The organism is Streptomyces fagopyri (assembly GCF_009498275.1).
Lineage (GTDB): Bacteria > Actinomycetota > Actinomycetes > Streptomycetales > Streptomycetaceae > Streptomyces > Streptomyces fagopyri.
In genome coordinates this window covers 1,952,641-2,008,573 of record NZ_CP045643.1, presented here as the reverse complement: position 1 = coordinate 2,008,573, position 55,933 = coordinate 1,952,641, and the positions used below count along the sequence as shown (strand labels likewise).

General features: G+C 71.5%; 54 protein-coding genes (2 of these 54 running past the window's edge). 25 read left to right on the top strand and 29 right to left on the bottom strand.

The window, feature by feature from the left end:
* Together GFH48_RS08575 and GFH48_RS08570 are read right to left on the bottom strand one after the other, a co-directional pair.
* Nucleotides 1-19, bottom strand: the 5' end (the start) of a protein-coding gene (locus tag GFH48_RS08575; RefSeq protein WP_153292791.1) for a toxin-antitoxin system, toxin component. It extends 512 nt beyond the left edge of the window; only the first 19 of its 531 coding nucleotides appear in the window; its start codon is at nt 17-19; the stop codon falls past the left edge of the window.
* Between the two features lie 32 nt (nt 20-51).
* The gene (locus GFH48_RS08570; protein ID WP_153287695.1) at nt 52-714 is read right to left on the bottom strand and encodes a helix-turn-helix domain-containing protein; all 663 of its coding nucleotides are present in this window, start codon (nt 712-714) and stop codon (nt 52-54) included.
* Between the two features lie 219 nt (nt 715-933).
* Here GFH48_RS08570 and GFH48_RS08565 point away from each other — a divergent pair, with 219 nt between their 5' ends.
* Nucleotides 934-1,590, top strand: a complete 657-nt coding sequence (locus tag GFH48_RS08565) for an MmyB family transcriptional regulator (RefSeq protein ID WP_153287694.1) — start codon at nt 934-936, stop codon at nt 1,588-1,590.
* 49 nt (nt 1,591-1,639) lie between these two features.
* Here GFH48_RS08565 and GFH48_RS08560 read toward each other — a convergent pair whose 3' ends face one another.
* The gene (locus GFH48_RS08560; protein ID WP_228120451.1) at nt 1,640-3,061 is read right to left on the bottom strand and encodes an aminopeptidase P family protein; all 1,422 of its coding nucleotides are present in this window, start codon (nt 3,059-3,061) and stop codon (nt 1,640-1,642) included.
* A gap of 81 nt (nt 3,062-3,142) precedes the next feature.
* On the opposite strand from GFH48_RS08560, the gene GFH48_RS08555 reads away from it, so the two are divergent.
* The 12 genes from GFH48_RS08555 (at nt 3,143) to GFH48_RS08500 (ending at nt 17,300) form a co-directional block, all read left to right on the top strand.
* Nucleotides 3,143-4,294 carry an NAD(P)/FAD-dependent oxidoreductase gene (locus GFH48_RS08555; protein ID WP_153287692.1) on the top strand — a complete coding sequence of 384 codons (1,152 nt, stop codon included), beginning with the start codon at nt 3,143-3,145 and terminating at the stop codon, nt 4,292-4,294.
* Nucleotides 4,291-4,593 (top strand): (2Fe-2S)-binding protein, encoded by a 303-nt coding sequence (locus GFH48_RS08550; protein ID WP_153287691.1) that lies wholly within the window; start codon nt 4,291-4,293, stop codon nt 4,591-4,593. The genes GFH48_RS08555 and GFH48_RS08550 overlap by 4 nt, the downstream gene beginning before the upstream one ends.
* Nucleotides 4,580-6,073 (top strand): FAD/NAD(P)-dependent oxidoreductase, encoded by a 1,494-nt coding sequence (locus GFH48_RS08545; RefSeq protein WP_153287690.1) that lies wholly within the window; start codon nt 4,580-4,582, stop codon nt 6,071-6,073. Before GFH48_RS08550 ends, GFH48_RS08545 begins: the two co-directional genes overlap by 14 nt.
* 178 nt (nt 6,074-6,251) lie before the next feature.
* The gene (locus GFH48_RS08540) at nt 6,252-7,148 is read left to right on the top strand and encodes a dihydrodipicolinate synthase family protein (protein ID WP_153287689.1); all 897 of its coding nucleotides are present in this window, start codon (nt 6,252-6,254) and stop codon (nt 7,146-7,148) included.
* 46 nt (nt 7,149-7,194) lie between these two features.
* Complete coding sequence (locus tag GFH48_RS08535) at nt 7,195-8,196, top strand: proline racemase family protein (RefSeq protein WP_153287688.1); 1,002 nt, start codon at nt 7,195-7,197, stop codon at nt 8,194-8,196.
* A gap of 85 nt (nt 8,197-8,281) precedes the next feature.
* Nucleotides 8,282-8,986: a GntR family transcriptional regulator gene (locus tag GFH48_RS08530; RefSeq protein WP_153287687.1), complete on the top strand. Its 705-nt coding sequence runs from the start codon at nt 8,282-8,284 to the stop codon at nt 8,984-8,986.
* Nucleotides 8,987-9,027: 41 nt separating this feature from the next.
* The gene (locus tag GFH48_RS08525; protein WP_153287686.1) at nt 9,028-10,026 is read left to right on the top strand and encodes a LacI family DNA-binding transcriptional regulator; all 999 of its coding nucleotides are present in this window, start codon (nt 9,028-9,030) and stop codon (nt 10,024-10,026) included.
* 201 nt (nt 10,027-10,227) lie between these two features.
* Entirely contained in the window at nt 10,228-11,577 is a 1,350-nt protein-coding gene (locus GFH48_RS08520) for an ABC transporter substrate-binding protein (protein WP_153287685.1), read from the top strand.
* Nucleotides 11,578-11,585: 8 nt separating this feature from the next.
* Complete coding sequence (locus tag GFH48_RS08515; protein WP_153287684.1) at nt 11,586-12,557, top strand: carbohydrate ABC transporter permease; 972 nt, start codon at nt 11,586-11,588, stop codon at nt 12,555-12,557.
* A complete protein-coding gene (locus GFH48_RS08510; protein ID WP_153287683.1) occupies nt 12,554-13,429 on the top strand; it encodes a carbohydrate ABC transporter permease in 876 nt (291 codons plus the stop codon). Before GFH48_RS08515 ends, GFH48_RS08510 begins: the two co-directional genes overlap by 4 nt.
* Before the next feature lie 39 nt (nt 13,430-13,468).
* Entirely contained in the window at nt 13,469-15,070 is a 1,602-nt protein-coding gene (locus GFH48_RS08505; RefSeq protein WP_153287682.1) for a glycoside hydrolase family 13 protein, read from the top strand.
* A 55-nt stretch (nt 15,071-15,125) separates the two neighbouring features.
* Nucleotides 15,126-17,300 (top strand): discoidin domain-containing protein, encoded by a 2,175-nt coding sequence (locus GFH48_RS08500; protein ID WP_153287681.1) that lies wholly within the window; start codon nt 15,126-15,128, stop codon nt 17,298-17,300.
* Here the strand turns inward: GFH48_RS08500 and GFH48_RS08495 are convergent.
* From GFH48_RS08495 to GFH48_RS08455, 9 genes are all read right to left on the bottom strand, one after another.
* Complete coding sequence (locus tag GFH48_RS08495) at nt 17,269-18,081, bottom strand: ABC transporter ATP-binding protein (protein ID WP_153287680.1); 813 nt, start codon at nt 18,079-18,081, stop codon at nt 17,269-17,271. The two genes, GFH48_RS08500 and GFH48_RS08495, sit on opposite strands and share 32 nt — an antisense overlap.
* A 20-nt stretch (nt 18,082-18,101) precedes the next feature.
* Nucleotides 18,102-18,866, bottom strand: coding sequence for an ABC transporter permease (locus GFH48_RS08490; protein ID WP_194280835.1), 765 nt, complete (start codon nt 18,864-18,866; stop codon nt 18,102-18,104).
* 89 nt (nt 18,867-18,955) lie between these two features.
* On the bottom strand, nt 18,956-19,729 hold the full coding sequence (locus GFH48_RS08485) for an ABC transporter permease (RefSeq protein WP_153287679.1): 774 nt from the start codon (nt 19,727-19,729) through the stop codon (nt 18,956-18,958).
* Nucleotides 19,726-20,697, bottom strand: a complete 972-nt coding sequence (locus tag GFH48_RS08480; RefSeq protein WP_153287678.1) for an ABC transporter substrate-binding protein — start codon at nt 20,695-20,697, stop codon at nt 19,726-19,728. Before GFH48_RS08480 ends, GFH48_RS08485 begins: the two co-directional genes overlap by 4 nt.
* Nucleotides 20,698-20,859: 162 nt before the next feature.
* The gene (locus GFH48_RS08475; protein WP_153287677.1) at nt 20,860-21,795 is read right to left on the bottom strand and encodes a PDR/VanB family oxidoreductase; all 936 of its coding nucleotides are present in this window, start codon (nt 21,793-21,795) and stop codon (nt 20,860-20,862) included.
* Nucleotides 21,792-21,974 (bottom strand): hypothetical protein, encoded by a 183-nt coding sequence (locus tag GFH48_RS08470; protein ID WP_153287676.1) that lies wholly within the window; start codon nt 21,972-21,974, stop codon nt 21,792-21,794. Before GFH48_RS08470 ends, GFH48_RS08475 begins: the two co-directional genes overlap by 4 nt.
* A complete protein-coding gene (locus GFH48_RS08465) occupies nt 21,971-23,035 on the bottom strand; it encodes an aromatic ring-hydroxylating dioxygenase subunit alpha (RefSeq protein WP_153287675.1) in 1,065 nt (354 codons plus the stop codon). The genes GFH48_RS08470 and GFH48_RS08465 overlap by 4 nt, the downstream gene beginning before the upstream one ends.
* A gap of 304 nt (nt 23,036-23,339) precedes the next feature.
* Nucleotides 23,340-24,395 carry an aldo/keto reductase gene (locus GFH48_RS08460; RefSeq protein WP_153287674.1) on the bottom strand — a complete coding sequence of 352 codons (1,056 nt, stop codon included), beginning with the start codon at nt 24,393-24,395 and terminating at the stop codon, nt 23,340-23,342.
* A 136-nt stretch (nt 24,396-24,531) separates the two neighbouring features.
* Nucleotides 24,532-25,986, bottom strand: coding sequence for an MFS transporter (locus GFH48_RS08455; RefSeq protein ID WP_153287673.1), 1,455 nt, complete (start codon nt 25,984-25,986; stop codon nt 24,532-24,534).
* 211 nt (nt 25,987-26,197) lie between these two features.
* On the opposite strand from GFH48_RS08455, the gene GFH48_RS08450 reads away from it, so the two are divergent.
* Nucleotides 26,198-26,818 (top strand): TetR/AcrR family transcriptional regulator, encoded by a 621-nt coding sequence (locus GFH48_RS08450; RefSeq protein WP_153287672.1) that lies wholly within the window; start codon nt 26,198-26,200, stop codon nt 26,816-26,818.
* Between the two features lie 327 nt (nt 26,819-27,145).
* Here GFH48_RS08450 and GFH48_RS08445 read toward each other — a convergent pair whose 3' ends face one another.
* The gene (locus GFH48_RS08445; protein WP_153287671.1) at nt 27,146-27,820 is read right to left on the bottom strand and encodes a GntR family transcriptional regulator; all 675 of its coding nucleotides are present in this window, start codon (nt 27,818-27,820) and stop codon (nt 27,146-27,148) included.
* A 253-nt stretch (nt 27,821-28,073) separates the two neighbouring features.
* Between GFH48_RS08445 and GFH48_RS08440 the strand changes: the two genes are divergently transcribed.
* Nucleotides 28,074-28,613 carry a YbhB/YbcL family Raf kinase inhibitor-like protein gene (locus GFH48_RS08440; RefSeq protein ID WP_153287670.1) on the top strand — a complete coding sequence of 180 codons (540 nt, stop codon included), beginning with the start codon at nt 28,074-28,076 and terminating at the stop codon, nt 28,611-28,613.
* An 8-nt stretch (nt 28,614-28,621) separates the two neighbouring features.
* Complete coding sequence (locus GFH48_RS08435; RefSeq protein WP_153287669.1) at nt 28,622-29,314, top strand: metal-dependent transcriptional regulator; 693 nt, start codon at nt 28,622-28,624, stop codon at nt 29,312-29,314.
* Between the two features lie 371 nt (nt 29,315-29,685).
* On the opposite strand, the gene GFH48_RS08430 is transcribed toward GFH48_RS08435, so the two are convergent.
* Nucleotides 29,686-30,552, bottom strand: coding sequence for a hypothetical protein (locus GFH48_RS08430; protein WP_228120450.1), 867 nt, complete (start codon nt 30,550-30,552; stop codon nt 29,686-29,688).
* A gap of 663 nt (nt 30,553-31,215) precedes the next feature.
* Here GFH48_RS08430 and GFH48_RS08425 point away from each other — a divergent pair.
* A complete protein-coding gene (locus GFH48_RS08425) occupies nt 31,216-31,884 on the top strand; it encodes a class I SAM-dependent methyltransferase (RefSeq protein WP_153287668.1) in 669 nt (222 codons plus the stop codon).
* A gap of 165 nt (nt 31,885-32,049) precedes the next feature.
* Entirely contained in the window at nt 32,050-32,832 is a 783-nt protein-coding gene (locus tag GFH48_RS08420; protein WP_153287667.1) for a crotonase/enoyl-CoA hydratase family protein, read from the top strand.
* Nucleotides 32,833-32,884: 52 nt separating this feature from the next.
* On the opposite strand, the gene GFH48_RS08415 is transcribed toward GFH48_RS08420, so the two are convergent.
* From GFH48_RS08415 to GFH48_RS08390, 6 genes are all read right to left on the bottom strand, one after another.
* Nucleotides 32,885-33,772 carry an ABC transporter substrate-binding protein gene (locus tag GFH48_RS08415; RefSeq protein ID WP_153287666.1) on the bottom strand — a complete coding sequence of 296 codons (888 nt, stop codon included), beginning with the start codon at nt 33,770-33,772 and terminating at the stop codon, nt 32,885-32,887.
* Between the two features lie 173 nt (nt 33,773-33,945).
* The gene (locus tag GFH48_RS08410) at nt 33,946-34,710 is read right to left on the bottom strand and encodes an SDR family NAD(P)-dependent oxidoreductase (protein WP_153287665.1); all 765 of its coding nucleotides are present in this window, start codon (nt 34,708-34,710) and stop codon (nt 33,946-33,948) included.
* Nucleotides 34,707-35,501, bottom strand: a complete 795-nt coding sequence (locus GFH48_RS08405; RefSeq protein WP_228120449.1) for a TetR/AcrR family transcriptional regulator — start codon at nt 35,499-35,501, stop codon at nt 34,707-34,709. The genes GFH48_RS08410 and GFH48_RS08405 overlap by 4 nt, the downstream gene beginning before the upstream one ends.
* Entirely contained in the window at nt 35,486-35,917 is a 432-nt protein-coding gene (locus GFH48_RS08400) for a TIGR03668 family PPOX class F420-dependent oxidoreductase (protein WP_153287664.1), read from the bottom strand. Before GFH48_RS08400 ends, GFH48_RS08405 begins: the two co-directional genes overlap by 16 nt.
* A complete protein-coding gene (locus GFH48_RS08395; RefSeq protein ID WP_153287663.1) occupies nt 35,917-36,741 on the bottom strand; it encodes an LLM class F420-dependent oxidoreductase in 825 nt (274 codons plus the stop codon). Before GFH48_RS08395 ends, GFH48_RS08400 begins: the two co-directional genes overlap by 1 nt.
* Nucleotides 36,742-37,229: 488 nt before the next feature.
* Nucleotides 37,230-37,568 (bottom strand): helix-turn-helix domain-containing protein, encoded by a 339-nt coding sequence (locus tag GFH48_RS08390; protein ID WP_153287662.1) that lies wholly within the window; start codon nt 37,566-37,568, stop codon nt 37,230-37,232.
* 483 nt (nt 37,569-38,051) lie between these two features.
* Here GFH48_RS08390 and GFH48_RS08385 point away from each other — a divergent pair, with 483 nt between their 5' ends.
* On the top strand, nt 38,052-38,426 hold the full coding sequence (locus GFH48_RS08385; RefSeq protein WP_153287661.1) for a hypothetical protein: 375 nt from the start codon (nt 38,052-38,054) through the stop codon (nt 38,424-38,426).
* A gap of 298 nt (nt 38,427-38,724) precedes the next feature.
* Here GFH48_RS08385 and GFH48_RS08380 read toward each other — a convergent pair whose 3' ends face one another.
* The 6 genes from GFH48_RS08380 to GFH48_RS08355 all read right to left on the bottom strand — a co-directional run bounded on the left by GFH48_RS08380 (nt 38,725) and on the right by GFH48_RS08355 (nt 45,314).
* Nucleotides 38,725-39,060 carry an SCO5918 family protein gene (locus GFH48_RS08380; RefSeq protein WP_153287660.1) on the bottom strand — a complete coding sequence of 112 codons (336 nt, stop codon included), beginning with the start codon at nt 39,058-39,060 and terminating at the stop codon, nt 38,725-38,727.
* A gap of 58 nt (nt 39,061-39,118) precedes the next feature.
* On the bottom strand, nt 39,119-39,367 hold the full coding sequence (locus GFH48_RS08375) for a CBS domain-containing protein (RefSeq protein ID WP_228120448.1): 249 nt from the start codon (nt 39,365-39,367) through the stop codon (nt 39,119-39,121).
* A gap of 145 nt (nt 39,368-39,512) precedes the next feature.
* Entirely contained in the window at nt 39,513-41,084 is a 1,572-nt protein-coding gene (locus GFH48_RS08370; protein ID WP_153287659.1) for a DEAD/DEAH box helicase, read from the bottom strand.
* Nucleotides 41,085-41,446: 362 nt separating this feature from the next.
* Complete coding sequence (locus GFH48_RS08365) at nt 41,447-41,650, bottom strand: cold-shock protein (protein ID WP_055632454.1); 204 nt, start codon at nt 41,648-41,650, stop codon at nt 41,447-41,449.
* Between the two features lie 350 nt (nt 41,651-42,000).
* On the bottom strand, nt 42,001-45,003 hold the full coding sequence (locus GFH48_RS08360) for a CHAT domain-containing protein (protein WP_153287658.1): 3,003 nt from the start codon (nt 45,001-45,003) through the stop codon (nt 42,001-42,003).
* Nucleotides 45,003-45,314, bottom strand: coding sequence for an SEL1-like repeat protein (locus GFH48_RS08355; protein ID WP_153287657.1), 312 nt, complete (start codon nt 45,312-45,314; stop codon nt 45,003-45,005). The genes GFH48_RS08360 and GFH48_RS08355 overlap by 1 nt, the downstream gene beginning before the upstream one ends.
* Nucleotides 45,315-45,468: 154 nt before the next feature.
* Here GFH48_RS08355 and GFH48_RS08350 point away from each other — a divergent pair, with 154 nt between their 5' ends.
* The 4 genes from GFH48_RS08350 (at nt 45,469) to GFH48_RS08335 (ending at nt 49,885) form a co-directional block, all read left to right on the top strand.
* A complete protein-coding gene (locus GFH48_RS08350) occupies nt 45,469-45,864 on the top strand; it encodes a hypothetical protein (protein WP_153287656.1) in 396 nt (131 codons plus the stop codon).
* Nucleotides 45,861-46,769: a hypothetical protein gene (locus GFH48_RS08345; protein ID WP_153287655.1), complete on the top strand. Its 909-nt coding sequence runs from the start codon at nt 45,861-45,863 to the stop codon at nt 46,767-46,769. Before GFH48_RS08350 ends, GFH48_RS08345 begins: the two co-directional genes overlap by 4 nt.
* A gap of 166 nt (nt 46,770-46,935) precedes the next feature.
* On the top strand, nt 46,936-48,987 hold the full coding sequence (locus GFH48_RS08340) for a phosphocholine-specific phospholipase C (protein ID WP_153287654.1): 2,052 nt from the start codon (nt 46,936-46,938) through the stop codon (nt 48,985-48,987).
* A gap of 52 nt (nt 48,988-49,039) precedes the next feature.
* Complete coding sequence (locus GFH48_RS08335) at nt 49,040-49,885, top strand: phospholipid scramblase-related protein (RefSeq protein WP_153287653.1); 846 nt, start codon at nt 49,040-49,042, stop codon at nt 49,883-49,885.
* Between the two features lie 73 nt (nt 49,886-49,958).
* Here the strand turns inward: GFH48_RS08335 and GFH48_RS08330 are convergent, their stop codons facing one another.
* Nucleotides 49,959-50,939: a DMT family transporter gene (locus tag GFH48_RS08330; RefSeq protein WP_153287652.1), complete on the bottom strand. Its 981-nt coding sequence runs from the start codon at nt 50,937-50,939 to the stop codon at nt 49,959-49,961.
* Entirely contained in the window at nt 50,936-51,778 is an 843-nt protein-coding gene (locus GFH48_RS08325) for a phosphatase PAP2 family protein (RefSeq protein ID WP_153287651.1), read from the bottom strand. Before GFH48_RS08325 ends, GFH48_RS08330 begins: the two co-directional genes overlap by 4 nt.
* A gap of 222 nt (nt 51,779-52,000) precedes the next feature.
* Here GFH48_RS08325 and GFH48_RS08320 point away from each other — a divergent pair, with 222 nt between their 5' ends.
* On the top strand, nt 52,001-52,615 hold the full coding sequence (locus GFH48_RS08320) for a TetR/AcrR family transcriptional regulator (RefSeq protein ID WP_153287650.1): 615 nt from the start codon (nt 52,001-52,003) through the stop codon (nt 52,613-52,615).
* A 170-nt stretch (nt 52,616-52,785) separates the two neighbouring features.
* On the opposite strand, the gene GFH48_RS08315 is transcribed toward GFH48_RS08320, so the two are convergent.
* Entirely contained in the window at nt 52,786-53,802 is a 1,017-nt protein-coding gene (locus GFH48_RS08315) for a DUF2510 domain-containing protein (protein WP_153287649.1), read from the bottom strand.
* Nucleotides 53,803-54,213: 411 nt separating this feature from the next.
* On the opposite strand from GFH48_RS08315, the gene GFH48_RS08310 reads away from it, so the two are divergent.
* On the top strand, nt 54,214-55,933 hold the 5' portion of the coding sequence (locus GFH48_RS08310; RefSeq protein ID WP_153287648.1) for an ATP-binding protein. The gene runs 962 nt beyond the window's last position; the window shows 1,720 of its 2,682 coding nt (coding positions 1-1,720); it begins with the start codon at nt 54,214-54,216; the stop codon falls past the right edge of the window.

Genomic DNA, 55,933 nt, shown 5'->3' with positions numbered 1-55,933 from the left:
CGCCGCACAGACGGCGCATGTCCTTTCCGATGCCCACGGTTCTCCCCCGGATCATGACTCGGGCCGCTTGACGCTTTCCAAGAGCATGTCCAGCCATTCGGCGACCTTGTCGCGGTGCTGGTCGGTGGGCAACTGCGCGGCCCGCCAGGCGATGCCGCGGACGCCGTGGTCCTGCAGCAGTCTCTCCAGGGGGTCCTCGGTGGCCGCGGCCGCGGCCACCTCGCGCTCGCGGTCGGCGAGCTGTTGCAGCAACTCCTGCTCGGAGCGCTGGAGGGCACCCACCAGCGCCTCGGAGTCCTCGGCCGTCAGGAATCCCGCGTGCACCCGGAAGAAGCGCTGGATGGCGTCGCAGTGCTCCATCGTGGGGCGCCGGTCGCCGTTGATGAGAGCGCCCGCCTGCTGGCGCGACATGCCCGCGCCGTCGGCGATCTCCTGCTGGGTGTATCTGCGCCCGTTGGGCTTGAGCCGGGTGCGGCGCAGCAGGTCGAGACGCTGCAGGAAGCGGGCCTGCAGATCGGGCTCGCCCGCGGGGCGGCCACCGAGAAGCGCCCGCACCACGGGTTCCGGGACGCCGGACTCCGCCGAGAGGCGCCGTATGTCGAAAACCTCGCTGTGCCGCACACCGAGCCGGTCGGCGAGCGCGGTGACCCGGGCCACGACGGCCGGCAGCAGAACCGTCGCCGTGGCGCCCGGAACTTCGAAGCCATCCGTCACCGACAGATCTCCTACGTCTCTCTCAGGTCTCTCACATGATGCTCAGGACCCCCGGAGACTAGTCGCTCGCTCGAACTCACATCCAGGTCTCGCCACAACTGTGGCGCGAATCAGCCGTCAACAAGCGCCAAATGCCACGATAGTTGACACGACTGAGCTTCGGGCAGCAGGATCGGGGCGCCGCGTGAAGGCCGCATAGGCAAGAGGGGTGACCTCCCGATGGCGTACCAGGCAGGAAGGCAGCGGTCCCAGCCGCGACCTGTCCCCGAGAGCCCCGAGGCTCAGGCGTATCTCCAGGACTACGCCGCACTCCTCGATGCCGTGTCGTTCCCCTCCGTCGTCTTCGACCACCGCTGGGACGTCGTCCTGTCCAACGCCGCGTTCGAGACACTTTTCGGCGGAGTCGGCCCGCATCCGACGGCGATGCCCGGCGACAACTTCCTCCGGTTCGTCCTGTTCCACCCGGACGCGGCCACCGTCCTCGGCGACCACGAGGCCAGCTGGTGCCTGCCGATGCTGGCGCACTTCGCCGCCGCCGTGGAGCGTGACGGGCAGGACCGGGGGTTGCAGTCGGTCCGCCGGGACATCGCCCAGGACCCGATCATGGAGGCGGCCTACCGGCACGGCCTGCCGCACTGGATCCGCGCGGTCGGGCAGGACGCCGTCCAGCACGACGGCGCGGTACGGCCGTTGATCCACCCCGACCCCCGCTGGGGGCGCACGCACTGCCGGATCGTCGACGAGACCCCCAAGAACCTCCAGGACATGGGCTACACGCGGATGACCCTGGTCCTGCGCGAGACGCGCCGCGGTACTCCGCCGCCACGCGGGATCACCCGGACGCGCCTCGGCGGCACCCACCTCAGGGTCGTCTGACGCCCGGTGCCGGGCCCTCGGTCGAGGGTCCGGCACCGGGCGGGTCCGGCTAGCCGGCGAACTCCCGCATCCAGGCCTCGACCTCGGCGGCCGAGCGCGGCAGCCCGCCCGACAGGTTCTCGTAGCCGTCGGCGGTGACCAGCAGGTCGTCCTCGATCCGGACCCCGATGCCGCGCCACTCCTCGGGCACGGTCAGGTCGTCCGCCTGGAAGTAGAGGCCCGGCTCCACGGTCAGCACCATGCCCGGCTCCAGCAACCCGTCGACGTAGTCCTCGTTGCGGGCCTGAGCGCAGTCGTGCACGTCGAGGCCGAGCATGTGACCGGTGCCCGCCATGGTGAAACGGCGCTGCAGGCCCAGCTCGTAGGCGCGCTCGGCCGGCCCCTCGACCAGGCCCCAGGCCACCAGCCGTTCGGTCATCGACCGCTGGGCCGCCTCATGGAAGTCGCGGTACCCGGCGCCCGGCTTCACCGCGGCCATCCCGGCCTCCTGGGCCTCGTACACCGCGTCGTAGACCTTCCGCTGGAGCGGGCTGAACGTGCCGCTGATCGGGAGGGTGCGGGTGACGTCGGCGGTGTACAGGGTGCGGGTCTCCACGCCCGCGTCGAGCAGGAGCAGTTCACCTGGACGGACCGGACCGTCGTTGTCCGTCCAGTGCATGATCGTGGCGTGCTCGCCCGCGGCGCAGATGGAGCCGTAGCCGACGTCGTTGCCCTCGACCCGGGCGCGGCGGAAGAAGGTGCCCTCGATCCAGCGCTCCGAAGTGGCCACCGCCTGGGACAACTCCCTGACGACGTCGGTGAACCCGCGCACCGTTGAGTCCACGGCCCGGCGCATCTCGCCGATCTCCCAGGCGTCCTTGACCAGCCGCAGACCGGACAGCGCCTCCTCCAGTCCCTCGTCCCGCTCGGTGGCCCGCTCGTCGGGCGTGCCGAGCGTTGCGTCCAGCGCGGGGTCGTGACCGCGTATCGCGCGGGTCGGCGCGGAGGTGTCCCGCAGAAGTCCGGGCAGCGCGCGGATGTCCCGGCAGGCGAGGCCGAGTTCGCGTTCCGACTCGGCGAGGGAGCTGCGGCGGCCCGTCCACAGCTCGGCGGTCATGCCGGTCCAGAACGTGTCGGTGTCCCGGCCGTCACGGGGGAGCCGGTAGCAGTACGCGTCGTGACCGCCCTCGGGCCGGGGTTCGAGGACCAGGGCGCAGTCCCGGGACCGGTCGCCCGTCAGATGGACGTAGCCGGTGTACGGGCGGAACGGGTAATGGCTGTCGTTCGAGCGGATCCTGAGGCTTCCGGAGGGGATGACGAGCCGCTCGCCGGGGAAGAGCGCGCTCAGAGCGGCACGGCGGCGCGCCGCGTACGGCGCCTGCTCGACCAGCTGTACGTCGCGCCGCTCGGTGTCCGCCCAGCCCGAGCGCATCAGGGCGGACAGTTCCTCGGAGATCTCTCGGTACAGACCGTTCTTCCGGGCCTTGGCCACGGTGGGCACCTCTTCTGTCGGTCGGTCCGGGCGGGACTCAGCACTGTTCCCACCCGTAGAAGCATGTGACATAGTACTGACGTGAGCAAGCGACTGACCTGCGATGTCGTGGTGGTCGGAGCCGGAATGGTGGGCTCGGCCTGCGCCCTTTACGCGGCTCGGGCGGGCCTCGACGTGACGCTCGTGGACCGCGGTCCCGTGGCCGGCGGCACCACCGGGGCCGGCGAGGGCAATCTGCTCGTCTCCGACAAGGAGCCCGGTCCCGAGCTCGACCTCGCGCTGCTGTCGGGGCGCCTGTGGTCCGGCCTCGGGGAAGAACTGGGCACGGTCGTCGAGTACGAGGCCAAGGGCGGCGTCGTGGTGGCCTCGACGCCCGACGGACTGACCGCGCTGGAGACGTTCGCGGCGGGGCAGCGGAAGGCCGGCGTCTCGGCCGTACCGGTCGCGGCGGACCGGCTCCACGACCTGGAACCGCACCTGGCGCCCGGCCTGGCGGGTGCCGTGCACTATCCGCAGGACACCCAAGTGATGCCGGCGCTGGCCGCCGCCCATCTGGCGCGCGCCTCGGGCGCCCGGCTGCTCACCGGCCGGACCGTGACCGAAGTGCTGCGCGCGGCGGACGGATCGGTCCGGGGCGCGCGGACCGACCGGGGGGACCTGCACGCGCCGGTGGTGGTGAACGCCGCGGGGACCTGGGGTTCCGCGGTGGCCGCGCTCGCGGGCGTACGGCTGCCCGTGCTGCCCCGGCGCGGCTTCGTGCTGGTGACGGAGCCGCTGCCGCTGCGGGTGCGGCACAAGGTGTACGCCGCGGACTACGTCGCCGACGTGGCCAGCGACTCGGCGGCGCTGCAGACCTCGCCGGTCGTGGAGGGGACGGCGGCGGGCCCGGTGCTGATCGGCGCGAGCCGCGAACGGGTGGGCTTCGACCGCTCCTTCTCGCTGCCGGCCGTACGGGCGCTGGCGGCGGGGGCGATCCGGCTCTTCCCGTTCCTGGCGGACGTCCGCGCCCTGCGCGCGTACCTGGGATTCCGCCCGTACATGCCCGACCACCTGCCGGCGATCGGCCCCGATCCGCGGGTGCCAGGACTTTTTCACGCCTGCGGGCACGAGGGAGCGGGAATCGGTCTCGCCGCCGGCACCGGACATCTGATCGCCCAGGTGCTCGCCGGCGTGACGCCCGACCTGGACCTCACGCCGTTCCGCCCCGACCGCTTCCCGCCGGAGGCCGTGTGAACCCCCTGGAGCCGGCGGGCGCCGAGCCCGGGCCCGCTTTCACCGTCACCCTGGACGGGCGCGCGATCACCGCGCTGCCGGGGCAGACCGTCGCCGCCGCACTGTGGACGGCGGGGGTCATCTCGTGGCGCACCACCCGGGGTTCGGGGCGGCCGCGCGGAGTCCTGTGCGGCATCGGCGTCTGCTTCGAGTGCCTGGTGACCGTCAACGACCGCCCCAACCAACGGGCCTGCCTGGTGCCGGTGCGACCGGGCGACGCCATCCGCACGCAGGAGGGGACCGGACATGACGGCTGCTGAGCGGGCACGTCTCGCGGTGATCGGCGCGGGTCCGGCGGGCCTGGCCGCCGCCCTGGCCGCGGCGGGACGCGGGGTCCGGGTCACCCTGATCGACTCGGCCCCCCGGGCGGGCGGACAGTTCTACCGGCAGTCCGCGGCCGGGCTGCGGGCGCGGCGCCCGCGGGTCCCGCACCATGGGTGGCGGACCTGGGAACGGCTGTCGCGAGCGCTCGCCGACCAGGTGGAGGCGGGCACGATCACACATCTGACGGACCATCATGTATGGCTCGTGGAGCGCCAAGAGCGCCAAGAGCGCCAAGAGCGCCAAGAGCGCGTGGAGCGCGTGGAGGTTTTCGAAGGCTCCGGGGCGGCGGCGCACCCGTCCACGAGCGCCGGCGGGTTCGTCGTGCACGCGCTCACAGGTCCTTTCCAGGAGGAACCCGGCACCGTTCGCGCCGACGCGGTGCTCCTGGCCACCGGCGGCTACGAGAAGGTGCTGCCCTTCCCGGGCTGGACCCTTCCCGGCGTCATCGCCGCGGGGGGTGCGCAGGCCATGCTCAAGGGGTCGCTCGTCGTGCCGGGCCGCACCGCTGTCGTGGCCGGCACCGGCCCGCTGCTGCTGCCCGTGGCGACCGGGCTCGCCGCGGCCGGGGTCGAGGTCGCCGCGCTCGTCGAGTCGGCCGACCCGCGCGCGTTCCTGCGCCATGCCGGGGCGCTGGCCGCACAGCCGGGCAAGGTCGCCGAGGGCGCCGGGTACGCGGCGCGGCTCCTGCGGCACCGCATCCGCCTGCGCACGCGGCACACCGTCGTCGAGGCGCACGGCGAGGACCGGCTCGTCGCCGTGACCGTCGCCGCGCTCGACCCCGACGGGCGCGTCAGGCCCGGCTCCGAGCGGCGCATCCCGTGCGACACGCTCGCGGTCGGACACGGCATGCTGCCGCACACAGACCTGGCCGACTCGCTCGGCTGCCGCGTCGAGGGCCTGCGAGTCCCCGTCGACGAGGAGCAGCGGACCGACGTGCCGGGCGTGTGGGCCGCCGGCGAGACCACCGGCGTCGGCGGTGCGGCTCTGTCGCTGGCCGAGGGCCACATCGCGGGACACTCGATCGCCGCGCGTCTGCACGGCACGGAGCCCGACCCGCGCGAGTGGTCCGCGGCCACCGGATCCCGTACGCGGCTGCGGGCGTTCTCCGCCGCGCTCGACACCGTCTACGCGCCACCCGCCCGCTGGACGGAGCGGGTCACCGACGACACGGTCGTCTGCCGCTGCGAGGAGGTCACCGCGGGGTCGGTCCGGGCGGCCGTCGACGAGCTGGGCGCGGGCGACGTACGCACCGTGAAGCTGCTCACCCGCGCGGGGATGGGCTGGTGCCAGGGCCGGATGTGCGAGCCCGCGGTCGCCGGACTCGCCGGTTGCGAACAGGTCCCCGTGCGAAGGCTGTTGGCGCGCCCCGTCCCCCTCGGGGTGCTCGCCGGGACGGAGGCGACGACGGACGGCTGAGCGCCACCCCGGCCGCGCTCCGCGGCACCGTCCCGCAGCACCTCACGCCGCCGCACGGCAGCCGACAGTCAGCCTCAGCAGTCAAATCAGCAGTCGAGTCAGCAGTCAGGCTCAGCAGTGAGCCGTCAGCCGTCAGCCATTCAGTAAAATGTCACACCCCATTGAGAGGGAACCGCTGATGACCATCACCGAGAACCGTCCCTGGCACGGCGTCCTCGTCGCCACCGCGCTCCCGCTGAACGACGACCTGTCCGTCAACCACGACCGGTACGCCGCGCACTGCGCCTGGCTCGTCGAGAACGGCTGCGACGGAGTCGTCCCCAACGGCTCGCTCGGCGAGTACCAGGTGCTCACGCCGGAGGAGCGCGCGCGGGTCGTCGAGACGGCCGTGTCGGCGGTCGGCGGTTCCCGGGTGATGCCCGGCGTCGCCGCCTACGGCTCCGCGGAGGCCCGCCGCTGGGCCGAACAGGCCCGGGACGCGGGCTGCGAATCCGTGATGCTGCTGCCGCCCAACGCCTACCGCGCCGACGAGCGTTCCGTCCTCGCCCACTACGCGGCGGTCGCCGAGGCCGGCCTTCCGGTCGTCGCGTACAACAACCCGATCGACACCAAGGTCGACCTGGTGCCCGAACTCCTCGCGAAGTTGCACGCGGAAGGGTTCGTCCACGCCGTCAAGGAGTTCTCCGGCGATGTCCGGCGCGCTTACCGGATCGCCGAACTCGCCCCGGAACTCGACCTGCTGGTCGGTGCGGACGACGTCCTCCTGGAACTCGCCGTGGCGGGCGCCAAGGGCTGGGTGGCCGGGTACCCGAACGCGCTGCCCGCCGCCGGCGTCGAGCTCTACCGCGCCGCCGTCGCGGGTGACCTCGACTCGGCCGGCCGGCTCTACCGGCAGCTGCACCCGCTGCTGCGCTGGGACTCCCGGGTCGAGTTCGTGCAGGCCATCAAGCTGTCCATGGACATCGTCGGCCGGCCCGGCGGCCCGGTGCGGCCGCCGCGTGTTCCGCTGCTGCCGGAGCAGGAGGCCGCCGTGCGCGCGGCCACCGAGAAGGCCGTCGCGGCCGGCCTCGCCTGAACCGCCCTCACCCGACCGCCCTCGATCACCAGGAGTCAAGGACCCCATGCGCAGCAAACTCGTCCTGCACGCCGTCGACTCGCACACCGAGGGAATGCCCACCCGGGTGATCACCGGCGGCATCGGTACCGTCCCCGGCGCGACGATGAACGAGCGGCGGCTGTACTTCCGCGAACACCGCGACGACATCAGGCAGTTGCTGATGAACGAGCCGCGCGGACACGCGGCGATGAGCGGCGCCGTCCTCCAGCCCTCCACCCGCCCGGACTGCGACTACGGGGTGCTCTACATCGAGGTGTCGGGCTACCTCCCGATGTGCGGGCACGGGACGATCGGCGTCGCCACCGTCCTGGTGGAGACCGGCATGGTCGAGGTCGTCGAACCCGTCACCACGATCCGGCTCGACACCCCGGCCGGCCCGGTCGTCGCCGAGGTCGAGGTCGAGGACGGTGCCGCCCGCGCGGTCACCCTCAGGAACGTGCCGTCCTTCTCGGCCGGGCTCGACCGCGAGGCCACCCTGGCGGACGGCCGGACGGTGGGCTACGACCTCGCGTACGGCGGCAACTTCTACGCGATCCTGCCGCTGGAGCGGCTCGGGCTGCCCTTCGACCGGTCCCGCCAGGACGACATCCTCAAGGCGGCCCTGTCGCTCATGGAGGCCATCAACGCCGAGGACGAACCCGTCCACCCGGAGGACCCGACCATCCGGGGCTGCCACCACGTCCACCTGTACGCGCCCGGCGCCACCGCGCGGCACTCGCGGCACGCGATGGCGATCCACCCCGGCTGGTTCGACCGTTCGCCCTGCGGCACCGGCACCAGCGCGCGCATGGCGCAGCTGCACGCACGCGGTGAACTCCCGCTGCACACCGAGTTCGTGAACGAGTCCTTCATCGGGACGCGGTTCACGGGGCGGCTGCTCGGCACCACCGAGGTCGCCGGCGTCCCCGCCGTGCTGCCCAGCTTCACCGGCCGCGCGTGGATCACCGGCACCGCCCAGTACCTGCTGGACCCCTCGGACCCCTTCCCGGCCGGATTCATCCTGTAGCACCGCGGGAGATACTGGTGGCACGTGACATTGCACAAGCCCGTGCGAGCAGCCCGGCGCACCGGCCCGTACGAGGAGACACCCCATGCCCGCCCAGCGCAGCAGCGCACCCTCCGCCGCTCCCGCCGCCCTGCCCACGCTCGGCGGCAAGAAGAGCAGCTACCGCGAGCGCGTGGCCGACGCCCTGCGGGCCGCGCTGATCGCCGGTGAACTGCGGGCCGGCGAGGTCTACTCCGCGCCGACGCTCGCCGCCCGCTTCGGCGTCTCGGCGACGCCCGTGCGCGAGGCCATGCTCGACCTCGCCAAGGAAGGCCTCGTCGACACGGTGCCCAACAAGGGGTTCCGGGTCACCGCGGTCTCCGAGAAGCAGCTGGACGAGTACACGCACATCCGCTCACTCATCGAGATCCCCACCACGGTGCGACTGGCCACCACCGCCGACCCGGTGTCCCTGGAGGCCCTGCGGCCGGCCGCCCGGGAGATCGTGACCGCGGCGGCGGCCGGTGACCTGATCGCGTACGTCGAGGCGGACATCCGTTTCCACCTCGGCCTGCTCGCCCTCGCGGGCAACGCGCATCTGGTGGAGGTGGTCGGCGACCTGCGCAAGCGTTCGCGTCTCTACGGGCTCAACGCCCTCGTCGAGGCGGGCCGTCTCCAGGACTCCGCGGAGGAGCACCTCGAACTCCTCGACGCGCTCCTGGACCGGGACGGGGAGGCCGTGCGCAGGGTCATGACCCGGCATCTGGGCCATGTCCGGGGCCTGTGGGCGGCCGGATCGTCGATGGCCTGATTACGCAAGTCGTTTGCATTTCTTGCGGTATTCTTGCGCTCATGACACGACGACTTGCTCAGGTGGCGAAAAAGGTCGGGGTCAGCGAGGCCACGGTCAGCCGGGTGCTCAACGGCAAGCCCGGCGTCTCCGACTCCACCCGGCAGGCGGTGCTCTCCGCGCTCGACGTGCTCGGCTACGAGAGGCCCACCCAACTGCGCGGTGAGCGCGCGCGGCTGGTGGGCCTCGTCCTGCCCGAGCTGCAGAACCCGATCTTCCCGGCGTTCGCCGAGGTGATCGGCGGAGCGCTGGCGCAACTGGGGCTGACCCCGGTGCTCTGCACCCAGACCAAGGGCGGGGTCTCCGAGGCGGACTACGTGGATCTGCTGCTCCAGCAGCAGGTCTCCGGTGTGGTGTTCGCGGGTGGTCTGTACGCGCAGGCCGACGCGCCGCACGACCACTACCGGCAGCTCGCGGAGCGCCACATCCCGGTGGTGCTGGTCAACGCCGCCATCGGGCACCTGGGCTTCCCGGGCGTCTCGTGCGACGACGCGGTGGCCGTCGAACAGGCATGGCGGCATCTCGTCTCGCTCGGCCACGAGCGGATCGGCCTGGTGCTCGGCCCCGCCGACCACATTCCTTCCGGCCGGAAACTGGCGGCGGTGCGGACCCTCGCGCCCGAGCTGCCGGACGAGCACATCGGCCGGGCCATGTTCTCCATCGAGGGCGGTCAGGCGGCGGCCTCCCGGCTCATCGACCGAGGGGTCACGGGCTTCATCTGCGCGAGTGACCCGCTCGCTCTCGGTGTGGTACGGGCCGCCCGCCGCAAGGGACTTGACGTGCCGTCACAGGTGTCGGTCGTCGGGTACGACGACTCCGCGCTGATGAACTGCACCGAGCCGCCGCTGACCACCGTGCGTCAGCCCATCGAGGCCATGGGCCGGGCGGCCGTCGAACTGCTGAACGCCCAGATCGGCGGAAGCAGTGTGACACCCGAAGAGCTGCTGTTCGAACCCGAGTTGGTGGTGCGGGGGTCGACCGCGCAAGCACCCCGCCGCTGAGATCCGGCGGACCGCGCGAGCACCCTGTCGTCGGCATCCGTCCGGCCCTGCAAGCGCCCCGCCGCTGAGATCCATTCCTCTGTCAAATAATTACAGATTCTGCGTGACATCTTGCGCACCCCTGTCGGCGGTGCTTGAGTGTGCGGCGCCCACCGCTCCTGCCCAAGGCGCCCAACCGCTCCTGCCCAAAGGGGTCCACCGATGAGAAGTCCCGGGTTCCGCCGTACCTTCGTCGTACTCACGGCGTCCGCCTTCGCGCTCACCGCCACCGCCTGCGGTTCGAGTGACGACGGTTCCGCGGGTGGCAAGACCCGCATCACGGTCAACTGCATGCCGCCGAAGAGCGCCAAGGTCGACCGCTCGTTCTTCGAGGCCGACATCAAGGCGTTCGAGAAGCAGAATCCGGACATCGACGTCGTCGCGCACGACGCGTTCCCCTGCCAGGACCCCAAGACCTTCGACGCCAAACTGGCGGGCGGTCAGATGGAGGACGTCTTCTACACGTACTTCACCGACGCCAAGCACGTCGTCGGCATCAACCAGGCCGCCGACATCTCGAGTTACGTCAAGGACCTCAAGAGCTACGGCACCATCCAGCAGCAGCTGCGCGACATCTACACCGTCGACGGCAAGATCTACGGCGTCCCGCGCACCGGCTACTCGATGGGCCTGATCTACAACAAGAAGCTCTTCCAGCAGGCCGGCCTCGACCCCGAGAAGCCCCCGGCCACGTGGGAGGAGCTGCGCGCGGACGCCAAGAAGATAGCCGCGCTCGGCAAGGGCACCGTCGGGTACGCCGACTACAGCGCCCAGAACCAGGGCGGCTGGCACTTCACGGCCGAGCTCTACTCGCAGGGCGGAGACGTCGTCGGCCCGGACGGCAAGAAGGCCACGATCGACACCCCCGAGGGCAAGGCCGTCCTGCAGAACCTCAAGGACATGCGCTGGAGCGACAACTCCATGGGCAGCAAGCAGCTGCTGGTCATCAACGACGTCCAGCAGATGATGGGCTCAGGGAAGCTCGGCATGTACCTCTCCGCGCCCGACAACATCCCGATCCTCGTCAAGGAGAAGGGCGGCAACTACAACGACCTCGCCCTCGCGCCCATGCCCGGCGGCAAGGGAACGCTCATCGGCGGCGACGGCTACATGTTCAACAAGAAGGACTCCCCGGCCCAGATCAAGGCCGGCCTCAAGTGGCTCGAGCACATGTTCCTGACGCCCGGCAAGGGCTTCCTCGGCGACTACGCCCGGGCCAAGCAGAACAACGCCCCGGTCGGCCTGCCCGAGCCGCGGCTGTTCACCGGCGCCGCGGACGCCAAGGACCAGGAGGTCAAGAAGGCCAACGCGAACGTGCCGGTGGACAACTACCAGGCCTTCCTCGACGGCAACCAGAGCCTGCAGATGAAGATCGAGCCGCCGCAGGCCCAGCAGATCTACTCCGTCCTCGACGGCACGGTGTCCGCGGTCCTCACCAAGAAGGACGCCGACATCGACCAGCTCCTCAAGGACGCCTCCGGCAAGATCGACTCCATCCTGGCCCGAGGCTGACACCGTTCATGAAGACCGCATCGAAGCCCCCCGCGACGTTCCCTCCGGCCGCCGTCGGCGTGCCGGAGGGGACGCGGTCGGCCGGGCGCCGGCCCGGGGGACCGTGGCGCCGGCGCCTGGCCGACCAGTCCCGCGCCTACGCCTTCCTGATCGGCGGCGTGCTCTGCTTCGCACTGTTCTCCTGGTACCCGGCGATCCGCGCGGTCGTGATCGCCTTCCAGAAGTACACGCCGGGCAGCGGCGGCGAGTGGGCCGGCACCGCCAACTTCACCCGGGTCTTCCACGACCCGGAGTTCACCGCCGCGTGGCGCAACACCCTCACCTTCACGCTCATCGCCCTGCTCATCGGCTTCGCCGTCCCCTTCGTGATGGCCCTCGTCCTCAACGAACTGCGGCACGCCAAGGCCTTCTTCCGCGTCGTGGTCTACCTGCCGGTGATGATCCCGCCGGTGGTCAGCGCCCTGCTGTGGAAGTGGTTCTACGATCCCGGAGCGGGCCTCGCCAACGAGGCGCTGCGCTTCCTGCACCTGCCGACCTCGAACTGGTCCAACGGCGCCGACACCGCGCTCGTCTCGCTCGTCATCGTGGCCACCTGGGCCAACCTCGGCGGCACCGTCCTCATCTACCTCGCGGCGCTCCAGAGCATCCCCGGCGAGTTGTACGAGGCGGCCGAGCTGGACGGCGCCAGTCTCCTGCAGCGCATCCGGCACGTGACGATCCCGCAGACCCGCTTCATCATCCTCATGCTGATGCTGCTCCAGATCATCGCCACCATGCAGGTCTTCACGGAACCGTTCGTGATCACCGGCGGCGGCCCCGAGGACAAGACCGTCACGGTGCTCTACCTGATCTACAAGTACGCCTTCCTCTACAACGACTTCGGCGGAGCCTGCGCGTTGAGCGTCATGCTGCTCGTCCTGCTCAGCGCCTTCTCGGCCCTGTACCTGCGGTTCACCCGCTCGGAAGGGGAGGACGCGTGAGCACCCGGACCCTGGTCTCCCCGCTCGCCCTGGCCCGCCCGCGTGGCAAGGCCGTCTACTGGACGGTCTTCAGCGGCGTCGTCCTGCTCTTCGCGCTGGCCTTCCTCTTCCCCGTCTACTGGATGGTCACCGGCGCGATGAAGTCGCCGGACGAGGTGACCCGCACGCCGCCGACGCTCGTGCCCGATCACTGGCACCTGTCCGGCTACACCGACGCGTGGGACCTGATGGACCTGCCCACGCACCTGTGGAACACCGTGGTCCAGGCGGCCGGCGCCTGGATCCTCCAGCTGGTCTTCTGCACCGCCGCCGCGTACGCCCTGTCCAAACTGAAGCCGGCCTTCGGCAAGGTGATCCTCGGCGGCATCCTCGCCACCCTGATGGTCCCCGCACAGGCGCTGGTGGTCCCCAAGTACCTGACCGTCGCGGACCTGCCCCTCATCCACACCAGCCTGCTGAACTCACCGCTCGGCATCTGGCTGCCGGCCGTCGCGAACGCCTTCAACCTCTACCTGCTCAAACGCTTCTTCGACCAGATCCCGCGCGACGTCCTGGAGGCCGCCGAGATCGACGGCGCCGGGAAACTGCGCACCCTGTGGTCGATCGTGCTGCCGATGTCCCGGCCCGTCCTCGGAGTCGTGTCGATCTTCGCCCTGGTCGCCGTCTGGCAGGACTTCCTGTGGCCGCTGATGGTGTTCTCCGACACCGACAAACAGCCCATCAGCGTGGCGCTCGTCCAGCTGTCGCAGAACATCCAACTGACCGTGCTCATCGCCGCGATGGTGATCGCGAGCATCCCCATGGTCGTGATGTTCCTGGTGTTCCAGCGGCACATCATCGCCGGGATCAGCGCGGGCAGCACCAAGGGCTGACGCCTGTACGTGACCTCCTCGAACGAAAGGCAACGCACCGTGGGACAGCCCCGCCCTGCCCGAAATCAGTCCGCGTGGTGGCGTTCCGCCGTCATCTACCAGGTGTACGTCCGCAGCTTCGCGGACGGCGACGGCGACGGCACCGGCGACCTCGCGGGCGTCCGCGCCAGACTGCCCTATCTCGCCGAACTCGGGGTGGACGCCCTGTGGTTCAACCCCTGGTACCGCTCACCCATGGCCGACGGCGGCTACGACGTCGCGGACTACCGCTCCATCGACCCGGCCTTCGGGACGCTCGCCGAGGCGGAGAAGCTCATCGCCGAGGCCCGGGAACTGGGCATCCGCACCCTCGTCGACATCGTGCCGAACCACGTGTCCGACCAGCACCCCTGGTTCCAGGCGGCCCTCGCGGGCGGTCCGGAGCGCGAGCTGTTCCACTTCCGCCCCGGACGCGGGGAGCACGGCGAACTCCCGCCCAACGACTGGCCGTCCCAGTTCGCCGGCTCCGCCGAACCGGTGTGGACCCGGCTGCCCGACGGCGACTGGTACCTCCACCTCTTCACCCCCGAGCAGCCGGACCTCAACTGGGAGCACCCGGCCGTCCGCCAGGAGCACGAGGAGATCCTGCGCTTCTGGTTCGAACGCGGGGTGGCGGGCGTCCGCATCGACTCGGCCGCCCTGCTGGCCAAGGACCCCGACCTGCCCGACTACGTCGAGGGCCGCGACCCGAACCCGTACGTCGACCGTGACGAACTCCATGACATCTACCGCTCGTGGAGGTCGGTCGCCGACGCCTACGACGGCATCTTCGTCGGCGAGGTCTGGCTCCCCGACACCGAGCGCTTCGCCCGCTATCTGCGCCCCGACGAGCTGCACACCGCCTTCAACTTCTCGTTCCTGTCCTGCCCCTGGGACGCGGGTCGGCTGCGCACCTCCATCGACGAGACCCTCGCCGAGCACGCGCCCGTCGGAGCGCCCGCCACCTGGGTGCTCTGCAACCACGACGTGACGCGCACGGTCACCCGCTACGGTCGCACGGACACCGGCTTCGACTTCACGGCGAAGGCCTTCGGCACCCCCACCGATCCGGCCCTCGGCACCCGCAGGGCCCGCGCCGCCGCGCTGCTCTCACTCGCCCTGCCCGGTTCCGTCTATGTCTACCAGGGCGAGGAACTCGGGCTTCCCGAAGTGGAGTTGCCTCTCGAAAGCATCCAGGACCCGATGCACTTCCGCTCCGGCGGCACGGACCCGGGCCGGGACGGCTGCCGGGTCCCGCTGCCCTGGGAGGCACAGGCCCCGTACGCCGGGTTCGGTGGCGACCCCTGGCTGCCCCAGCCGGCCGGCTGGGCCGACCACGCCGCCGACCGCCAGTCCGAGGACCCCACCTCGATGCTGAGCCTCTACCGCGCCGCGCTCCGCGTCCGGCGTACCGAACCGGGCTTCGGTGACGGTCCGCTCAGCTGGCTGCCCGCTCCCGAGGGCGTCCTCGCCTTCGCCCGCACCGACGGTCTGCTCTGCGTCGTCAACCTGGCCGAGGAGCCGGTCGAGCTTCCGGAGCACATCGAACTCGTGCTCAGCAGCGCCCCGTTGGACGTCGACGGATTCCTCCCACCGGACACGGCGGTGTGGCTGCGCGCCTGAGACCGCCGAACCGAACACCGCTGTCCCCGCACCCCCACCTCGAAGGGATCAGCACATGCACAGCAGCAGAACGCTCGGACGCGTGCCCTTGGCGTGCGCCGCTGCCGCCGCCCTCGCCGCGGGCATGCTCGGCGCCACGACAGCCCACGCCGCCGTGGCCGTGGCGGGCGCGAGCCTCCCCTTCACCTCGGTCGAGGCCGAGTCGGCCACGACCACCGGCACGAAGACCGGCCCCGACTACACGCAGGGCACGCTCGCCTCGGAAGCCTCCGGCCGGCAGGCCGTACGTCTGTCGGCGGGGCAGCGCGTCGAGTTCACCGTCCCGCGCGCGGCCAACGCGGTGAACGTCTCCTACAGCGTCCCCGACGGCCAGTCGGGCACCCTCGACGTGTACGTGAACGGCACCAAGATCTCCAGGACGCTCGCCGTGACCTCGAAGTACTCCTACGTGGACACGTCCTGGATCGCGGGAGCCAAGCAGCACCACTTCTTCGACGACGCCCGGCTCCTGCTCGGCCAGAACGTCCAGGCGGGCGACAGGATCGCCTTCCAGGCCACCTCCACCCAGGTCACCGTCGACGTCGCGGACTTCGAGCAGGTCGCCGCCGCGGGCCGCCCGGCGGGCTCGGTGTCCGTCACCGACAAGGGGGCTGACCCCAGCGGCCAGGGCGACTCCACGCAGGCCTTCCGCGCCGCGATCTCCGCCGCCCAGGGCGGTGTCGTGTGGATCCCGCCGGGCGACTACCGGGTGACGTCCTCGCTCAGCGGCGTCCAGAACGTCACGCTCCAGGGCGCCGGAGGCTGGTACTCCGTCGTCCACGCGTCCCGTTTCATCGACCAGGGCAGCTCCTCCGGCGGCGTCCACCTCAAGGACTTCGCGGTCCTCGGAGAGGTCACCGAACGCGTCGACTCCAACCCGGACAACTTCGTCAACGGATCGCTCGGACCCGGGAGTTCGGTCTCCGGGATGTGGATCCAGCACCTCAAGGTCGGCCTGTGGCTGACCGGCAACAACGACAACCTCGTGGTCGAGAACAACCGCGTCCTCGACACCACCGCCGACGGGCTCAACCTCAACGGCAACGCGCACGGCGTCCGCGTCAGCAACAACTTCCTGCGCAACCAGGGAGACGACTCGCTCGCCATGTGGTCGCTGAACGGCGCGGACAGCAACTCCAGCTTCGAGAGCAACACCATCTCGCAGCCGAACCTCGCCAACGGCATCGCGATCTACGGCGGCACGGACATCAGCGTCAGGAACAACCTGGTCTCCGACACCGACGCGCTGGGCAGCGGCATCGCCGTCTCCAACCAGAAGTTCCTCGACCCCTTCTCCCCGCTGGCCGGCACGATCACCGTCGACGGCAACACGCTCGTGCGGACCGGGGCGATCAACCCCAACTGGAACCACCCGATGGGTGCCCTGCGGGTCGACTCGTACGACAGCGCGATCAACGCGACCGTCAACATCACCAACACGACCATCATCGACAGCCCGTACAGTGCCTTCGAGTTCGTCTCCGGCGGCGGCCGTGGCTTCCCCACGTCCAACATCAACGTGACCGGGGCGACCGTGAAGAACACCGGGACGGTCGTCGTCCAGGCCGAGACACCGGGCTCGGCGAGGTTCAGCAACGTCCAGGCCACCGGCGTCGGGGCGGCGGGCATCTACAACTGCCCCTATCCGACCGGCTCGGGCACCTTCACGGTCGGCGACGGCGGCGGCAACTCCGGCTGGAGCAGCACCTGGTCGGACTGCTCGGCCTGGCCGCGGCCCGGCCAGGGCAACCCGCCCCCGGACCAGAACGCCAACCTGGCCAAGGGCCGCCCGGCCACGGCCAGCGGCTCCCAGGACGTCTACACACCGGGCAGGGCCGTCGACGGCGACGCGAACAGTTACTGGGAGTCCACCAACAACGCCTTCCCCCAGTCCTTCACCGTGGACCTCGGCTCCACGCAGGCGGTCCGCCGGGTCGTCCTCAAGCTGCCGCCGTCCTCGGCCTGGGGCGCGCGCACCGAGACCCTCTCCGTGCTGGGCAGCACCGACGGGTCCGGCTTCTCCACCGTGGTCGGTTCGCAGGGCTACCGGTTCGACCCGGCGACCGGCAACACCGTGACGATCGCGCTGCCGGCCGGCACGGGCCTGCGCCATCTGCGGCTCTCCGTCACCGCCAACAGCGCCTGGCCGGCCGCCCAGTTCAGTGAAGTGGAGGCATATCTGTCCTCCTGACCGCCTCCCCGCGCTTCGCCGCCTGGATCTGCTCGTAGACCTGGGTCCGTAACTCGGCGAAGCGCGGGGCCACCCGGGTGTGCAGCTGGTCCCGCTCCTCGGGCAGGTCGACCTTCAGCTGCTCCCGTACGACGGTGGGGGACGCCGAGAGGATCAGGACCCGCTCGCCGAGATAGACGGCCTCGTCGATGTCGTGGGTCACGAACAGGATGGTCATCCCGCGCTGCCGCCACAGCCGGCGCACCAGGTCCTCCAGGTCGGCGCGGGTCTGCGCGTCGACCGCCGCGAACGGCTCGTCCATCAGCAGGATCTCGGGCTCGTAGGCCAGCGCCCGTGCGATCGCGACCCGCTGCTGCATCCCGCCGGACAGCTGCCACGGATAGGCGCCCGCGGCGTCCGACAGACCGACGGACGCCAGCGCGTCGGCGACCAGCTCGCGCCGCCGGGGCCTGCTCAGTTTCTTCTGCTTCAGGGGCAGTTCGACATTGTCGCCGACCCGCATCCAGGGGAAGAGGCTGCGCCCGTACTCCTGGAACACGAACGCCATGCCGGGCGGCGGCCCGCTGACCGGACGCCCGGCGAGCCGTACCTCGCCCGCCGTCGGTGCGAGCAGGCCGCCCACGCACTTGAGCAGCGTGGTCTTGCCGCAGCCCGACGGGCCCACCAGGCAGACGAGTTCACCCGTGTCCACCGTGAAGGTGAGGTCGCGGACCGCCTCCACCCGGCGCCCCGACCCCTCATAGACCTTCCGCAGGCCGGTGACGACCAAAGACGCTTGCATGGACCGCCCTTTCGCGAGCGTCACGGGGCCCGCCGGGAGGAGTCCCGGAGGCCGTGGTACCAGCCGAGCACCCGGCGCTCCACCAACTGGAAGAGGACCGACAGGAGAAGACCGAGCAGGCCGAGGACGAGGATCCCGGTCCACATGTCGGGGATCGCGAAGCCGCGCTGGAACTGCACGATGGTGAAGCCGAGTCCGTTGCTGGCCGCGAACATCTCGCTGATGACCATCAGGATGATCCCGATGGACAGTGCCTGGCGCAGGCCCGCGAAGATCTGCGGGCTCGCCGCCCGCAGGACCACGTGCCGCAGCCGGGCGGCGCCCGTGACGCCGTACGAACGCGCGGTCTCGGCCATGACGGAATCGACGGCCCGCACCCCCTCGACGGTGTTGAGCAGGACCGGCCACAGGCAGCCGCTCGCGATCACGACGATCTTCATCGTGTCGCCGATGCCCGCGAACAGCATGATGACCGGCACGAGGACGGGCGGCGGCACCGCGCGCAGGAACTCCAGGACCGGCTCGCAGAACGCCCGCACCCGGCGGTACGAGCCGATGACGGTACCCAGCGCCACGCCCGCCACGGCCGCCGAGACGTAACCCGCCAGCAGGCGCAGCACGCTGGGCAGGACGTCCGTACGCAGCCGTTCACCGGTCCAGACGTCGGGGAAGGTCCTGAGGATCGTACGCAGCGGCGGCCAGTAGACCGCGGTGCTGTCGTCGGACGCGAACCACCAGGCGGCCACGAGCAGTGCCGGCAGCGCGACCACGAACAGCGGGCGCAGCAGGACGGTCCCCCGGCCTGCGGGCCTCGCGCGGGCGGGCGGGGCGCTCTCGCCGGCCTTCGGCCCGGTGCGGCCCGAGCGGACACCCTTCACACCGCCACCTCCCCGCGCACCGACTGGTGCCAGGCCAGCGCCCGTCGCTCCACCGCGCGGGCTCCCAGGTTGATCAGCAGTCCGAGCAGGCCGGTGACGACCACCAGCGCGTACAGGTCCGGGACGGCCTGGGAGGACTGCGCGACCGCGATCCGCGCGCCCAACCCCGGTGCACCGATGACGAGTTCGGCCGTCACGGCGAGGATGAGGGCGACCGCGGCGGCCAGCCTGACACCCGTCATGACGTAGGGCAGCGCGGTGGGCCACAGGACGTGCCGGGTGCGCGCCCAGGCGCCGAGGCCGTACGAGCGTGCCGTCTCCTCCGCCACCGGGTCGACGTCGCGCACCCCGTACAGGACCTGGACGAGGACCTGCCAGAAGGAGGCGTACACGACGAGGAGGAGGACGGAGCGCAGTTCGGTGCCGTACAGCAGCACGGCGAGGGGGATCAGCGCGACGGAGGGGATCGGGCGCAGGAACTCGATCGTGGAGGCCGTGGCGTCGCGCAGATACGGCACGACCGAGAGGACCAGCCCGACGACGACACCCCCGACGACCGCCGCGACCAGCCCCAGCGCCCAGCCGGTCAGGGTGTCACCGAGGGCGGTCCAGAAAGCGCCGTCGGTGGCCTCCTGCCCGAGGGCGTCGGCGATGCGGCTGGTCGGCGGGAAGTAGGCCTCCTTGACGAGGCCGAGCCGCGGCGCCACCTCGCCCAGGGCGAGGAAGACCGCGAGGCCGGCCGTACCGAGTGCCGCGTTCGCACCCCTCACGGCAGCAGTTCGTCGAGGTCGGGAGCCGACTTGAAGAGCCCGTCCTGCTCGCCCAGCATCTCCAGCGCCTCGATCGACGCGCGGTTCGGCTCGGCCGGCCACTTCGGGAGGGTCACCTTCGCGAGGACCGCCGCGGGGATCTTCGTGTACGAGGTGACGATGGAGCGGACCTCGTCGGGGTGGGCGTCGGCGTAGGCGAGGGACTCCGCGGTGGCCTCCTGGAACCTCTTCACCACATCGGGGTTCTTCTGCTCGTACTGGGTGGACGTGAAGTACATGGCGACGGTGAGGTCCTTGGCGACATCGACCAGGGACGAGGCGATCTCCGTGCCGCCCTGGCTCCTGACGGTGGCGAGCGCGGGCTCGACCACCATCGCCGCGTCGATCCGGCCGCCGTCCAGGGCGGCGGGCATCTGGTCGAAGGCCAGCTCGACGAACTTCACCTTGGAGGGATCGCCGCCCGCCTTGCGCACCGACTCGCGCACGGCGGTCTCGTTGATGTTCTTGAGCGTGTTGACGGCGACCTTCTTGCCCTCCAGGTCCTTCGCCGACGTGAGGGCGCTGCCCTTCTTCACCGTGATGGCTCCGAAGTCCTTGCCCGCCAGGCCTGTTGAGGCGACGCCGTTGGCCACCGCCTTCACCGGCACGTTCTGGCTCCGAGCGATCATCAGCGAGGTCATGTTGGAGAAGCCGAACTGGAACTGGCCGCTGACGACGCCCGGGACGATCGCGGCGCCGCCCTGCGCGGTCGTCATGGAGAGCTTCAGACCGCGCTTGCCGTAGAAGCCCTTCTTCTGGCCCAGGTACAGCGGCGCGACATCGACGATGGGGATGATCCCGACCTTGACCGTGGTGGTGCCGCCGGACGACGTGCCCTTGTCCGACGTTCCGGAGTCGTCGGACGAGCCACAGGCCGACGCGGCGACCAGGAAGGTTCCGACCGCGAGACCGGCGAGCAGACGACGCATGGCTCCTCCTGTGCAGACGACGGTGTTCCGACAGGCTGTGCGCACACCGCACAGTGGTGCTCAGCGGAAGGTAGAACTCCCGTACGGCGGGGTCAATGGCTATGGCTGACAATATTGTTGACAGTTACCGAAGCGTGCCCGCGCGGCGCGTGCGCCGGACGGTTACAGGTCGAGTACGAGCCGCTTCCCCCGGCACCGGGAGACACAGATGAGCATGGACTCGCCCGCCGCCCGCTCCGCGTCGGTGAGCACCGTGTCCCGGTGGTCCGGGATCCCTTCGAGGACATCCGTCTCGCAGGTGCCGCAGGTGCCCTCGGCGCAGGAGAAGAGCACCTCGACGCCGGCACCGCGTACGGTGTCGAGCACGGAGGCGTCCGCGGGGACGGTCAGCGTGCGGCCACTGCGCGCGAGCACGACCTCGAACTCGCCCTCCGCGGAGTGTTCCCGGGTCTTCGGACGGAAGCGTTCGACGTGCAGCGACCCGGCTGGGCACCGCTCCTCCATCGCGTCCAGCAGCGGGCCGGGACCGCAGCAGTAGACGAGCGTGCCCTCGGGGATTCCGCGGAGCACGGAGTCGAGGTCCAGCGGCCCGCTCTCGTCCTGGGGAGCGATCGTCACCCGGTCCCCGTACCGGCTCAACTCCGCCACGAACGCCATGGACTCGCGGGTCCGTCCGCCGTACAGCAGTGTCCACCGCGCGCCCGCCGCCTGCGCCGCGGCGAGCATCGGCAGGATCGGGGTGATGCCGATGCCGCCCGCGACGAACCGGTATCGGGGAGCGGGGGTGAGGGCGAAGTGCTGGCGCGGGCCGCGGACACGGATCCTGTCGCCCGCACCCACCCGCTCGTGCAGGTACGAGGACCCGCCGCGGCCGTGTGGCTCCCGGAGCACCGCGATCCGCCACGCTCGGCGGTCCGCCGGGTCGCCGCACAGCGAGTACTGCCGCTCCCGTCCCGGACCGAGCACGACGTCGATGTGGGCGCCCGGCCGCCAGTGGGGGAGTTCCTCGCCGAGCGGGTGGCGCAGCGTGAGGGCGACCACTCCCTCGGCAACGAACTCACGTTGCGCGACGACGAGTTGGGCTTCGCGGACGGTCATCCCCGGACTCCCCACGGCACGTGTCCTTCGGGGTGGGAGAGCAGCCACTCCCACATCTCGACCGGATCCTGGGAGGCGTGCTCGGCCCCGCAGTGGCAGGTGCCGTGCAGGACGTCGGTGCCCGGGAGCCAGTCGACGCGGTAGACCTCGCGGTGCGTGAGGCGGGGTGCCCGCGTCACCGGACCCTCTCCGTCGGCTTGTCGCCCTCCTCGGCCAGCCGGGCGAGGATACGGCGGGCCGCGAGTCCGCCGGTGTCGATGTTGATGCTCAGTTCCTGGTACCCGCCGCGTTCGGTGCCCAGCGTCCGCTGCAGCAGGTTGAGCGCGTCGACGTCCTGCATCACCACGGTGTGGTTGAAGTCCCGCATGACCGCGCTGACTTCCTCGTCCTCGCGGGCGAAGTCCCGTGACACCGCCCAGAAGTCGTAGACGTGGCCGTCACCGGAGGGAGTGATGGCGTACGTGATCTCGGTGTGGAAGGCGTCCGGATCGCGGCCGTCCGCCCCGGGGAGCACGCCGACCGGCGCGACGCGGCTGTGCAGCAGGTACAGGCACGGCGCGTGGTACTCGATGTCCTGCCAGCGGGTGATCCGGCCCTCGATGCCGGTCGAGCGCGCGTAGAACGGCGGGCACTCGGCGTCGTCCATGTGCCGGCTGACCCGCACGATGCCGGCGCCCTCGTCGACCTCCGTGGCGATCGGCGTCTCGGCGACCTCGGGAGTGCCGATGTACCCGCCGTGCAGATAGGTCTCGTGGGAGAGGTCGAGGAGATTGTCGACGAGCAGCCCGTAGTCGGCGTCGATGGGTTCCATGCCCGAGACCGTGGTCCAGTCCGGAGAGTCCATGTGCCGGGCCCGCGGGACGGTCGTCGGGTCGGCGAGCGCCGGGTCGCCGACCCACACCCAGACGAACGAGTCCTGCTCGACCACCGGGTACGCGGCGACCCGGGCCGTACGCGGTACGCGTTTCTGCCCCGGCACGTGCACACAGCTGCCCGTGGTGTCGTACGTGAACCCGTGATACCCGCACACGATCCGGTCACCGTCGAGCCGGCTCGCGGAGAGCGGGAACCTGCGGTGCACACAGCGGTCGGCCAGGACGACCGCCGTCCCGTCGTCCTCGGTCCGGTAGAGCACGAGAGGTTCCCCCAGAACCGTCCGGCCGAGCAGCTCGCGCCCCACCTCGTGGGTGAAGGCGGCGACGTACCACTGGTTCCTGGCGAAGGCGGTGGTGTGAGGCATGGGGGCGGCTCCCGTCTCTCTGCGTGGCGACATCGTCCGCAGTGGCTTCGCGAGGCCGCAACGGCACTTCCGTCTCACGGAAGCGTCTTCCGAAGTTCACTGGTGGGAGGGCGAGTTGGCGTGCGCGGCAACGGTTCGGGCATCGACGCCGAGTTGATGTCCGCAGTCACTGATACGGCGACGGCGTCGAGGGCCGGGGCACCCGCCAGGTCCAGGTGGCCATGCGGCGGGCGATGATCTCGCCCGCCGAGACTTTGACGTCCCGCGCGAGGCCCCCCGCGGTGGCCGTCGGCCGACAACGGGCTCAGGCGAGCGGTACCGGAGGTTCGGCGATCCGGGAGGCGTCGCCGCCGCGGACCCGGTCTCGGGCGCCGGCGCTGGCTTCGTGAGGAACGCCGAGGGGGACGGCGCTGACCTGGCTCAGCCGCGTGTACTGCTCGGGGGTGAGCCGTACGTCGAGGGCGCCGAGGTAGTCGTCGAGCTGGCGGGTGTTGCGCGGCCCGATGATCGGGACGAAGGACGTCGTGGCACGGGCGGCGCGTTCGCGGATCCAGGCGACGGAGACCTGCGCGGGGGTGGCGCCGGTCTCCTCCGCGACGGCCAGGACCGTGTCGACGACGGCCGTCTTCCGCTCGTCGGACTCGGTGTGCACCAGGGTCTTCAGGTCGCTGAGTCTGCCCTCGGCGCTGCCGCGGTACTTGCCCGTGAGCAGACCGCCTCCGAGGGGGGACCACAGGGCGGCACCCAGGCCGAGGCCTTCGGCCATGGGCAGCAGCTCGCGGTCCGGCGTGCGCTCCACGAGGCTGTACTCGACCTGGATGCCCGCGACGGGTGCCCAGTTCTTGAGCTCGGCGAGGGTGGCGGCTCGGGAGACGCGCCAGGCGGGGAAGTTCGACAGCGCGGCGTAGAGGATCTTCCCGGACCTCACGAGGTCGTCGAGACCACGCAGGATCTCTTCCATGGGCGTCAGGTCGTCGGGGAAGTGCACCCAGTACAGGTCGATGTAGTCGGTGCCGAGCCGCTTCAGGCTGGCTTCGACCGAGTGGATCATGTTCTTGCGGCTGTTGCCGGTCTTGGAGACATCGGCCTGTGGTGTCGAGGCGTTCGTGAACTTGTCGGCCACGACGAAGTGGTCCCGGTCCGCGGCGATGAACCGGCCCAGGAGCTCTTCCGACTCGCCGAACTGGTAGTTGTCGGCGGTGTCGATGAAATTGCCGCCGGCCTCGGCGAATCGGTCGAACATGCGGCGGGACTCGTCCGGGTCGGCACCGGCACCCCAGGAGGTGCCGAAGTTGCCGGTGCCCAGGGCGTATTCGGAGACGCGGAGCCCGGTCCGGTGTCCGAAGGTCGTGTAACGCATGAGGTCTCCTTGGTGAGGGTGGTGAGGGTGGTGAGGTTCGCTTCGGGTGTCGGTGGTCGGTGGTCGTGAGGAGCTGATCGGTCGTGCGGGCTCCAGGGGTGCGTTCCTGCTTCGCCCTGGGTGTGAGCGCGTGCCGCTAGCCGATCGCGGTGGTTCCGGGTCGGCGGCGAGGGGTGATGCCCAGGGCCGCGAAGGCGCTGACCGCGGCGATGCACGCCGATATCCACCAGGCCCGGGAGTAGGTGTGGGCCGGGTCCGCGGCTCCGGCCGCCGCGAGAATGACGACCAGGGCGCTGACGCCGAGCACGGTGCCGACCTGGCCGGCCATGGTGACGATCGCGCTACCGGTGGCCGACCGGTCCGGCGGGAGGCCGGCGGTGGCCGAGGAGATCATCGTGGGGAGCGCGAGTCCGACGCCCACGCCGACGACCAGCCAGCCGGGCAGGATGTCGGCGGCGTAGTCGAGGGAGTGGTCGGCCCTGAGGGCGATCCAGGCGGTGCCGAGGGCGACCAGTGCCGATCCGAGGGCGGCGACGACGCCGACCGGCACCCGCCGGGCGAGACGCCGGCCCAGCGCGGAGGCGACGAAGACCATGGCCGGACCGGGGGACACGCCCAGGCCGGTTTCGATGGCCGACCAATGCCACACCTGTTGCAACCACAGGGTGACGCCGAGCAGTTCGACCGCGAAGGCGACGTAGAAGAGCAGGGTGGCGATGTTGGCCCAGGCGAAGACGGGCTCACGCAGGAGGTTCAGGTCGACGACGGGGACGGGGTGCCGGGCCGAGCGCGCCAGGCACAGGAGCAGGGACGCCGCGGCGATGGCGAAACTGCCGAGCGTGGCCCCGGAGGCCCACCCCCATTCGGATCCCTGTACGAGGCCCAGCGCGAGCGTCCCGATCGCCACGACCAACAGCGCTCCGCCCAGCAGGTCGGGCAGGCGGGTGTCGGTGTCGTGACGTCCGCCCGGCAGCAGGCGCGCGGCCATGACCAGTGCCGCGACGCCGATCGGCAGATTCAGCAGGAAGATCCACTGCCAGGCCGCCTGGACGAGCAGTCCGCCGACCACGGGGCCGGCCGCCGCGGCCAGGGAGCCGCTGGCCGCCCAGATCTGGATGTATCGCGTGATCTTCGCGGGCGGTGCCGTGGTCAGTACGAGACCCAGGCTCGCCGGGGTGAGCACGGCCGCGCCGGCCGCCTGCAGAAAGCGGAACGCCACCAGGACCCACAGGTCGCCGCTGAGAGCCGCGCCCAGGCTGGCCACCGTGAACACGGCGAGGCCCAGCAGGAAGCCGGCCTTCCTGCCGTAGCGGTCGGCCAGCCGGCCGGCCGGGACCAGGAGCGCGGCGTACACGATCGCGTAGCCGTTGAGGATCCAGCTCAACCTGGGCAGTGAGGTCTCGCCTATGCCCTGTCCGATGGGGGTCAGGGCGACGTTGACGACGAAGGCGTCCAGCGCGGAGAGGAAGACGGAGGTGGCCAGGACCGCGAGGACGAGGCCCGGATGCGGCGCGCGGGGTCGCCGGCGCTCGGACGTGGGGAGGCGTGTCGTGCCGTCGCTGACGACGGCGTCCACAGGGGATGGGGGCATGAGTGTTTCTCCAGAGCGGGGCATGGATGCGCCGGGCGACGGAGCTGCGCTCGTGGTCCTTGGCGCGGAGAGGGCCTGCCGCAGAGGCATGGTCTGCGGTGGGTGCGGGCGGAAAGGGGAGACGACCCCTTAAGTACACCGATCGGTTTACTTATGGCCTCGACCGTAACAGGCGGATCCGGTTAAGTAAAACGATCGGTATCCTCAAGGCATGAGCATCACACCACCCCAGCCACGCCGACGGCGCGGGCGCGGAGCCAGGGAGCGGATCCTCAAGGCAGCCACCGAGCTCTTCACCGCTCACGGGATCAACGCCACCGGCATGGAACAGCTGGCCACCGCGGCCAACGTCTCCAAGCGCACCCTGTACACGCACTTCGCCGGCAAGGACGACCTGGTCCACGCCTACTTGAGCTGTGTCGAAGACGATCTGCTGCCTCCCGGCGGATCCGCTCCGGAGGCCTATCCGGACCCGCGCGGACAGCTGCTCGCCATCTTCGAGTGGGAGCCGAACAGCTCGGGCGAGCCGCTGCGCGGCTGTCCCTTCCTGAATGCCGCCGTGGAGATCCCCGACCCCGCGCATCCGGTCCACCGGCTCGCCGCCGCCTACAAGGCGGAGTTCGCCGACAGACTCGCCTCTCTGGCGCGCCAGGCCGGCGCCCGCGATCCGGTCGAACTCGGCGAGCAGATCGCGCTCCTCTACGACGGTGCCGCGGCGCGGAGCGTCGCCTTGAACAGCACCGCCGCCGGAGCGACCGGACGCTCCATCGCCGCCAAGCTCATCGACGCGGCCGTCACGCCCGTCCCCGCGTCGGCGGACAGCGAACGCTGATCGATCCGGTTGATCCGGTCGCCCCGGTCGCCCCGGTCGCCCCGGTTGACCCGATCAACCGGGTTGATCCGGTTGATCGTTCGCTCCGCCTCCTCGCGAAGGCGGGGGCCGCGGGGGTGAAGGCGGTCGGTCGCCCGCCCCTGTCACCGGGGTGTCGGCGCGGACCTGGTTCCGCGGCTCCGGAATGGTGTGCCCCTGATGGTCCTCGACGGCTTCTCGGCCGCGATGCTGTTCGGGCTTCCCGTGCGGGGTCAGGGCGGGGTCAGGGCGGGGTCATGGCGGGGTCATGGCGGTTTCGGAGCGGTTCCAGGGCGGATCGGCGGGGGCTCAATCCGTCAGTGCGGCCGCCGTGAGTGTGAGGTGCTGGACCAGGACCGCGGCCGCGGTGTCGGCGTCGCGGGCCAGCGCGGCTTCCTCCAGCTGACGGTGCTCGCCGACGCCGTCCCGGCCGGGGGCGCGTTGCGCCGACCACCGGCGGGCCAGTTCGCTCGCGGTCCACATCCGGTCGAAGGTCTCCAGCAGGACAGGATTGCCGCAGCCCTCCAGCAGGGTGCGGTGGAAGACCCGGTGGGCTTCGGACCACGCGCCGCTGTAGTGCTCGCCCTCCTCCGGTACGTACGCGGGGGTGCGGGTCAGACGGTGGTGCGCGGCTCGTACGCGGGCCTCCCAGTCGACGTCGCCGCGTTCGACGGACATGCGCAGGACGACCGGTTCGATGGTCCGGCGGGCTTCCGCGATCTCCTGCCAGCGGCGGTCGGAGAAGGCCGGGACGGCGAAGCCGCGGTTGGGCAGCCGGTCGGCGAGGCCCTCGCCGACCACCCGTACGAGCGCCTCGCGCACCACCGCCAGGCTCACGCCCTGTTCCTTGGCGAGATCCTGCGGCTTGAGGGCGTCACCGGGGGCGTGGTCGCCGCGCATGATCGCGTCCCGCAGGTGTGCGTAGACCTGCTCGGAGAGCATCTGCTTCCCCGGCGGGGTCGGGGTGTCGGTCGTCTGGGCCATGTCGTCATCGTAGACGATGGGTCGAATAATCGATTATTATTGCTATAGTCGATTCGGCGATGAGGGGCGGCGACGACCGGGCGTCACCCGACGCGCAGGCCGTCCGCCGTCCGCATGGCCACCGCATCACCACCGCGGCGCTTGAGCCGGCCCGGTGGCTCCGAGGTCACCACGAACCCCCTCGTCGGAGAGACCGGCCGACGCCTCACAGGTCGCCGGCCGGTCTCGCCACTCACGGAACAGGAACGACGCGATGAGCGTGAACGACCACTTCGCCCGCCTCCCCGAGGCGGCCACCTTCACCGTCACCAGCACCACCGTCACCGACGGCGCCGCCTGGCCGGTCGAGCAGTTCTCCGGCATCTTCGGCGTCCCCGGCGGCAAGGACGTCTCCCCGCAGCTGTCCTGGAGCGGCGCCCCGGACGGCACCGAGAGCTACGCCGTCACCGTCTACGACCCCGACGCCCCGACCGGGTCCGGGTTCTGGCACTGGGCGGTCGCCGACATCCCCGCCGCCGTCACCGAACTGTCCGAAGGCGCCGGTGACGACACCGGCTCGGGGCTGCCCGAGGGCGCCTTCCAACTGCCCAACGACGCCCGTGCCGCCCGCTTCATCGGCGCCGCCCCGCCGGCCGGGCACGGCCCGCACCGCTACTTCGTCGTGGTGCACGCCCTCGGCGTCGCGTCCGTCGGTGTTTCGGCCGACACCACCCCGGCCGTCCTCGGCTTCACCATGGCCGGCCACATCCTCGGCCGCGCCGTTCTCATGGTCACCGCCGAAACCCCGGCCTGACGAACCCCATGTCCACACTGATCGACACCACGCAGATGTATCTGCGCACCGTCCTGGAGCTCGAGGAAGAAGGCGTGGTCCCCCTGCGCGCCCGCATCGTCGAGCGGCTGAACCAGAGCGGTCCCACCGTCAGCCAGACCGTCTCCCGCATGGAGCGTGACGGTCTGCTGCGCGTCGCCGGCGATCGGCACCTGGAGCTGACCCGGGAGGGCCGGCGGATCGCGACGCGCGTCCTGCGCAAGCACCGGCTGTCCGAGTGCCTGCTCGTCGACGTGATCGGGCTGGACTGGGAGCAGGTCCACGCCGAGGCCTGCCGCTGGGAGCACGTGATGGGTGAGGCCGTCGAACGCCGGATCCTGCACCTCCTGCGGCATCCGACGAAGTCGCCCTACGGCAACCCGATCCCGGGCCTGGAAGAGCTCGGTGAGGTGAGTCGGGCGGACTCGCCCGGAGGTGAGGACACGGTGAGCCTCGGTGACCTTCGGCCCGGCCCGGACGGTGCGGGCGCGGTGGTCCGGCGCATCGGAGAGCTGATCCAGACCGACCACCGGCTGATGCACGACCTGCGGCAGGCCGGGGTGCGGCCCGGAGCGGTCGTGAGCGTGACACCGTCGCCTGGCGGTGTGATGGTGACCGGCGGTGGAAGAGCCGTCGTGCTCCCGACACGGGCCGCCGCCCACATCTTCGTGGTCGAGCGCTGAACCCGGCCGTGCGCGACCCGTTGCCGTAGCCCGTGCGGTCGGTGGGTCGGTGGGTCGGTGGGTCGTTGGGTCGTTGGGTGGCGGCGGGACGGGACCATCCCCGTTCGGGCGGCGCCGTCTCGCGGCGGGACCATCCCTCCTCGGACCGGGTTGGTCCCGGCGGCTCATCGACGCCTCCCAACTGGGTTGGAGAGAAAGCCCGTTCACAGCGGACCTCACCGAATCGCCGCCCGGCCGAGGCGAACGGGTCCGGCCGGGATCAGGCGGGGTGGGGGGCGCGGCGGGTCCGGGGGCGCGGGCGGATCAGGTGGGGCGATGCCCGCGCACGCCTGTCGGCGGTGCCGTGGGCTGTCCGTCGGTGCTCGTGGTACTCACCGTGCGGCGTCGGAGCCGCGCCGGCCGAGCTTCCCCAGCACCTCGGCGATGTTGGCCCGGTACGTCCGCAGTGCCCGCAGGCCTGCGGTGTAGCGGTCGTGGTGCCGTGCGATGTCCGCGGCCTGCTCCCGCGCCTGGACGGTGTGCCAGATTTCGGCCGTGTGCAGGCGCCGCTTGCACGTGACGTCCGCGACGGCGGTGTCCCGCTCCCGCCGCGTATGCCGGGTGTTGCCGTCACTGCCGCGCTGCCAGGAACGGTCGGTGAACGCCGCGACGGGGTCGGGGTAACGGGTGAATCCTCGGTCCGCCACACAGCGCGACCACGCGTTCCACGCCGCGCGGAGACGCGGGTCGCGCCCGGCCGCCTTGTCGACCTCCATCACCCGGGTACTCGCGTAGAGCCAGTCCCGTGTGAGGTCGACGCCGCGCATCAGCCACCGGTTCGCCCGGGTCCTGCATGCGGGCAGGTCCGCATACTCGGCGTTGGTCATCCGGCGGCCCTTCGGCTGGGCGGCCAAGGGCTTCGCCGGGTCCCAGCCGTAACCCCAGCGGCGCGCGGCGGTGAGATCGAGGGCGCCGTAGTCGGTGGTGACCGCGGTCGCGACGATGGGGTCGCTGGGGTAGCGCGGGTCGAGCGGGAAGCCCGGATGGCCCCGCTCGGCCATGCACTGCCGGACCAGCAACGCCGATGCCCGCTGCGACCGTTGATAGTCCTGCGCCGTGTGGTCGTAGCGGTCGGCGGGGAGGGGCCCGAGGCCCGCCGCCGTGCGGATGATCTCCGGGGGTTCCGCACCGGAGGCGCAGACCGCCGCCAGCAGTGCCGCCCCCACCACGGCACCCAGCCGCTGTCCCCGCCTCGTCATGCGAAGGGATGCTAACGGGCGGGCGCGGGACGGCCGGCCGTGGCCCCCGGTGACTCATCGACGCGCGCCGGGACCACGGGCGGCAGAGAACTCGGCGGGCCAGAGGTCGGCCTGCCGCGGTCCGGCCTGACCTGGGCCGAGGAGACCGAGGTGACAGCCGGACAGGGGCGGATGGTCGTCCCGTGTGGTGATTCGCCCCCGCACCCAGTCTGTCTGACGGATCGCCAGATCAATTGAGTCCCGAACTCCCGGCGACCGTCATGAACTTGGGGTCTCAGTAACCGAACTGCGAATCGTGGCAGCGCATTTGGTACCTCAGCCCCTGAACTCCGGCCCCTGAACTCCGGCCCCTGAACTCCGGCCCCTGAACTCCGGCCCCCGAACTCCGGCCCCCGAATCCCGGCCCCTGGACGCGGCTCAGGAGGTGATGACCGTCTTGCGTGGAGTGAGGCGAGTCGCGCCCGCACCCGGGACGAGGCGAGTCGCACGATCGGGGCGCGCCGTCGGACGGCCGGGGTCGCACCGTCGCACGGCGGGGCGTGACTCCTGGGAATCACCGTCCTCCAGGTGCTCCACACCGCGCCGCACCGGTCCCGGCCGACGGGTTCACGCCATCTCGGCAAGTGGGGCCACCGGTCGGGACCGGCGCCCTATCGTTGGCCGATGCGCGCTAACCCCATTGACCGTCCGGCGGATCTCGACGTGGTCCGCGAGTCCTACGACCGGGTGGCTGACAACTACGTCCACATGGTGCTGACGACCGGATTCGGTGACATCCGTAGCCACCCCTGGCTCAAGGCGTCGATCGACGCCTTCGCCGACACGGTGAGTGGACTGGGACCTGTCCTCGACGTCGGCTGCGGGCCCGGAACGGTGACCGCCTACCTCGCCGAACGCGGGCTCGACGTGTCCGGAGTCGATCTCTCCTCCCGCATGATCGAGAACGCGCGCCGCCTTTATCCGAAATGCCGTTTCAGCGTCGCCTCCGCCACCGACCTCGACCTCGAAGAAGCGTCTCTCGGAGGTGTGCTCGGGTGGTGGTCACTGTTCAATCTTCCCCGTGATGTTCTTCCCCAGGTACTCGCCATGTTCGCGCGTGCTCTGAAGCCGGGCGGCCATTTCATCACCGCGACCCACGTCGGCGACGAGGACTTGGTGCGCACCGAGGCCTACGGAGGAGTGTCCGTTCGCTGGACCACTCACAAATGGCGGCCGGAACAACTCGTGGACCTGATCGAGCGGGCCGGACTGCGCCCGGTCGCCGAACTCCGGCTCCCGGCCGACGAACTGACCGGGCCGGGCCTGGTCATCATGGCCGAACGCCCCGCCTGAGGACCGGGTGGGGCCCGCATCCGACGACCGGGTGGGGCCCACACCCTGAACGCGGGCGAACCGGACCGGCCGGCCACCCGTCGGTGCCGCGAAGACCGGCCACCCATCGGTGCCGGTCAAGACCGGTCGAGAGCCTCCAGGATTTCCGTCCTGGAGGCTCTTCGCATGCCGGGTTCCGATCGAAAAGACGTCGGCGCGCACCCCCGGCGGGCGGGTACGACCCTGCTCATCACGATCGACCGCCCACGAGCACGCAATTCCGTCAACGCCGAGGTCGCCGCCCTGCTGGCGAGCGCCCTGGACGAACTGGAGGCGGACCCGGAACTCCGGGCCGGCGTGCTGACCGGGGCCGAGGGCGACTTCAGCGCCGGCATGGACCTGAAGGCGGCCCTGCGGGGCGAGTCCCCCGACATCCCGGGGCGCGGATTCGGCGGTGTGACCGAGGCCGACCGGACGAAGCCGCTGATCGCCGCCGTGGAGGGCTGGGCCATGGGCGGCGGCTTCGAACTGGCCCTCGCCTGCGACCTGATCGTCACCGCCGAGGACGCGCACTTCGGTCTGCCGGAGGTCAAGCGGGGACTGATCGCCGCGGGTGGCGGAGCCATCCGGCTGCCCCGGCGCATCCCGTACCACCTCGCGATGGAGATGCTGCTGACCGGCGAGCCGGTGAGCGGCGACCGGGCCGGTGAACTGGGTCTCGCCAACCGGGTCGTCCCCGCGGGCCAGGCCCTGCCGGAAGCCCTCCTGCTCGCCGAACGGCTGGCGGCGAACACCCCGCTGGCGCTGGCCGCCGTGAAGGCGGTCGCACGGGCCGCGGACGGCGCGGCCGAGGCCGACGCCTTCGCCGCGCAGCGGACGGTGATGAGCGAACTGATGGCCACGGCCGATGTCCGGGAGGGCATGACCGCCTTCGCCGAGCGCCGGGCCCCGCGGTGGACGGGGAAGTGACATGCGGACATGGGGATCGAGGACGGCGACCCGTAGCGGTACGGGCCGGCGGTCAGCCCCCGCCGGTCGTGGCGGTCGCGGTGCGGTAGAACTCCGCCGCGGTGACGGAGGCGGGGACGCCGAGTTCGGCTGCGACCGCGGTGATCGCCGCGTCGCCGACGCCGAGATCGGCCTGGCCGTCGGTGGTGAAACACGGGGCGATGAACGTCTCGTAGTGGGCTCGGACCTCGTCCTCGGTGTGTCCGCCGAGGAACGTCCGCATGTGCCGCACCGTGGTGTCGGGGTCCTCGTGGATCACCCGCAGCGCGCGCCGGTGGGCTTGTACGACGGCCTGGACCGCGGGGTCGTCCGGGTCCGTGCGGGTGGGATCGACGGCCACGCCCACGGTGGGGATCCGGAAGCGGTCGCCGATCCACGCCAGTACCCGCCAGCCGTGCTCGGCTGCCACGGCCTCCGGGGCCATGGTGCTGCCGACCAGCGCGGCGTCGATCTCACCGGCCCGCAGCCGGCGCAGGTCCATGCCGTAGTCGCCGGGAGACCGGACGATGGTGCGCACGTCACGGTCCGGGTCGAGGCCGGCCCCTCGCAGCACGATCCGGGTGAAGCACCCGGGTGCGGTGTGCGGGGCGTGGACCGCCAGTCGCCGGCCGGCCAGGTCGGCGAGCGAGGTCAGGCCGGGGCGGGCGAGGAACCAGAACAGGGGGCGGTCGGTGTTGACGGTGAGCGCGACCCAGGGGATGCCGTCGGTCAGCCGGGACAGGAGTGCCCGGCCGAGTCCGATGGTGGCGCCTCGGCGCAGCCGCTCCTCGTCCCAGGCGCAGCCGTCGCGCAGCGATACGTGGACGCCCTCGTCGGCGTAGAAGTCCTGCTGGTCGGCGATGTGGGCGACCAGTTCCTCGTGCAGGCCCCGTCCCACATAGGCGAGATCGATCGTATGCATGAAGGCCCTTCCTCGGTCGTGCCACCGGAATGCGCCCGCGCCTGTCGCGGGCCCCTCGGTCCGTGGTGCCGGGAGGTGGTCCGGCCGACTCCGTTCCGGCCGGCGTCCGGAGCCGGCACGGGCGCCATGACCCTCGTACGCCGGGGACACCGAGGCGTCGAGGCGTCGAGGCGTCAGTCCATGGCCATCCCGCCGTTGACCGCGGCCGTGGTGCCGGTCATGAAGGAGTTGTCCTCACCGGCGTAGAAGGCGATCGCCTGGGCGACGTCGGCGGGGTGGGCCAGGCGGCCCAGGGGAGTGGCGGCGACCTGACGCTGCTTGTACGCGTCGTCGAACACGTCCGTCATACGGGCCATGCGGGTGTCCTCCACCGGGCCGGGCGCGACCACGTTGACCGTGATGCCCCGCGGGCCCAGTTCCTCGGCGAGGTACCGGGCGAACTGCTCCAGTGCGGCCTTGGCCGTGCCCAGGGCGATCATGCCCTGCCGGGGCCGGCGGCTGAGGCCGGTGCCGAGGTAGATGACGCGTCCCCAGCCCTGTTCGCTCATGTGGGGCAGGACGGCTTTGGTGACGGCGAACGCGGCGTGCATCTCGGCGTCGAGCTTGCCGCCCAGCTCTTCCCACGTCATGTCCTGGAAGGGCTTGACCGCGTACGGGATCAGCGCGTTGTGCACGAGCACGTCGACGCCGCCCCATGCCGCCCGGACCCGCTCGACCATGTCCTCGACGGCCGACACCTCGCGTACGTCGGCCTGTACGGCCATGGCCCGGCCGCCGGCGGCCTCGATGCCCGCCACGACCTCCTCGGCCGCCGGGCCGCTGCGGAGGTAGTTGACCACCACGCGCGTTCCCCGCGAGGCCAGCAGTCGCGCGGTGGCCGCGCCGATTCCGCTGCTGGCCCCGGTGACCAGTGCCACCCTGCCGGCCGCCCCGGTCATGGGCCCACCTGCTTCTCCGCGTCGCGGGCGGTGGGGATGACCGCCCGGGGGCGTACCTCGTCGCCGCCGGGGTGTGCCAGGGGTCGTGCTCCGTCGCCGCCGGGGCCGGCTGGGCGGATCGCCCCGTGGAGCACCGTGTCGACCGTCGCGCGCAGCAGATCGGCCGCGGTCCGGTCCAGTTCGCGCGGCAGTCGTGAGGTGAGCAGCCGCTCCAGGGCGCCGCGCGTGATCTCACCGAGCAGCTCGGGCGGCGCCGGCATCAGCCCTTGCCGGTGGCCGTCCCGGTACAGCTCGTCGAGCCGTCGGTAGACCACCGCGTCGACACGTTGCTCCACGTACTGACGGAGCATCACATCTCCCCGACCGGCGGCGAGTCGGGCCGCACCGAGCTGTTCGAGCGCATCGCCGGCCGCGATCAGGAAGCGTTCCGCCCGCACATCGAACGGTTGCCCCTCCGACTCCTCGGCGGCCGCCACCAGCGCGGCCTCCACCGCCGCGAACCGCCGATCGAGCACCGCGGTCAGCAGGCTGCGTTTGTCCGGGAAGTGGCGGTAGATCGTCTTCTTGCTCATCCCGAGCTCACGGGCGAGGTCGTCCATGTTCGCCGGGTTCGGCCGCGTGAAATCCGACGCGAGGAAGAGGCGGCCGGCCGCCCGCACGATCGCATCGGCGCGCTGCCTGTCAGCTTCGGAAACTTTTGAAACTGGCTGAGTTTCCATGGTTCCATGCTGGATCTTCACCCGGACGCTGTCAAGGCGCGCGGACCAGGGGTGATTCAGCTCGCCCGCCACCCCGTCCAGCGGGCGACGAGTACCTCCACCACCTCGCCCGCCGGGGGCCGGCCGGTGTACTGCAGTGCGTACTTCTCCGTGAGCAGCTCCGTGTAGCGGGCCGCGTCCGCGGACCGGTCGGCGGGCGGCAGGACGCGGGCCCGGCCGTCGGCGCGGGTCCACCAGAGCCGGTCCCAGTCCTCCTGGTAGTGGTCGGCGAGGAGGGAGACGGCGGGGTTGGCGAGGATGTTGGAGAGCCGTTTGAGGTGGGTCGACCGCTTGGGCTTGTGGTCGACGGCCATGGCCACCGTGTCCCCGGTCACCACGAAGACCACCGGCACCAGGTGCGGGCGGCCGCCGGTGTCGGTGGTGGCCAGGCGGGCGACCCGGGACGCCGCGAACCGTTCGCGCGCCTCGGACGCGGTCAGGGCGGGCATCAGCGGAAGCGGGCGGCGACCTCGGCGAACTGGTCCAGGTGCGCGAGGGCGGCCGGTTCGGGATCGGACGGCAGATAGAACAGCACGCGTTCCACGCCCAGTTGCGCGTAGCCCTCGACCGCCTCGGGGGTGGCGGGAACACCGTAGACCGTCACCGGGACCGCGCGGCCGGCCAGGGCCCGCACCTCCTCGATCTGCGGTGCCAGCACCTCGGGCGGCACGCTGTTGGCGAGCCAGGCGTCGCCGAGTTCGGCGACCCGGGGGAAGGCGCCCTTGCCGCCGCCGACGAAAAGGGGCGGGTGCGGCTTCTGGACCGGCTTGGGCCAGGCGTAGACGGGGTCGAAGTCGACGAACTCTCCGTGGAACTCGGCCTTCTCCTTGGTCCACAGTTCGAGGATGGCGCGCAGCCGCTCGTCGACCAGCTTGCCCCGGGTGGCCGGGTCGGTGCCGTGGTTGGCCATCTCCTCGCGGTTCCAGCCGACGCCGACACCGAAGGCGGCCCGGCCGTCGGAGATGAGGTCGAGCGAGGCGACCTCCTTGGCGGTGTGGAAGGGGTCGCGCTGCGAGACCAGGGCGATGCCGGTGCCGAGCAGCAGCCGTTCGGTGACGGTGGCCGCGGCGGTCAGCGCCACGAAGGGGTCGAGCGTGCGGTAGTAGATGTCGGGCAGTTCCCCGCCCTGCGGGTAGGGGGAGCGGCGGTCCACCGGGATGTGGCTGTGCTCGGCGATGAACAGCGAGTCGAACCCGTGTTCTTCGATGGCCCGCCCGAGGGGGGCCGGCCGGGTGCTCAGATCGGTGATGAAGGTGGAGATCCCGAATTTCACGCGGCTCCTTCGTCGCTGGTGTCCGCTGGTGTCGCTGGTAGCCGGTGGATCCCGGCCCGGCCCGGTCGTACCGTCCGGGCCCGGATGCAGCCGGTGGCGCGGGCTGCCGCTCATTGTCGGCACGGGTGACGGGTGGGAACGGTGTGGCGCGCCGGTCCGTGCGCCGACCGGGCGTGGCCGTCGGCCGACGCGCACGGGGACTTCCGTGGGCAGCTGTCGCGGGAATGCCGGCGGGGCGCCTGTCGTTGTCACCCATGTGGTGGTGAAGGGAACTGTGTCCCCGGGCCTCACCTTCATGCCCATGAGGACGATCGTCCGGCTGAAGCCTCATGGAGCCCTCGCCTCGGAGGCGACCGCCCTTCACGACCACGCTCATCCGTTCGCCGCCGGCGGCGTACGCGCTCCGCTCCCGCCGGGGTACGGCGGACTCGCGCGTGACGCGGGCGGTGCGCGATCGCTCGTACGGACGGTGTCACCGCCTCGGTGACTCAGCCGGGGTTCTGGGTCCCCTTGTCCGTGGAGCGGCGGTACTCGGCGTTGATGCGCTGAGCTTCCTCGAGCTGGTCCTCAAGAATGATGATGCGGCACGCGGCCTCGACCGGGGTGCCCTTGTCCACGAGTTCGCGGGCGCGCGCGGCGATCCGCAGCTGGTAGCGCGAGTACCGCCGGTGTCCGCCCTCCGAGCGGAGCGGAGTGATCAGCCGGGCTTCGCCGATGGCTCGGAGGAAGCCGGGGGTCGTGCCGAGCATCTCGGCGGCCCGGCCCATCGTGTACGCGGGGTAGTCGTCGTCGTCCAGACGGCCACTGAGCGGAGTATCTGCTGTCATTTCACCTCGTTGAGCAACGCGTCGAGGGGCCCCGGTGCCGTACGGCACCAGGGCCCCGAAGGAAATTCAACACCATCCGTCGGCGTTACTGCTGCGCCGACCTTCTGTTTCCGCTGTCCGGCCCCGGGGAGGGGCGGGAGTGCGGGGATCGAGGATGCGTAACCGGGGACCACCTTCCGTTCCGGGGTCGTGCGGTACCCGGCCGGATCCTGCTTGGGCCGGGCGATCCTGATGGTGTCCGTTCCTCCGTTCTTCCTCCGCATCCGCCATGCGTGGTTTCGGTGCTCCGACGGCCCATCGAGCTACGGGCCGTCCGCGTGGCGGTCATGTCTACATGAGAAACCTTAGCCACGCTGCCGACCAATGTCTACTCTGACAAACATAGATTTTGGTTTCGGCGTGTCGCAGGTAATTTGTGGTTCGCAGGTCGCCAGGACCGGGTTCGCGTCCGCGCGGACGGTGACGCCCATAGAATCGGCTTCCATGTCGAACCCTGACGAGCTGCTCGTTGACATCTCCGCCATGGTGGAGTCCGGGCAAAGCAATCAGATGTCGCTGACCGTGGTCGTCGGCGGAGCCGTCATCACCGGTCGGCTGGCTCCCGAAGCCGTCTGGCGGGAGCGTGTCTCGGAGGTCCTGAAGGACTCCGACCGTCTCGGCCCGTTCTCCGACGTCTTCACCGCGGGACGGGCGGAGGGCCGCCCGGACCGCGGCGAGCCGCCCACGCATCTGCACTTCCACCTCGCCCGGATCCTGCAGGGCAACGTCGGAATCCCCGAGACGGGCGGCATGTACCGCGTCGCGATCAAGGACGTCAGCGCCTGGACCGTGGGCGACTTCAGCTACTTCGACCGGTGAGACGCCGCGTCGGCGGAGCGTCCCCGACCGGCGGGTGGACGCAGCCCGGACGCGGACGTACGACGAGGGCCCGGCCGACATGTGTCGGCCGGGCCCTCGTCGTACGTCACGGCGGCGGTTCCCGTGGGGCGCTCCGCCAGTCGTTCCCGCCAGTCGCTCCCGTCGGGCGCTCCCGTCGGGCGCTCCCGTCGGGCGCTTCCGTCAGAAGCCGCCGTCGGTCCGCGCGGAACGTGGAGTCCTCACGTCCGTCACGTCCTGACGTTCCTCACGGCCCCACGTCCTTCAGGTCCTCGGAGGCTCAGAGTCCCTGCGGGGCCGGGCTGCCGAGCAGTGCCGACGCGTTCTGCAGCGGCGTGAGGACACGGGTGGGCTGTACGGTCCCCTGGGCGGTCTGACCGGCCAGGCCGCCCTGGCAGGTGAAGCCGAGTCGGGTCATGGCCCGGGTGACCTCCCCGCTGGTGAAGTCGCGGCGGTCCTGACGGGTGATGACCTCGCCCACCTGCTTGACGGGGTAGTGGCGACGACCGATCAGGACGGACTCGCCGGTGATCGGTTCGGGCTTGACGCCCTTCATCGAGGCCAGCACCCCGGTCTTGGAGAGGTCGAAGGGGAACCGGGCGATGACGCAGCGCATGATGCCTCACAGGGGGACTGGAAAGTATGGGAAGTGGATCCGAACGGGGCGAGACGGATCAACGGGCGACGGTGAGCGCCCCCGGGGCGCGGTCGGCCGGGAAGGCGCCGAGGACGTCCCGCACCCGGATCCGGTCCGTGTAGGCGGGACTCTCGCGGACGGCGGTGAGCTGGGCCCGGGTGAGCGCGCCCGTGCACTGCTCGTCCTCGTCGCACAGGAGCAGGTACCCGACACGGGCGCCGGCCATGACGGACAGGGCGACCTCGACGGTCATGTCGTCGCGGACCCGCGGTCCGGATACGTCCATGGCGTCGACCGGGGCGGTGGCGGCGGTGTCCGCCGGGCGTCGCCGCGTCCGAGGCGTCGTCGGTGTCAAGGCCGGTGCCGGTGTCAAAGGGTGCCTCCTGTGAAGTGGGGTGAGCTGTCCCGTCGTCTGTTCCGAACGGCAGCCCTCAGGCCGCGGAGTCGAGGGACGACGGCCGCTGTGCCGTGCGACGCGCCGCCTCGCCGGTGGGCCGTCCCTGACCGGCGCCGCCACGCCGTCCCCGGGACGAGCCGGAGCCCCTGGAGGAGGAGCCGCGGGACGAGGAGGAGTTCCGGGAAGCGGAGGAGGAACCGCGGCGGGCGCGCTCCACGACCGGCGCGGTGATGACCACCGGTACGCCCGACGGGGCCTGGGCGCCGGTGATACGGCTCAACTCCTCCTCACCCGAACGGACTTGGGTGGTCCGCGGGGTGATGCCGGCCGCGGCCATCAGCCGGGTCATGTCGCGGCGCTGCTGGGGAGTCACCAGGGTGACGACGCTGCCGGACTCGCCGGCGCGCGCGGTGCGGCCGCCCCGGTGCAGATAGTCCTTGGGGTCGGTCGGCGGATCGACGTTCACGACCAGGTCGAGGTTGTCGACGTGGATCCCGCGGGCCGCGACGTTGGTCGCCACCAGGACCGACACGTGCCCGGTCTTGAACCGGGCCAGGGTCCGGGTGCGCTGCGGCTGGGACTTGCCCCCGTGCAGGGCCGCGGCGCGGACGCCGTTCTGGAGCAGGTGCTCGGTCAACCGGTCCACGGCGTGCTTGGTGTCGAGGAACATGATCACCCGGCCCTCGCGAGCCGCGATCTCGGTGGTCGTCCGCTGCTTGTCCGCGCCGTGCACATGGAGCACGTGGTGCTCCATGGTGGTGACCGCTCCCGCGGACGGGTCGACGGAGTGGACCACGGGGTCGGTGAGATAGCGGCGGACCAGCAGGTCGACGTTGCGGTCCAGGGTCGCGGAGAACAGCATCCGCTGGCCCTCGGGGCGTACCTGGTCGAGCAGCGCGGTGACCTGCGGCATGAAGCCCATGTCGGTCATCTGGTCGGCTTCGTCCAGGACGGTGATGCCGACCTGGTCGAGGCGGCATTCACCGCGGTCGATGAGGTCCTTGAGGCGTCCCGGCGTGGCGACGACGACCTCCGCCCCACCGCGCAGCGCGCCTGCCTGCCTGCCGATCGACATCCCGCCGACCACGGTGGCCAGTCGCAGCCTGACGGCGCGGGCGTACGGGGTGAGCGCGTCGGTGACCTGCTGCGCGAGTTCGCGGGTCGGCACGAGGACGAGGGCCAGCGGCTGCCGCGGCTCGGCGCGCCGGCCGGCCGTACGGGCCAGCAGGGCGAGGCCGAAGGCGAGGGTCTTGCCCGAACCGGTGCGACCGCGGCCGAGCACGTCACGGCCGGCGAGCGAGTTCGGCAGGGTGGCCGCCTGGATCGGGAACGGTACGGTCACGCCTTCGTGCCCGAGTGCCTCCAACAGCGAGGCGGGCATGGCGAGATCGGCGAACGCCTCGACGGCGGGCAACGCGGGGGTGATCGTCGCCGGCGGCGCGAACTCGCCCTGCTGCGCGCTCTGTCGGCGTCCCTGGCCCTCGGAGCGCCGCGGTCCGCCGGAGCGGCTGTTCGGCGAGGATCCGAAGCGGCTGCCGCCCCTCGCGGAGCCGGAACCTCCGGTGCGGGTACGGGAGTAGCGATCGTTCGTGCGCGTGCGGTTCATGCGGAACCTTCCTTGATGCGGCGCGTATCAAGGAATTCCCGCAGCGAATGACAGCGCAGAGAATCGCAAGAACGAGCCGGGAGAGTGCGGAGCCGATGCGGATCCGCGGGGGAATGCTCACAGGGAACGGCGCTCGGAAAAACGGCGCGGTTCCGGTGGTGGCCCGGGAACTCCGTGGGTGGGGTGGAAATCCGTACCCGGAGTGTGGGGCGGAGCATTCCCGTGGGGTGGGGAGGTGAATCCTCTACGTCGGGCCGCGGGTGAGAACGCCGCGGTCCGGCGGAGGGACCGTGCCCGAAAACGCCGCGAGCCGGGGCCCGCACCCCATGGTGCGGGCCCCAGCTGCGAAGTACGTGACGGCGTCAGGCGGGAACGATGTTCTCGGCCGTCGGGCCCTTCTGGCCCTGGGCGATGTCGAAGGACACCTTCTGGCCCTCGGACAGCTCGCGGAAGCCCTGGGCGGCGATGTTGGAGTAGTGGGCGAAGACGTCGGCGCCGCCGCCGTCCTGCTCGATGAAGCCGAAGCCCTTTTCAGCGTTGAACCACTTCACGGTGCCGGTGGCCATGTAGATCTCCTTCGGGGCGGTGTTCGAAGTGCGCGGTGCGCGGACTCCGCGTCGCCGTGATGATCACCCCGCCGGAACAATGAATCCGGAGATAAAAAGGAGCTCCACCGGCATGGAAAGTCGGTGAGGGCACTCGCAAGTTTTAGGGAACCACAACTGCAACTGACATCGACAGTAGCACGGTGCGATCGATCATGTGCGCTGGATAACTGTGCTCCGCCTGTCGGGCGAGGAATCTTCATTGTGCGTCCTATTCATTTCTCACTTCGCGGTCACAGATATTGTGAGCCGGGCGGTGTCCCCGGTCATGACCTCACGGGGAGGCAGGGCCCGGCCCCGGGCGCGGGTGACTACGGTCCGACGTGGATGTAGGGAGCCCACAGGCTGGGGTTCTCCCGGACCCCTTCCACGTTCTCGCGGATCTCGCGCACCGCCTCGTGCAGTGCGTGGGCCGTGTGCCCGGGAAAGGGATGGGAGGCGTCGAAGGCCGCGTAGAAGCGGTCGGCCACCATCGGGGAGGTGTCGTCGGCGACCGCCCACAGGGTGCCGACGACATGGGTGAACCCGGTCATGTGGAACGCCCCGGTGATGTGCAGTGCCTCGTCGGCGAACTCCCTGCGCCCGCTGGTGGTCTCGCACGCGGACAGGTAGGCCAGTTCCGCGTCCGGGAGCCGGAGCCGGGCGATGTCGGAGAGGGTGAGCGGAGCCGTCACGTGGTCGTGCAGCACGAGGTGACCGGACGCCGCGCCGGAGAGCGCGCCGACGGCGTGACACGCGAAGTGCGCCCACGGGTGGCGGGGGAGCGCCTCCAGCACGGACCGCCGTACCGCGTCCTCGGCCAGGAGCAGGCGGGCGCCCGGTCGCCGGGCCAGCAGCGTCGCCTCCTGCCGTACGCCCTCCAGCGGTGGGGATCCGGAGTCCGGCGCCTCGGCGACGGCGACGACCAGCGGGGCGGTGGGCTCGGGCCCGTCCGGAGCCGCACGTCCGGCCTCGCGCCGCCGGGCGTGCACGAGACTGCTGACGGTCGGGGCGTACGAGCAGACGGCGCGGTCGAGCAGACTGTCCCCGCCGTCCTCGGGCCGGCCGGCCGCGTGCAGTGGCAGCGCGGTGAGCGGGCCCGTGGGGACCCACCACAGGCGGCCGGGTTCCCCCGTGGAGCCCTCCCCGGGCCATCCCCAGGTGGCGAGCGCGTCCAGGACGGGTCCGGCCACGGCGGTCCACAGCCATCCGAGCGTCTGCCGGACCTCGGTCTGCGCGTCCCGCTGTCCGGACAGCGGCAGGGCGTGGTCGCCCGTCGCCCGGATCGCGGCGAGGAAGGCCTCCGCCCGCCGTTCGGCGTCCGCGTGACACAGCCCCTCCAGTCGCAGGGACCGCACGCGCCCTCGGTGCAGGACGAGCGCGTCGCAGCGCAGCGGGCTGACGTTGACGACGACGACCGGGCCCGTGTCGCCGATCCCGGCGAGCATCTCGTCCGTACGGGGGAGTCTCAGGAAGTCCTCGCAGCCCGGCACCCGCCGGACGGTCTCCACGAGCCGTTCCCAACGCCCGGCCAGGGCGTTCCGGTCCTCACCCGTCAACGGGTCCTCCGCCGTGGGCTCGTGCGTCCCGCCCGGCTCCGACGAGGTGTAGACGGCAGCCTCGGGCCGGTCGAGCTGGGTGAGCAACCGGTCCCATTCGGCGGCGAGTTCAACCGGTATCCGGCGCAGCTGCTCCGAGGTCTCCGCGCGGGCGTCGAGCGCCTGCCCGAGCAGTACGCCGCGACCCTGCTCAAGGAGGCGCAGGGCCAACCCGGCACCGGCCGTGTCCGTCTGGGCCGGTGCCGTCTCGGCCGGTCCCGTCCGGGCCGGTCCCGCATCCGCCGACTCCGCCTCGGCCGCGTCCGCCCCCGCTGGTTCCGTGGCGGGCGGCCGTGCGTCGGCGAGATCCAGCGCGCAGGCGGCGGCGTCGCAGGCGAGACCCGCGAAGTCTCCCAACTGGCGTGCGCGGTCCATGCGTCCGACGCGGTACGAGGCCGTACGCGGCAGCAGCTCGACCGCGAGCCGGTACGGTTCCATCGCCGCGGCCCGGCCGTACGCCGGTGAACTCCCGTCGCCGTCAAGGACACTCAGTGCCCACAGGCGCGCACAGGCCACCCGGACGCTCACGTCCATGGCCGGATCGCGCGCGGCCCGCCGGTACAGCGCGACCGCCGCCTCCCTGGCCCGCGCGTCGCCCTCGGCCACCGCCTTCGCGGCCAGGGCCGAACCGTGGTGGAGCAGGGCGAGTCCGCGCAGCACATGACCCTCGGGGGTGGCGGCGTACGCCTCACCGGTGGCCCGGATCCACGCGCGCAGGGCCCGTCGTTCGCGCCGCGGCGGCCGACGACGGGCCCCGGCGCCGAGATCCTCGGCCGTCCCGGCGGCACCCGGGCCCGCGGCGCCGGCGGCACGGCGGCCGGTGGCGCCGACGAGTTCCAGGCGGCGCACGGCCGCCAGTACCGCGTTGCGCTGCACGAGGTTGGGATGTCCCGCCGGGGTGGCGGCGACCGCGCGCCGGGCGGCACGGGCGGCCTCGCGCAGGTCGGCGGGGTCCGAACGGGCCGTGTGACGGTCGGTCAGGACCAGGGCGAGGTTCGACAGGAACCGCGGATACAACCGGTGACGCCGGGAGACTCCGGCGAGCACCTCCCGTGCCAGTGCCGCGGCTTCGTCGAGCGCCTCGGGGGCGCCGTCGGGGGACCAGTGGTGATGATGGCGGAGGGCCTCGGCGAGGCTGGAGCGAGCCCACAGCCCCTCGTCCGTACCCGGTTCGGTGCAGGCCACCGCCTCCCGGAAGCTGCTCAGGGCCTCGGCGAGCGCGCTGGAATCACCGTGCAGCCGGAAGAGGTTGAGCAGTGCGTCGCCCAGGCTGTTGAGACGGTTGGAGCGCAACACGCCCCGGGACGGCGTCGAGACCAGGGCCGTCCTGACGGCGTCCACGGAGGCGCCCAGGTCCCGTGCGTCATGGGTGCGCAGCCATCGCAGCCGCAGCGCGCCGGACAGGTTCGCCCAGTACGAGGGCGTGGCGACGGTGACCTCCGCTCCGTAGGCGGCCAGCGCCTCACGGAACAGGGTGATGGCCCCGTCCAGGTCCGTCGGCTCCCCGAACCGCTCGTAGCGCGACCAGAGCACCATCCCGATGCCGTTCATGGCCGCGCTGCGCAGGTCGATGTTCTCCGCTCTCGTCAGCAGCGCGTCGAAGAGCACCAGGGCGCGTTCGAGATCGGAGAGGCGGCCGGCCCGCTCGTAGCGGGCGAGGGCTTCCTCGGCGCCTCCCAGTACGGCCAGCAGCTGCTCGTACCCGGGCGTGCCGAACAGGTCGTACGGGGTGGCCATCAGTGAGCGGGCCGGCCGGAGGATCCCGGAGCATCGTCGTCGTCGGGCCGCTCCCGGATGCGTCGGGCCATCGTCTCGCCCATCGGGCCGTTCCGCTCGAACCACACGGCGGCCTCCTCACCGCGCCCGAGCGAGAGCAGCGTCAGGGCGAGGTTGGCCGTGGCGTCCTGATGGCCGCTCTCCGCCGCCGGGGTGAGTACTTCGACGGCCTCCTCCAGGCGTCCGTCGATCCGTAACCTGACGCCGTACTGGTTCAGGGCCTGAGGGGACCCGGTCTCGGCCGCCCGGCGCAGCTCGGCCTGCGACGGCATCGCGCGGAAGGTGAACCGCCCTGCGACCGGTCCGCCCTGACCCGCCTCGCGTGTTCGTGCGCGTCGACGCCAGAACATCGGCATCACCCCCCGTGATCGTCGGTGAGCGCCCAGTATCCTCGCAACTCGGTTGTCGCGCAGGGAGGTTGACCGGATGAATGACGCAGGCACCGGGGACGGGAACGGTGGGTCCACGGCGATGTACTCCGACGTCTGCGCCCGGCTGGACGAGATCCGGGGCGTCGTACCCAACGACAGGCGACCGGAGTTGGAGGAGATACTCGCGGCGCTGCGGGGGAGCGGTGATCCGTCCGGCCCGCGGACGGAGCTGCACCGGCTGCTGCGCCTCAGCGGGGTGGCGGCCGGTCTGCGGGCCTTCCGGGGTGCGGGGATCGGCGGTCTTCCGGCGGCCGTCGAGGGACACCCGGTGGTGGAGGCGTACGTCTGTCCGCGCGGGCGGTGCGACCGGCGGAGCCCGGCCCGCAACCAACCGGTGCCGCCCGTCTGCGGGTTGTACGGCGAACCGCTGTGCCGTCGCGGGGTCTCGTGAACGCCGTCCTCGCCGAGCTCGGGAAGAGCCTCGCCGCGCGCTGGCTCACCCACCTGGTGCCCTCGGGCTTGTTGTTCCTGGCGGTCGCCGGGGCCGGACGGCTGCTCGGGCAGGCGCACTGGTACGACGTCGGACGGGTCACCCGGGCGCTCGACGAGCTGGCCGGGCACCCGGCGAGCCGGTCGACCGGCGGGGTGGTGCTGGCGGTCTCCGCGACGGTGGTCGCGTCGGCCGGACTGGGTCTCGCCGCACAGGCCCTGGGCGGTGTGGTGGAGCGGTGCTGGACGGGGGACTGGCAGGGGCCCGCGCGGATGCCGGGCCGCCGGCTGACCGAGCGCAGGCGGCGGAAGTGGCGGGCGGCCGAGGACGCCTACGCGCGGGTGGAGGCGCGGGCCGTCGAGCTGGGGGCGCCGCTCGGCCCCGTCATCACCGCCGATCTGGCGCGGCTCGCGGCGGCCCGCAACCGGATCTCCCTGGAGGAGCCCGTCCGCCCCTGCTGGATCGGTGACCGGGTGCGCGCCCTAGACCGGCGGATCCACCGGGCGTACCGGCTCGACCTGGACTCGGCCTGGTCTCGGCTCTGGCTCGTCCTGTCCGGCGACACCCGCGCCGAACTGCGCGGCGCCCGGGACGTCTATGACGCGGCCGTCCGGCTGACCGCCTGGAGCCTGCCCTACCTGCTGGTCGCCGTCCTGTGGTGGCCGGCCGCGCTGATCGCGCTGGGCGTCGCGGCCGTGGGCCTGCGCCGGGGACGGTCCGCCATGGACGCGTTCGCCGAGCTGGTGGAGTCCGCGGTCGACCTGCACGGCCGCGAACTGGCCCTCGCGCTGGGTGTGCCCTGCCCGGACCGGCTGGACCGGGAAGCCGGTGCGGAGATCACCGCCATCCTGCGCAAGGGCGTCTGACTTCGCGGGCGGGGGCGGCAGGCCGGGGGCGCCGCTGTTCGCGTGGCGGACGCCTTTCGGTCACACGGGCGCCACGGGGTCTTCCCCGGCATTCGTTCCTCTTGGAACACTCCCTGCGCGCAGGTCTCATCCAACGCACCACGTCAGGACAAGAGGTCACCCAGTCATGCCTCAAGTGAACCGACGTCGATTCCTCCAACTCGCCGGTGGCACCGCGGCGTTCACCGCGCTGTCGGACTCCGTCGAGCGTGCCGCCGCACTGCCCGCGCACCACGCGTCCGGCACGATCGACGACGTGGAGCACATCGTCGTGCTGATGCAGGAGAACCGGTCCTTCGACCACTACTTCGGTTCGCTGAGAGGTGTCCGGGGCTTCGGGGACCCCCATCCGGTCACCCAGCCGAACGGCAAGCCGGTCTGGTACCAGTCGGACGGCACCAAGGACGTCCTTCCCTTCCGGCCCGAGGCCGACGACCTGGGCCTGCAGTTCATCCAGGACCTGCCGCACGGCTGGAGCGACGGTCACGCCGCCTTCAACCAGGGCAGGTACGACAAGTGGGTGCCGGCCAAGTCCTCGACGACGATGGCGTACCTGACGCGTGAGGACATCCCGTTCCACTACGCGCTCGCCGACGCGTTCACCATCTGCGACGCGTACCACTGCTCGTTCATCGGCTCCACCGACCCCAACCGCTACTACATGTGGACGGGTTACACGGGCAACGACGGCAAGGGCGGCGGCCCGGTCCTCGGCAACGACGAGGCGGGGTACGACTGGACGACGTACCCGGAGCGGCTGGAAGCGGCCGGGGTGTCGTGGAAGATCTACCAGGACGTCGGTGACGGCCTCGACGCGAACGGTTCCTGGGGCTGGATCCCGGACGCCTATCGCGGCAACTACGGCGACAACTCGCTGCTGTACTTCAACCAGTACCGCGACGCCGAGCCGGGTGACCCGCTCTACGACAAGGCGCGCACCGGCACCGACGCCCGCAAGGGCGAGGGCTTCTTCGACCGGCTCAAGGCGGACGTGAAGGGCGGGAAGCTGCCCCGGATCTCCTGGGTCGTGGCACCCGAGGCGTTCACCGAGCACCCCAACTGGCCCGCCAACTACGGTGCCTGGTACATCGCGCAGGTGCTGGACGCGCTGACCTCCGACCCGAAGGTGTGGGCGAGGACGGCGCTGTTCGTCACGTACGACGAGAACGACGGCTTCTTCGACCACCTGGTGCCGCCGTTCCCGCCGCAGTCGGCCGCGCAGGGCAGGTCGACGGTCGACGTGGGCCCGGACCTGCACCAGGGCGACGCCGGTCACGCGGCCGGCCCCTACGGGCTGGGCCAGCGGGTGCCGATGCTGGTCGTCTCGCCGTGGAGCAAGGGCGGTTTCGTCTGTTCCGAGACGTTCGACCACACGTCGATCATCCGGTTCATGGAGCGTCGCTTCGGAGTGCACGAGCCCAACATCTCGCCCTGGCGCCGTGCGATCAGCGGTGACCTCACGGCCGCGTTCGACTTCTCCCGCAAGGACGCCGGGCCGGTCGCCCTCCCGGACACCGACGGCTATCTGCCGCCTGACCACGACCGGCACCCCGACTACGTGCCGACCCCGCCCGCCCACCCCGTGCTGCCCAGGCAGGAGCGTGGATCGCGGCCGGCCCGACCTCTCAAGTACGCGCCCCTGGTGGACGGTTCGGCGGACCCGGCGGCGGGGAGGTTCACCCTCACCTTCGGCTCCGGTGCCAAGGCCGGTGCCGCCTTCCTCGTCACCTCCGGCAACCGCACCGACGGCCCCTGGACGTACACCGCCGAGGCAGGGAAGACGGTGTCGGACACCTGGAACTCGGCGTACTCGAACGGCTCGTACGACCTGACGGTGCACGGTCCCAACGGCTTCCTGCGCGTCTTCAAGGGCCCCGGCAAGGCCGCGGGACCCGAGGTCACCGCGCGTCACGTCGGAGAGGACGTGGAGCTGACCTTCACCAACAAGGGCGCGGGCACGGCCGATCTGCGGCTCACCGACGCCTACGGAGGACGGCCCCGTTCGTTCAAGGTGCGGCCGGGAGCGACGTTGCGGCACCGGGTGGACCTGCGGGCGAGCCACCGCTGGTACGACCTGACCGTCGAATCCGCCACCCGCTCGGGCTTCTCGCGGCGGTTTGCCGGACATGTCGAGAACGGCCGTCCGGGTGTGAGCGACCCCGCGATCGTCACCGGCTGATGGCTGCCGGGACAGGGGACAATTTCGGGCCGATGCGGGGTAGTGTGCCCCGGTGACCACGCATTCGAACACTCCTGCAGGCTGGTACCCGGATCCGCACGGGGCGTCCCAGACGCTCCGGTACTGGGACGGCTCACAGTGGACCGAGCACACGAATGCGGACCAGCAGGCCCCGGCCGGACAGCAGGTTCCGCAGCAGGCACAGCAGCCGTACGGACAGCCGGCGGCGGCCCCCGACCCGCGCGTGCAGAAGCAGGTGCACCAGCAGGCCGGGGTCGCGCCCAGCGGTGCCGGAGGCGGCACCCTGTTCACCGAGCCGGTCCTGGTGGTGAACCAGAAGGCCAAGCTGATCGAGCTGACCAACGAGTACAAGGTCATGGACCAGCAGGGCAACCTGCTCGGCGCGGTCGTCGAGGTCGGTCAGAGCGGCCTGAAGAAGGCGCTGCGCTTCGTCTCCAGCATCGACCAGTACATGACGCACAAGCTGGAGATCCGTGACGCCCACGGGCAGCCGGTGCTGCGGCTCACGCGTCCCGCGAAGTTCATCAAGTCGCGGGTGGTCGTCGAGCGTGCGGACGGGCAGCCCGTCGGCGAGATCGTCCAGCAGAACATGATCGGGAAGATCAACTTCGCGATCAACGTCAACGGCCAGCAGGTCGGCGCCATCAAGGCCGAGAACTGGCGTGCGTGGAACTTCGCCATCGTCGACCACAGCGGCAACGAGGTCGCCCGGATCACCAAGACCTGGGAAGGTCTCGCCAAGACGATGTTCACCACCGCGGACAACTACGTCCTGCAGATCCACTACCAGCTCCCCGAGCCGCTGCTCAGCCTCGTCATCGCGACGGCGCTGACCGTGGACACCGCGCTCAAGCAGGACTCCCGCGGGCTCGGCTGAGCCGACACGCACGCGAACGAGGAAGGGCGGCCACGGATCTCTCCGTGGCCGCCCTTCCTCGTCCGCCCGGCTCTCACAGGGGCGTCAGATGCCCCGGGTTCGTCAGGTGCCCCGGGTTCGGCTGGTTCGGGATCAGCGAGGGTGCGTACTTGGCGGCCTCGGCCTCCAGTGCCAGTACCGCGGCGACCGGGTGCTCGTCGTCCTCGAAGGGCTCGGGTGCGACGGCGGGCACGGGCTCCGGCGCCGAACGCGACAGCGTCACCACTCCCCAGGACGCCACTGCCGCACCGATCGCCGCGAGCAGCAGCCCCGCCGGGCCGCCCTGGAGCCGCTCCCCGAGCAGGGAGAGGCCGATGGCCGCGGCGGCGACCGGATTGGCGAGCGTCACGACGGCCAGCGGAGCGCCGAGTCCACCCCGGTAGGCGGTCTGCGACAGGAGCAGTCCGGCGGTCGCGAAGGCCGCCACGAGCAGCGCCACCACGACGACCTGGACGCTGAGGACCGGTCCGGACCGGTCCGTCACGGCCACCGTCACCGTCTGGGTGAGGGCCGAGGCGACACCCGAGGCGAAGCCGGAGGCGGTCGCGTGCCGCAGCCCCGGCCGGGTGCCGGGCCGCGACAGGGCGCCGATCGCCATCGAGGTGGCCGCGGCCACGGCCAGCGCCTGCGGCACGCTCAGCACGTGATCGGGCGCGGGTCCGGACGCCGTGACCAGCAGGGCGGACAGCCCGACCAGGGTGAGCGCGGTACCGCGCCACTCGACCGCGCTGACCCGCCGTCCGGCCACCCGTGCGCCGAGCGGCACCGCGGCCACCAGCGTGAGCGCGCCGAGCGGCTGCACCAGCGTGAGTGTCCCGTATTTCAGCGCGGCCACGTGCAGCAGCGCCGCGGACGCGTTGAGCGCGACCGACCACCACCACGCGGCGTTGCCGAGCATGGTCAGGACACCGGGTTCGGTGGTCCGGGAGGCGAGCCGTTCCTGGGCCACGGCCGCGGCGGCGTAGGCGACGGCCGAGAACAAGGACAGCACGACGGCGGCGAGAGTGGCGTTCATCGTCCTGCCCCCACGAGGTCCGGTACGGATTCCTTGATGTCTGCCGAGACGGCGCGCTCCTGCGCGCGCCCGGCCGTCGTCTCGGTCCGGTGCGGAAGGTGGATCACGGCCAGGGCGACACCGAGCAGCGCGGCGGCGGCGACGGAGTCGAGCCAGTAGTGGTTCGCGGTGCCGACGATCACCAGCAGGGTGACCAGCGGGTGCAGCAGCCACAGCCAGCGCCAGCGGGAGCGGGTCGCGGCGATCAGGCCGATCGCCACCATCAGCGCCCAGCCGAAGTGCAGTGAGGGCATCGCGGCGAACTGGTTCGCCATCTCGTCGGCGGCCGGGTGCGCTCCGTACACCGTGGGCCCGTACACCTGTCCGGTGTCCACCAGGCCCGCGACGGCGAGCAGCCGGGGCGGTGCGAGCGGGAAGGTGAGGTGCAGCACCAGGGCGGCGGCGGTGATCACGGCCAGGACCCGGCGCGCCCACACGTAGTGGACGGGGCGCCGCAGGTACATCCAGACCAGGAAGGCCGCCGTGGCCGGGAAGTGGACGGTCGCGTAGTAGGCGTTCGCCACGTGGACCAGGGTGTCGCTGTGCAGCAGCACGCCCTGTACGGCGCTCTCGCCCGGCAGGTGCAGGGTCCGTTCCCAGTCCCAGACGTGGCCGGCGTTGCGGAAGGCCTCCGCCGTGTGTCCGGTGGCCAGTTGCCGGCCGACCTTGTAGACGACGAAGAGCCCTGTGACGAGCAGGAGTTCACGGACGAGCGGCGGCCGCGCGACGGTGTCGCGCCGCGACGGTCGCCGTACGGCCGCGATGGGCTCCGGTTCTGCAGGCTCGGTTCGGGAATCCATCCCCCGGCCCCTTTGCTGACGTTCTTGTGTGCGGTGGTGTGCGGTGAGCCCAGGACAGGAGCCACTCGGCGTCTGTTCGACAGTGGGGTGGATCCTGTCCAAGGCTCATCGATACGACAGTGTACCGATACGTCAGTGTACCGATACCAATGCGTTCCGGTACACTGGCGTATCGATTAGACTCTGTGAAACGGACCACCCGCACGAGCGAGGAGAACCCCCATGACGTCGCAGGCCGCGGAGGGACCGGAGTCGGTCGTCGCCTCGCGCCGCTCCAAGATCACGCCCGAGCGTGAGCAGGAGTTCTACGACGCCGTGCTCGAACAGATCCGTACGTGCGGATACGACTCGTTCACCATGGAGGGCGTGGCCGCGAGCACACGGTGCAGCAAGTCCACGCTGTACCGGCAGTGGAAGACGAAGCCCCAGTTCGTGGCCGCCGCGCTGCGCGCCAACCAGTGCCCGCGGTTCTCGGGGATCGACACCGGCTCGCTCGTCGGTGATCTGCGCGCGATGGCGCGGGCCGCCGGTGACTGGTCGAGCCGCGACACCCAGTTGCTCCAGGCGCTCGGCCACGCCGTGCTCCAGGACAAGGAACTGCAGGAGGCCCTGCGCGAGGCGCTCATCGAGCCCGAGATCGGCGCGGTCAAGGAGATCATCGCCCGCGGGGTCGCACGGGGCGAGGTACCCGCCGACCACCCGGCGCTGGAGTTCATCCCGGCGCAGCTGTTCGGTGTGGTGCGGGTGCGTCCGGTCCTCGAGGGCGAGTACGCGGACGCGGCGTACGTCACACAGTTCGTGGAGGCCGTGGTGATTCCGGCACTGGGCCTGACCTGAGACCCAGGTCGCCGTCCGCGGGATGACCGGACGTCGGCCTGCTCGCGCCGCACCGTGGGGACGGGGGCGGCGCGCACCCCCCGGCCGGGTGGGGTTCCTCTTGAGCGGAGGGGCACCCCACCCGGCCGATCTGTGTCCGGGGGCGGCCGCGGGCGGCGCGGGCGCCGCGGTCAGGCGTTCTGTCCGGCGCCGCCCGCTCCGGACGCCACCTTGATGCCCTTGGTGATGTCGTCGATGACGGACTGCTGGGGACCCTTGGAGCCGGCGTCGACGCCGAAGCGGACGACGACGAGCGACTTGGGGTCGGTGGGGGCGGGGAGGACGAGCGATTCGACGTAGCCGTCGTCGCCCTTGCTGGTGACAACCTTCCAGCGGACGAGATACCCCTTCTCACCGGCCACGGTGACGGCCCTGGAGGCGAGCTCCGTGTGCGAGGTGATCTTGCCGTAGCCCTTGCCGTAGGACTCCTGGGCGTTCTTGGAGATGTCCTCCTTGGCCGCCGCCTCCGCCGTGGTGGACTTGATGCCCTGGTAGCGGGCGGGCGCCGAGTACGCGCCGCCGCGCTGACACTTCTGCGTGGTGTCGCCGGGGCACTTGTAGGTGTCCTTGGTCGACAGCACCGCGCTCGCCATGCCGCTCTGGCCGGTCCAGTCGGCGGGCACCGGAAGGCTGATGCCGCTGGACACGTCCGTGGCGTACCCGTCCTCGGTCTGCGGCACCCCCGACGGACCGGGCTCGGGGGTCTGTCCCCCGGAGCCGCCGCCGGAGCCGCCTGATCCGCCCGAGCCGCCGCCGGAGCCGCCCTCCGGCCCGCCCGCGCCGCCGTTCCGGCCGCCGCCGAATCCGCCCTGGCCGTTCTGCCCGCCGGGCCGCTGGGCGCCGGCGTCGCTCCCGCCGTTCCCGTCGTTCTTGGTGAGGGCGTACACACCACCCCCGATGCCCGCGAGGACCGCGATCGCGGCGACGACGGCCACGCCGGTGCGCAGCCCGCGCCGCCGCGGCCCGGGAGGAAGGACCGGATACGGCCCGGCGGCCGGCGGCTGTCCCGGGGGACCCCACGCGGCACCGGACCCGAGCGGGCGGGTCTGCTCCGTCCATGCACTGCCGTCCCACCAGCGTTCGGTGGCGGGACTGTCACTTGTCTGCCCGGGGTCGGGATACCAGCCGGGGGGAGTCACCTGGGTCATGGACCCCACCGTATGAGCCCCGGGTGAAAGGCGGATGAGAGGGCATCCGCCGCACCGTCCGCGGAGACCGCGACCCGCGCCCGGGACGCGTCGGCGCGCACCGTCGTCGTCCTTGCCTCGCCATCGCCTCGTACGGCCTCCCGCGCGTCGGGCCGGCCACCCGCGCCCGGCCAACTCGCCGCGTCCGTAAGGAGTTTCACTCGACACCGTACCGAGCCCGAGAACGGGAGAGCCGACGGCTGCCGGCCTCCCACGGCCTTCCCGCCCCCGCCCCGCACCGTGTCGCGTCGCCTTCGAGTGAGCACGGTCACCCGTCCCGGCAACAGGTGCCCCGACCCACCTCCGCATCGGCTCGGAGGCGGCTAGGCTCGATTCCTGTACGTCGTCCGTGCGGCCTGGGGAGGTAGCGGTATGACGCAGGCGCGGCCGGAACCGGCGGCCTCGGCGTCCCTCTGGGAGCGCGAGACGGAGATCGCGGACGTCGCACGGGCCGTCGAGGCGCTGCGTGCGGACGCCTCGTCCACGGGCAGTCTGCTGGTGTTCGGCGGGGAGGCGGGCATCGGCAAGACCGCGCTGCTCGCCGAGGTCCGCAGGGCGGCCGAGACCAGGGGCTGCACGGTGTGGTCGGCCCGCGGCGGCGAGACCGTCACCTCCGTCCCCTTCAACGTCATACGGCAGCTCCTCCAGCCGGCCATCGTGTCCCTGATGCCGGAGGAGGCCCGCGAATACCTGGGCGACTGGTACGACATCGCCGGCCCCGCTCTCGGTATCGCCGAACCGGGCGACCGCCAGGCCGACCCGCAGGGCGTGTGCGACGGACTGGTCGCGGCCGTGCGACGGCTGGCCAAGCGCGAGTGGCCGCTCGTCCTCATGGTCGACGACGCGCAGTGGGCCGACCAGGAGACCCTGCGCTGGCTGGCCGCGTTCGCCGAGCGCCTCGACGACCTGCCCGTCCTCGTCGTGGTCGCCCGCCGCCCCGGCGAGGCCACCGGCGAGCGGGCCCGTCACCTCGACGCCGTCGCCGCCGCGGCCCGCCCGATCGTCACCCTCAGCGCGCTGACCCCCGACGCCACCGCGGGACTGACCCGCGCCACCCTCGGCGAGCACGCGGACGCTCCGTTCTGCCGCGAGGTGTGGGCGGTCACCGGCGGCAACCCCTACGAGACCGTCGAACTCCTCGCCAAGGTGCAGGACACCGATCTGGAACCGGTCGAGGCGTCGGCCGCCGAACTGCGCGCCCTGAACCGCTCGGCGCGCGGCCGCGGACTCGTCGCCCGCCTCGAAGGGCTCGGTATCGACGCCACCCGCTTCGCCTGGGCTGCCGCGATACTCGGCACGGGCATCTCCCTCGACCTCGCCGCCCAGCTCGCGGGAATGCCACTCGACGAGGCCGAGCGCTGCGCCGAACTGCTCGGCGCGGCCCGCATCCTCACCGACGCCGAACCGACGAGTCGCCAACTGGCGGGTGGTGAGCTGGAGTTCGTGCACCCTCTGATCGCCAGCGCCGTCTACCGGTCGATCCCCGACGCGCTGCGCACCGCGATGCACGGCCAGGCCGCCTGGGCGGTCACCGAGTCGGGCCGCGGCGCCGCGGCCGCCTCCCGCCACCTCCTCGAAGTGCACCCGGACGACGACCCCGAGCTCGTCGAGCAGATGCGCGAGGCGGCCCGCGAACACCTCGCCGTCGGCGCGCCCGACGCGGCCCGGCGCTGTCTGGAGCGCGCGCTCAGAGAGCCTCCGCTCCCCGACGTCCACGCGCGCGTGCTCTACGAACTGGGCTGTGCCACCTTCCTGACCGCGCCCGCCGTCACGATCGGCCATCTGCGCGCCGCGCTCGAACGGGCAGGCCTCACGGGCGATCTGCGGGTGGACGCCGTCTTCCGCCTCTCCCAGGCACTGGTCCACAACAACCAACTGGACGAGGCCGTGCGCACCGTCGACGCGGAGGCCGCCCGACTCGACCCCGGCCCCGCCCGGATGCGGCTGCAGGCCGTGCACTACATGTGGGAGGGCATCCACGCGGGCGAGGACCACGTGCCGGGACGCTCGCGGGGGCTCGCCGAACTCGCGGCGACCTGCGCCGGACGCGACAACTCCGAGCGGGCCCTGCTCATACTGCGCGGCTTCGACG

Coding starts and splice junctions, on each gene's coding strand:
- GFH48_RS08565 (WP_153287694.1), top strand. CDS start 934: ATGGCGTACCAGGCAGGAAGGCAGCGGTCCCAGCCGCGACCTGTCCCC.
- GFH48_RS08545 (WP_153287690.1), top strand. CDS start 4,580: ATGACGGCTGCTGAGCGGGCACGTCTCGCGGTGATCGGCGCGGGTCCG.
- GFH48_RS08540 (WP_153287689.1), top strand. CDS start 6,252: ATGACCATCACCGAGAACCGTCCCTGGCACGGCGTCCTCGTCGCCACC.
- GFH48_RS08535 (WP_153287688.1), top strand. CDS start 7,195: ATGCGCAGCAAACTCGTCCTGCACGCCGTCGACTCGCACACCGAGGGA.
- GFH48_RS08530 (WP_153287687.1), top strand. CDS start 8,282: ATGCCCGCCCAGCGCAGCAGCGCACCCTCCGCCGCTCCCGCCGCCCTG.
- GFH48_RS08525 (WP_153287686.1), top strand. CDS start 9,028: ATGACACGACGACTTGCTCAGGTGGCGAAAAAGGTCGGGGTCAGCGAG.
- GFH48_RS08520 (WP_153287685.1), top strand. CDS start 10,228: ATGAGAAGTCCCGGGTTCCGCCGTACCTTCGTCGTACTCACGGCGTCC.
- GFH48_RS08515 (WP_153287684.1), top strand. CDS start 11,586: ATGAAGACCGCATCGAAGCCCCCCGCGACGTTCCCTCCGGCCGCCGTC.
- GFH48_RS08500 (WP_153287681.1), top strand. CDS start 15,126: ATGCACAGCAGCAGAACGCTCGGACGCGTGCCCTTGGCGTGCGCCGCT.
- GFH48_RS08495 (WP_153287680.1), bottom strand. CDS start 18,081: ATGCAAGCGTCTTTGGTCGTCACCGGCCTGCGGAAGGTCTATGAGGGG.
- GFH48_RS08480 (WP_153287678.1), bottom strand. CDS start 20,697: ATGCGTCGTCTGCTCGCCGGTCTCGCGGTCGGAACCTTCCTGGTCGCC.
- GFH48_RS08475 (WP_153287677.1), bottom strand. CDS start 21,795: ATGACCGTCCGCGAAGCCCAACTCGTCGTCGCGCAACGTGAGTTCGTT.
- GFH48_RS08465 (WP_153287675.1), bottom strand. CDS start 23,035: ATGCCTCACACCACCGCCTTCGCCAGGAACCAGTGGTACGTCGCCGCC.
- GFH48_RS08460 (WP_153287674.1), bottom strand. CDS start 24,395: ATGCGTTACACGACCTTCGGACACCGGACCGGGCTCCGCGTCTCCGAA.
- GFH48_RS08455 (WP_153287673.1), bottom strand. CDS start 25,986: ATGCCCCCATCCCCTGTGGACGCCGTCGTCAGCGACGGCACGACACGC.
- GFH48_RS08450 (WP_153287672.1), top strand. CDS start 26,198: ATGAGCATCACACCACCCCAGCCACGCCGACGGCGCGGGCGCGGAGCC.
- GFH48_RS08445 (WP_153287671.1), bottom strand. CDS start 27,820: ATGGCCCAGACGACCGACACCCCGACCCCGCCGGGGAAGCAGATGCTC.
- GFH48_RS08440 (WP_153287670.1), top strand. CDS start 28,074: ATGAGCGTGAACGACCACTTCGCCCGCCTCCCCGAGGCGGCCACCTTC.
- GFH48_RS08435 (WP_153287669.1), top strand. CDS start 28,622: ATGTCCACACTGATCGACACCACGCAGATGTATCTGCGCACCGTCCTG.
- GFH48_RS08430 (WP_228120450.1), bottom strand. CDS start 30,552: ATGACGAGGCGGGGACAGCGGCTGGGTGCCGTGGTGGGGGCGGCACTG.
- GFH48_RS08425 (WP_153287668.1), top strand. CDS start 31,216: ATGCGCGCTAACCCCATTGACCGTCCGGCGGATCTCGACGTGGTCCGC.
- GFH48_RS08420 (WP_153287667.1), top strand. CDS start 32,050: ATGCCGGGTTCCGATCGAAAAGACGTCGGCGCGCACCCCCGGCGGGCG.
- GFH48_RS08415 (WP_153287666.1), bottom strand. CDS start 33,772: ATGCATACGATCGATCTCGCCTATGTGGGACGGGGCCTGCACGAGGAA.
- GFH48_RS08410 (WP_153287665.1), bottom strand. CDS start 34,710: ATGACCGGGGCGGCCGGCAGGGTGGCACTGGTCACCGGGGCCAGCAGC.
- GFH48_RS08400 (WP_153287664.1), bottom strand. CDS start 35,917: ATGCCCGCCCTGACCGCGTCCGAGGCGCGCGAACGGTTCGCGGCGTCC.
- GFH48_RS08390 (WP_153287662.1), bottom strand. CDS start 37,568: ATGACAGCAGATACTCCGCTCAGTGGCCGTCTGGACGACGACGACTAC.
- GFH48_RS08385 (WP_153287661.1), top strand. CDS start 38,052: ATGTCGAACCCTGACGAGCTGCTCGTTGACATCTCCGCCATGGTGGAG.
- GFH48_RS08380 (WP_153287660.1), bottom strand. CDS start 39,060: ATGCGCTGCGTCATCGCCCGGTTCCCCTTCGACCTCTCCAAGACCGGG.
- GFH48_RS08375 (WP_228120448.1), bottom strand. CDS start 39,367: ATGGACGTATCCGGACCGCGGGTCCGCGACGACATGACCGTCGAGGTC.
- GFH48_RS08370 (WP_153287659.1), bottom strand. CDS start 41,084: ATGAACCGCACGCGCACGAACGATCGCTACTCCCGTACCCGCACCGGA.
- GFH48_RS08365 (WP_055632454.1), bottom strand. CDS start 41,650: ATGGCCACCGGCACCGTGAAGTGGTTCAACGCTGAAAAGGGCTTCGGC.
- GFH48_RS08360 (WP_153287658.1), bottom strand. CDS start 45,003: ATGGCCACCCCGTACGACCTGTTCGGCACGCCCGGGTACGAGCAGCTG.
- GFH48_RS08355 (WP_153287657.1), bottom strand. CDS start 45,314: ATGCCGTCGCAGGCCGAGCTGCGCCGGGCGGCCGAGACCGGGTCCCCT.
- GFH48_RS08350 (WP_153287656.1), top strand. CDS start 45,469: ATGAATGACGCAGGCACCGGGGACGGGAACGGTGGGTCCACGGCGATG.
- GFH48_RS08340 (WP_153287654.1), top strand. CDS start 46,936: ATGCCTCAAGTGAACCGACGTCGATTCCTCCAACTCGCCGGTGGCACC.
- GFH48_RS08330 (WP_153287652.1), bottom strand. CDS start 50,939: ATGAACGCCACTCTCGCCGCCGTCGTGCTGTCCTTGTTCTCGGCCGTC.
- GFH48_RS08325 (WP_153287651.1), bottom strand. CDS start 51,778: ATGGATTCCCGAACCGAGCCTGCAGAACCGGAGCCCATCGCGGCCGTA.
- GFH48_RS08320 (WP_153287650.1), top strand. CDS start 52,001: ATGACGTCGCAGGCCGCGGAGGGACCGGAGTCGGTCGTCGCCTCGCGC.
- GFH48_RS08315 (WP_153287649.1), bottom strand. CDS start 53,802: ATGACCCAGGTGACTCCCCCCGGCTGGTATCCCGACCCCGGGCAGACA.